The organism is Paenibacillus oryzae (assembly GCF_001675045.1).
Lineage (GTDB): Bacteria > Bacillota > Bacilli > Paenibacillales > Paenibacillaceae > Pristimantibacillus > Pristimantibacillus oryzae.
This window is the reverse complement of record NZ_LYPA01000069.1, coordinates 1-55325: the sequence shown is the minus strand read 5'-3', so window position 1 is coordinate 55325 and position 55325 is coordinate 1. Positions and strand designations below refer to the sequence as shown.

Sequence of the window (55325 nt, the reverse complement as noted above, 5' to 3'; positions counted from 1 at the left end):
CCAAGTGTTCCAAAACGTCTTGAGCAGCTATCGCTTTTTACTGTAAATTTAAGGAAGTGTTATGGGTCAAGCGTAGACACCAGTGTCCCTTACATTGACGAAGTTCCCAAATTTGCTGCTCTGGCGGTCACCTGTGACCGTTAAACAATTTAGACAACTTATGCTACTTGAACAACTTTGGCGATTTAGAGGACTAACTTAGGCGACTTGGGCTTCTTGGACGAGTCAGGCGACAAGCCGCAGTGCAATATTGTATTTACTTCATGCTCTATTTATTTGCCGGCTGGAGCATGTTCAATTCTTGCTCGATGTTGTATTCACGATCATGGATTTACTATAATGATACATAAAAAGACAGGAATGGGTTGGAGAGGTTTGGATTGGAGAGGTCTGGATTGAAACGTTTTTTAAGGCTGGAATGGCTGGCTGCAGCTGCCGGGCTGGGATTGCTGGCGTATTTGCTGTTTATTGCCCCGTTTGCCGGGGTTGCCGATAACGGCGATTTTTTGCGTGTGATGCTGACAGGCGGACTGGATTACGGTATCCCGGACGAGGCATATGAGGATCGTTTTTTTGGATTTGCCCATCAATTTTTTGCGTATGACCACTTTTTTCGCGGCTTTTATTTCTCCACGCAAATTATTTTAGTAGCCGTTGCCCGGCTGCTTGGCTATTTGTTTAACTCATCCATGTTTGATATTCGTGTTCTAGGCGCGTTTTACAGCCTGCTGCTGCTCGCGGCGACTTATTTGCTTGTTCGCCATAACAAATACAAGTCGCTTATAACGGGCGCCGTGCTTGGGCTGGCGTTGTTATTTGTCTTTTTTGATATCGGCTATACAGCCTACTTTAACTCCTTGTTCGGCGAACCCGTCAGTCTGGTGTTTTTGCTTCTGACTCTGGCCTTTGGCTTGCGTCTGGTGAACGAGGAGAAGCCTTCTCGCGCCGTGCTTTGGTTATACTTTATTTCGGTCCTTTTCCTGACCTGCTCCAAGATTCAGAATGCCCCCGTTGGCATCCTGTTTGCGGCAATCGGACTGCAATTTGCCGGATTACAGACGCAATTCAGCTGGCGACGGCTCGTTTTCTGGCTTTCGGGAGCTATGGTTGTTATCTCAGTCGTGATGTACATTGCTGCTCCAAAGGATTTTAAAGACATCAATTTGTATCAAACGGTGTTTTTTGGCATTCTCAAGGATTCACCGGATGTCAACGGAGATTTGAAGGCGCTTGGGCTGCCGGAACATTTGTCAGTGCTTGCCGATACTAATTATTTTCAGAGTGGTACGGCCATTAAACAAGACGATCCTTCGTTAAGAGGGGATTTCTATGACCGGGTATCCCATAGCGATGTATTGTTCTTTTATTTGAAGCATCCAGGCCGTTTAATAGACAAAATGGAATATGCCGCCAACAACTCTATGAGCATTCGTCCTTATTATTTGGGCACATATCTGAAGGAATCCGGCAAGCCTGCCGGTTCCCTGGCCATGGGCTATAGCGGCTGGAGCCAGTTTAAAAACCAGCATATGCCCAACTCTCTGCTTTTTATTGCTTTATTCTATTTAGCCTATTACAGCGTTGGATTGGTTGAATATGTGCGCAGCAGCCAAAAAGCCGTGCGTTTACGCATTCAATTGCTTATGGCGGTAGGCCTTGTCGGGATGGTTGGCTTTATGGTTCCGATTCTAGGGGACGGGCTTGCGGATTTGGGCAAGCATTTGTTTTTATTTAATGTCTGCTTTGACATGATGATTATTGTATCCGCCGTATGGCTGGCGCATCTGATCTACCGGTTCACCTCCGGTAAAAGTCGGTTATAGGCAACCTTTAACTATCCCTATCATCCATCAAATGGTACATTTGTAAGCACAAGACGATAACAGATGTATTAAAAGGAGGCTGCTATCATGCGACAGAAAGCTGCAGATTTATTTCTGAAAGCATCTGAGGAGGAGCATTTTTCGGGGACTGCTTTGATCAAAAAGGGTGAACAGACTCTTTTTGATGGAGCCTACGGATGGGCTCATCGGGGATTTCGCGTTCCTAACGAGATGGATACGAAATTCGATACCGCATCCATCACAAAGCTATTTACGGCTGTGGCCAACCTTCAGCTTGTGGAGCAGGGGAGGCTGAAGCTGGATGACCCGATTACGGAAATCATTGATTTATCCGGCACCGAAATTCCGCGAGATGTTACCCTGCGCCATTTGCTGACCCATACCTCCGGTATCGCCGACGATGCCGATGAAGAGCTGGGCGAAAGCTATGAAGCGTTATTCCTGCATAAACCGAATTACTCTATCCGTAATAACGCAGATTTTTTGCCCCAATTCGCCTATAAAAAACCAAAATTCAAGGCGGGTACAGCGATTAGCTATAATAACTGTGCATTTGTATTGCTAGGATTGGCTATTGAAAAGGCGACGGGAGATTCCTATAGGAATTATGTCACTAAGCACATATTCCAGTCATGCGGTATGAACCTTACCACATTTGCCGCCAAGGATGACGGGGATGCGCAGGTTGCAGAGGGCTATGAGCTTGCTGCAAACGACAAAGGCGAGCCCGTCTGGCGCAAAAACATTTATTCGTACCCGCCTATCGGCACTGCTGACGGCGGCGCTTTTACAACGGTTGGCGATTTGCATATTTTTATGAAGGCAATAGCCGGCGGCAAGCTCCTGTCCGAAAACATGACCAACGAAATAATGAAGCCCCAAACCACTCTGGAACGGAGCTTCGATTGGGGCGGCATGATTAATGGTTTTGGCTTTCACTTTTGCTACGATCACGAAGGCAAATTGCTTCGCATGTTTAAGGATGGCTGTAATCCAGGAGTAGGGGGATTTATGGCCTATTATCCCGCCAGCGATATTACCTTTTCGATATTGGCCAATCAAACCAGCGATATATGGGAGCTGCATCGCAAGGTCGAGCTGCTTGTAGCGGATCATTATTCATTGTATTAAAAGTCCTTTATTGAAAGGCTCTTATTCAAGCTCAAGCTGCAGCTCCTGAAAATGGTTGACCTCGTCCCTGCGTTTATGGTTAACAAGCTCGGACACCGTGACGAAGCGGAAACCTTTGGCTTGAAGCTCGGGCAATATTTTTTTGAGCGCCTGATAGGTTTGGCTGGAGCCCTTTACGTTGTCGTGCATCAGCACGATATCCCCGCCTCTGGCATTGTTCACCACCTGCCTGACAATTCGGTCTACGCCTGGCGAACGCCAATCTTTTGTATCCTGATGCCAGGACCACAAAAGAACGGTATATCCGTTATTACTCGCCGCCTGGATGACGCGGTCACTAATGAATCCTCCGGGCGGGCGAAACCAGGGGCTGGACGTTCCCGTTATTTCCTCAATTTTTTGCTTGGCCTCGGCAATTTCTTTATGAATGACGGAATTGGACACATTTCGATCAAAAAACACATGATTAAACGTGTGGTTGGCGACCTCATGGCCCTCTGCTACTTCCCTTTTGACGATGTCGCTGTATTTTTCGATCCGGTTGGCAACAACAAAAAAGGTTGCTTTGGCATTGTATTGCGCCAGCAAATCCAATATTTCGGGAGTCGAACGGGCGCTTGGCCCATCGTCAAAGGTAAAAGCAATCAGCTTTTCATCCGTCTGAACCTCCCATACCGCCTCGCCCCGCAGCTCATAATAATGCCGGTCATGTTTTTTAGGCGTTTCCTGGAATTGGAATGCCGTGGTAAATGATGCAGCCAACCAGCAGCACATTATGATCAACCCTCTGGAGCCCATAGCCGCCTCCTTTCTGCACCCGCAACAGATGCCAAAACATCAAAAGGTAGTTTAGGCAGGGACTCCAAGAATTATTCAGCAGCCGTCCGCTTCTCGATACGCCATGCTTGGAGCAATGAAACGCCAATCAGAATAAATGCCGCCAACGCCAGCATTGGAATCGTCAGCCATCCGAACCAGTTCAAATAATCGTCCAGGCATGAAGTCGGACCACAGGCAGCAATTGCGGAATCATGCGGCAGCTTTTGAATAAGGATGTGATAAATAGAAATGCTTCCCCCAACTGCCAGTAACGGAACGGTATAAGGGATAATGACCGTCTGTTGACGATAGGAGGCTATGCCCAGTACACATACAAGCGGATACATAAAAATACGCTGAAACCAGCAAAGCTCGCATGGCGTATACCCCAAAACCTCGCTTAAATATAAGCTGCCGCTTGTTGCAATAACCGAAACAAACCATGCAAAAAACAACCATTTCCCCTTTTTACTCAACTTAATATCCTCCCCTATTCCATAAAATGAAACTTCTCCGTACGTACGTCTGACAACCTGCTGCTTATTCTATTTTCACCCCTTGCCGTCCATTTTCATATAGCCCTTTAGAGTTATATCTCCTTATCGAAAATCGGATTATAGAGAAGCTCCTGCGGGCATACTAGTCTTTAATGAAGAAACCCGACCGAAAATCCGACAAAAAACAAGGTAAACGTCCCGGGTTTAATCCATCGCAAATAGCTCCTAATAGCTATAGCGCTTACTGTTGAAGGATTGATAAACTGGTCTCAATAAAAGAAGGGGAGGGTATTTATGCATAAATGGATAATGGCCGGCTTGATGAGCCTTGCAGGTTTGCTTGCAGTTATTTTGCTGCTGACTGCCATGCCTGCAAAAGAAGCTGGCGAAGGCGGCGGCGCCTTTACCGTACCGGATCGCGAAGTTGATGTTGCAGCCTCTACTCAAATTTATCAAAATATGTGTATCTCCTGTCATGGTACAGACTTGCAGGGCGGCGTCGGGCCGGCCTTGGCCAATGTTGGCGCCAGCTTGAGCAAGGAGCAGCTCTATAAAATTATTTCGGGCGGACGTGGCGTCATGCCTGCCTTCAAGGATAAGCTGACAGAGGATGAGATTATTACGATTACCACCTGGCTGTCCTCCTTAAAATAAGGCGGATCTATATAATGGGGCTATCCAAAAAGTTAAATGGAACGAATAATGATTCAGCAGAGGGACCGGAGGGGAAAGGGTGTCTTGAGGGCGAGTTTTTTTGTCCGCTTTTATCCACTAAAAAATAGAATCAAAAAAAGACAGGCAAAAATGTTTGAGCTTCCAAGACACCCTTTTCCCGTAGGTACCGGATTTGCTGAATGATTATTCTCCGTAACAGGCTTTTCGGACAGCCCCGTCGTTATCCGGCTTCCCCGATCATTTGCAGCTCGATTTTTTTTAGTTCGTAAAAATAGCCTTGCCGCCGCATGAGCTCCTCATAGGTTCCCTGCTCCACTATTTGCCCCTGCTCCATCACCACTATGGCATCCATGTCCTCTAGCCCCGTCAGCCGATGGCAAACCAGTATTAGCGTATCCCCGGCAGCATGCTGAAGCAGCTCGCACAGCACCTGCCGCTCCGTTACATAGTCAAGCGAGGAGGTTGGTTCATCCAGCAGCCACAGGCGTCCGGAACGCAGCATCGCCCGGGCCAATGCCAAACGCTGCTTCTCTCCTTGCGACAAATTTTCTCCTTTTTCATAAACCTCTTCATCCAGCGACTTTTGTCCCAGCTGCGCTTTGTTGAGGGCAAGCATCAACGCTTCGTCGGAAAGTCTCTCTGTCGCCCCTTCTTGGAGAAGCAAGTTTTCACGAATGGTGCCTCTGAAAAAATGGCTATGCTGCAGCACGACATTGGATGCTTGCCAGATGCTGTCCTCCCTCAGCTCCAGAGTAGAGCGCCCATTGAGCAACACCCTGCCGTCCGAAGCTGTGCGCAGCTTGAGCAGCAATTCCAGCACCGTTGTTTTGCCTGAGCCGCTTGGCCCAACAATTGCTACCCTGGAGCCTGCCGGAATCTCCAGCGATAACCCCTTCAATACAGGACGCCACTCGTCGCGATAACGAAAGGATACCTCATCCAGCTTAATGGAAACCGCCGCTTCAACAGAAAGCTCGGCAGCAGGCTGAGGCGGCAGCCTGTCGGCTTCGTTTTCCGTTTCCGCTAACCTTTTGGCCGCATATTCGCTGTCCAGCTTATAGGCAGGCAAGGTGGCCATCGCCGCCGCTTCCTCAAATCCCGTTTGCGCCGTCATAACAAGCATGGCAAGAAACACGCCGGCAAGAGATCCGTTAGCAACCAGCCAAGCCCCGGCAGCCAGCACGCACCAGGAAATAAGGAAGGTTACAAACACATGCAGCGTTTGTCCGGCAAGCAGCCGCCCGGCCGCTTTTCCTTGCTCCACCGACAACCTCGCCGAAGCGCGGCGCAGCTCCTCCTCCCGCTCCCCGAGCCTGCCGTAAACCTTCAGATCGCGGAAGCCATGCAGCAGCTCCGCCACATCGGCGGACAATTCGGCCCTCTGCCTTCGGACTCTCCCGTAAATCCCCCGCTGACCAAGCAGCACAAGCCACGGAACGCCATAGGCCGTTATGAGCATGCCGAGCACAAACAAAGCGGCAATCCAGAGAGAAAAAACCGCCGTAAACAACATCGTTGCCAAAAAAACCATTACGACAATAACAGGCGGATACGCTACGCGCAGAAAATAAAACTGCAAGCTTTCCACATCGCCCACAATGCGGGCAAGAAGCTCCCCGCTCTTTTTTTTATTAAGGAGCCCCGGCATTAACGGGATAAGCTTGGCAAAAAAGCCGCTTCGCATCGTACTGAGCAAGGAAAACGTTGCACGATGGGAAAACAGCCGCTCGCCGTACCGGCTTCCCGCCCTAAGGAAGCCCAATAGCTTAACAAAGGAGGTCAATACAATGAGCGTATAGAGCGGCGGGGCAAAAACGGTCTGTGAAATCATATATCCGCTGGCCGAAAACAACCCGATTCCCGCGATGCCTGCAACAAAGCCGCACAGGATGCTTATCCCGATATCCCTGCGTTCCCGAAGCATCGCTTTCCTCAACATAGCTAGCTCGTTCACGACAAACCTCCTCTCCGCTGCATTTCCACCATCTCGGCATATAAGGGCAGTTGGGCCACAAGCTCCTCATGACGCCCGGCTCCCAACAGCACTCCGTTGTCCAGCACCGCTATGACGTCAGCTTGCGTAATCGTATATAGACGATGTGCGACGGTAATCATGGTCGCTTTTTTCGCCAATTCGGCTATGGACCGCTGAAGCACCCGCTCAGTTACCAAATCAAGCCCAACGGTTGGTTCATCAAACAAGATAACGGCCGGTCCCTTTAAAAAAGCGCGCGCCAGCGCCAGCCGCTGCCTTTCTCCTCCCGACAGGCCTCTGCCGCCCTCTCCTACAACGGTGTCATAACCCTGCTCCAGCTCCGCTGCCAGCAGGTCCAGCCCCGCCGCCTTGGCCGCACGCTCGATCTCGTCCCTTGACACGTCCCTTCCCGCGCCAATGGCGATATTATCAGCAAACGTTCCGGCGAAAATATAGGGATGCTGCGTAATATAGCTAACATGCCGGAACCATGAAGCTTCGTGAGATTCGGTTAACGTCACTCCGTTTATGAGCACCTCCCCTTCCGCCGGCTTCAGCAAACCCGCCAGAAGATGGAGAAGAGTTGTTTTGCCCGACCCGCTTTTGCCTACTATGGCTAGCTGCTCTCCCGGCGCAAGCCTCAAGGTTAGAGGATTCAGCTGAAACCCTTCCCGCGAATAGCGGAATCCGGCGTTTCTAAGCTCGATGGTGGGAGGCATCAGAATTAAATTGTCACTATTCATAAGGGCACTGTTTCCATCCGCTCCGTAGGCTTCTTCTGGCATATTTTCTTTTTCTCGTGCATCTGTATAGCTGTCTCTTTCCCCCGGCATCCCGGCTGTTGCGCCTGCGTCGCCCAAAAGCCCATCGGCATCCTCCCCCAGGAGCTCCTCCACCTTGCGGGCGGCCCCCATGGCCCCCATGCTAGTGCGGCCTCCATGAAAGGCGATACCCATATTTTTTAACAGGTTATAGAATTCAGGTACCAGCAGAAGCACCAGAAATGCGGTATGAAATTCCATCGTTTTGAAAACGAGCAGCTGAAGCGCAAGCTCCAGCGCTACAACGCCGATGCTGAGCATCACAATAAGCTCCAGCATAAAGGTGTTTGTAAAAGCAATGCGCAGGATGCCCATTGTCGCATCCCGGTAGCCAAGGCTGCTTGCTTCAATTTGCTGCCGCTGATGCTTGGCCCTGCCAAACAGCTTCAGTGACACAAGCCCTTGCAGCGAATCCAGAAACGTGCCGGAAAATTCGGCGAGCTGCGCAAACTTTTCTTCCGATTTTGTTTTGGTTTTCAGGCCTACCAATATCATAAAAAGCGGGATAAAGGGAGCCGTAGCCAGCATAATAAAGCCTGAATGGCTGTGCTGGATAAAAACAACCGTCAGCAGAATAGCCGGAATGACGACGGCTTCCATCATACGAGGCATATATTGGCTGAAATAGCCGTCTGCCTCATCCACCGCATCCAGCGCCACACTGACTTTGCCGCCCGTTTGTCCCGCAAGCGCCGACGCCAGAGGATCGCGGGACAGCTTCCGCAGCAGAGCAGACCGCATAGCCGTTTTGGCGTCGACAGCCATCCTCAAGCCCAATGTCCCGTTTCCGTAAAGCAGCAAGGCCCTTGCAGCCATAACAGCCAACAATGCGCCAAGCAGACCAATAATGGAATGGAAAGGCGCATTTTCCACAAATATGCGTTGCACCGCCTCCGCGAGCAGTCCCGCTTGTCCGGCAATCGCCGCGCCAAGCGCCAGCGATATGGCCGCCATAAGCAGCAGCCTTCTCCGCTGCCTCGTCAACAGCCTGGATAAAAGACTTTTTTTGCGGCTCACCCGTATTCCTCCCCCGGTCCGCCTTATTTATTTCCTTTTACATAATCCGCATCAAACAGAAATAGCCTGAACACCAGAATAAGCGACGGTATCAGCAGGCATAAGCCGCCCACAAAAGCCATAACCAGCGCAATACCCGTCGCTTCGGTCGTAGCGCCGCCCTGAATCGTAATAAACGGATCCAGAATGTACGGATAATGACCGATTCCATAGGCAAAAAAGGCGCAAAAAAATTGCAGCATGACGCATATAAAAGCAAGCCCGTAACGGCGTCCGTTGTACAGCAGCCACATCGCGACCATAAAAAAACCGATGGACAACGCAAGCAGCCACCATAAATCCATCATGTTTTGAAAATGCCGCTCATTATGCTGGCTCAAGTAAATAAAAGCCGTCAAAGCCGCAATAATCGTTGGCGTGCTCCAAAATAACGCATAGGTGCGCATCAGGTTCAAAGCGGAGCGATCGCCCGCCCGCGAGGCGTAAAAGGCGAGGAATGTTCCGCTAATAAACAATACGGATACGAGCGCGAGGGCAACAATGCTCCATGAAAGCGGGCTTGTAAACAACGTCTTGTATGCCAGAAAAACGGCGTTGCCTTCTTTAACTATGAAGCCGCCTTCGGAGAGGGTAAGCGCAACGGATAACGATGCCGGTATCAAAAGGCCGCTCGCCCCGTACAAAAACAAATACAGCACATTTTCTTTGGAGCCGTAGTTTTCAAAGGCATAGAAGGAACCGCGGATCGCCAGTAAAACAACCGCTATGCTGCCCGGAACGAGCAGAGCCGAGCCGTAATAATAAGCTGTATCCGGAAAGAAACCAACAATCCCGACATAAAAAAAGACGAGAAATACGTTCGTAATTTCCCAAACCGGCGACAAATAACGCGAAATCAGGCGATTCAGCAGATGATCCTGCTTGGTCATGCGGGCGTAGAAGGCAAAAAAGCCTGCGCCGTAATCAATGGAGGCTACGATCAAATAGCCAAACAGGAACAGCCATAACACGGTTATGCCAATCAATTCGTAGCTGATCATGCCGGTTCCCCCTTTCCGCTGGCTTTATCGCGTTTTTCCTCAAGCAGCTTGTCCAGCTCGGCTTCTGCCGGATTGTTGCGGAACAAGCGGCGCAGCACGATGACGCATAAGGTGCCAAGCACGATGTATAGCAGCAGAAAAACAAAAAACAATATCCTGATGCTAGGCGAAGTGGTTGCCGCCTCCTCAACGCGCATATAACCCCGAAGAATCCATGGCTGACGGCCAACCTCGGCATAAAACCAGCCCAGCTCGATAGCCAGAAACGCAAGCGGCGCACAAAGAAGGATGCCTCGCAGCAGCCATTTGTTCAGCTCGTTGCGTCTTTTCCAGATTAAAAAAAGGAAATACAGAGCCGCGATAGCAGGGATAACAAACCCGATGCCGGCCATCGCGTCGAATAGATAATGCACGATAAGCGGCGGCTGTTCATCCAGCGGAAATTCATTCAGCCCCGTCACCTCGGCGTTGAAATCGCCAAAAGCCAGAAAGCTGAGCGCTTTGGGAATATGAAAAGCGCCCATAATTTCCCGCTCCGCGTTCAACCAGCCCAATAGAACCAAATCCGCGCCGCTTTCCGTCTCGAAATGCCACTCCGCCGCCGCCAGCTTTTCAGGCTGATGCGCCGCCAGAAATTTGGCCGACATATCCCCCGCAACAGCCGTAAGCAGGCCGAATATAAGCACTGCGCCCATCATCAGCTTCAACGCTTTTTTGTAATAGACGGAAGGCCCTTTTTTGAGCAGCACATAAGCCGCGATGCCCGCCAATAAAGCCGCTCCCGTCATGTAGGCGGAGGACAGCACATGAAAGACCTTGGAGGGCGTTGCCGTATTAAACATCGCTTCAATGGGATTAACAGCAACAAAATGGCCCGCCTCCATAACGAAGCCCTCCGGCTGATTCATAAATCCGTTGACGGATGTTATAAAAAAGGCTGACATGCTGGCTCCAAGCACAATAGGTATTGTCAGCAGCCAATGCGTATAGGGGCTGCGGAACCGGTCCCATGTGTACAAATAAATACCAAGAAATATCGCTTCGAAAAAAAAGGCAAATACCTCCATAAATAAGGGCAGCGCCACGACATTGCCGGCCAGCTGCATAAAGTTTGGCCAAACCAGCGCCAGCTGAAGGGCAATTGCGGTTCCTGTCACCACGCCGACAGCTACTGAAATAATAAATCCCCTCGTCCACCTTTTGGCCATTAGAATGTAATGGTGGTCCTTTTTGCGAATCCCAACAAATTCGGCAATTGCGATCATAAGCGGCACACCAACGCCCACCGTGGCGAAAATAACGTGAAAGGTCAACGTAAGTCCCGTGACCAGGCGGCTCCATAACACCGTATCGATTTCCAAGCCAGACAATCTCCTTTCAGCAATCGTTTCTGCAAACATGTAACCAAATCATTTAAACAAATTATTCATGCAGTCGGGCGAAATGCCCCGACTTTTAGAAATCAGTATAACCAAGCCTGGCCTATAAATATCAACTTGGACACGACCTTCAAAAAAGATTCAAATCTTTCTGACAACCCGGTGAAAAAGGCGAAAACAACTCGTTGTAGTCATTGATCGAAAATTAATTCTGTGGTATGTGCTAAATTTCACAGCATATTAGTCGTTTCTATGCCCATCTCTTGGCATTCCATCAAAGTCAGCGCTCTAGCTGTGTTTATGCCTCTCTGAGCCTGTATACCGCCTGCATTCCGTTTGGATTTCGCCTGCATGCTGTCCCCTTCATTTATGTCCACTCTCATTCGTGTCCCCTGGCCGTCTGGATTTCGACTGCATTCTGTCCTTTCTCATTTGTGACCCCTGACTGTCAGGATTTCAGCTGCTTTCTGTCCTCTCTCATTTGTGACCTTTGCAATTGCATTCCGCCTGTATTCTTCCCCTCTTTTGTGTGACCTCACCGTCTGGATTCTATCTGCCTTTGCATCACATAATTACGGGCCGGACATTAATGACCGTTAGAACAGTGATTAGTTTGTTTCGGAAAATGTAACGGACACATTTGTCCGCCAGAGGCCAAATGTAACGTCAAATAGAGCAAAATTGTCATCTTACGGACGTGAGTGTCTTTTAAAAAGCAGAATATTGCTAAAAACCACTTCTGACAGACATAAATGTCCGTCACAGCGGAAATCGCCGGCTTGACGGGCGCTATTGTTGGCGCAGCTTCAAGACGACGCTGCCCAATCGTTATTGAACAGTTCTTGACTGGTTCTTGATCAGTACTTGCCACCCTCATCTCATCCATGTTACAATACTGAACGAACGTTCAGTATGAACAACTGGAGCGATGCCGATGAATCAAAAACAGCTGCAAAGCGAGCAAACCCGGAAACGAATCGCCGACGCCGCCCGCGCGCTGTTTACCCAAAAGGGCTATAAAGCAACCTCGATCGAAGATATCGTCAGCGCTACAGGCAGCAGCAAGGGCAATATTTATTACCATTTTAAGAGTAAAGAGGGCTTGTTCCTTTACCTCGTAGAGGAATGGGATCAGGAATGGACTCAAAACTGGAAAAACAATGTCCATCATTATCGGACTACGGCGGAAAAGCTGTACGGCATGGCTGAGCTGCTTGCAGCCGATGATCTGAATCACCCGTTGACCAAAGCGGCTGACGAGTTTTTCAGGCAGGAGGAAAAAACGTCCGAGGCGGAGAGCAGACTGGCGGAGCTGATGGGCGAGCATCTTGCTTTTAACGAAAAGCTGCTGCAGGAAGGGATAGATAGCGGCGAGCTTGGTCCCCATGATGCCAAACGGCTTGCTTATGTGCTGGAATCGCTCTTTTTTGGCGTCAGCCAATTGGCCCGCGGCTTTAACCGCGATCAGGTGCCTATCCTCTACAGGGATGCGGTAGCCGTTTTTCTTACGGGCGTAACGTCCCAGAAACAGAAACAGCTCCCGCTATAAGCTGCTAGCTCATAAGTTGTTTGCCAATTAAGTTGCTTGCTAATTAAGTTGCTAACCAATATTATTTTGTTCTACTTATTTAGCCGCTGATTTTCAAGATGCAATTAACAGAAAACGGACCTTTCGTTTTCTTTTTTTGCCTTTTATACAGACCGAACGTTCAGTATATGAAATATGTAAAATTAAGAATGTAAAATTAAGAATGTAAAATAAGACAAGGAGACCTCATCATGTCGTTACTTCTCAGAAATCGCGGAGCGGTATTACTGCTCATGCTGAACATTTTTATTGTGTTTACAGGCATCGGCCTCATCGTTCCCATTATGCCCAGCTATATGAACATGCTTCATATTGGCGGCAGCACGCTTGGTTTTCTGGTCGCTGCCTTTTCCATAGCGCAGCTTATTTTTTCACCGCTTGCGGGACGAATTTCCGATTCTATCGGACGCAAAAAGGTTATTGTGGCAGGTATGCTGCTGTTTGCGGTCTCCGAATGGATGTTTGGCGCGGTCAGCGCGCTTCCCCTGCTCTTTCTGTCCAGGCTGCTCGGCGGCATCAGCGCCGCGCTTGTTATGCCTGCCGTTATGGCGTACACAGCCGATATTACGACGGATGAAGAACGCGGAAAAGGGATGGGACTGATTAACGCCGCCATCACAACGGGCTTTATTATCGGGCCCGGCATAGGCGGTTATATTGCGGAATTCGGCATTCGCGTTCCCTTTTATGCAGCCGCTGTTGCCGGGATAGTTGCCATGCTGATTACAGCCTTCCTGCTGCCTGAAACGCCTGCGCTTCAGCAGCAGGAAAACAGCGCGTCCAGAACAGCCGGAGTGAAGCAGCCTGTTCCAAGCCTATTGAGGCAGCTTGCCAGCTCATACCGCGAGCCTTATTTTATAAGCCTGATCGTTGTGCTGATCGCTTCCTTCGGGCTGGCTAATTTCGAAACGGTATTTGGCCTGTTCGTGGACCATAAATTCGGATTTACACCCAAGGACATTGCATTCATTATTACATTTGGCTCTATTGCCGGCGCTGTAGTGCAGCTCACCATTTTTGGCTGGATCATTAACCGCTTCGGCGAAAAAAATGTTATTACCGTCAGTCTTTTTTCCGCAGCCTTGTTTGTGCTGCTGGGGCTTTTGGTGCATACCTTCTGGCTGATCGTTGCCGTTACGTTCGCCCTGTTTCTTGCTATTGATATTTTGCGGCCGGCCATCGGCACGCAGATGTCCAAGTTCGCCAATCAGCAGCAGGGATACGTCGCGGGCTTAAATTCCGCTTTTACCAGTCTTGGCAACATTATCGGTCCCATCATCGGCGGATTTCTATTTGATCAAAATTTGAACTTCCCTTATATGATGGCAGGACTTATACTGGCCCTTGGCTTCGTCATGTCGTTCAAATCGCAGAAGGTTCCCGTTCATTCGGCTTCATCAACATCAATGTCTTAATAAAACACTGCCCAAAAAATCCAGTTTTACTGTTTCCAAAGCGGATTCGCTCGCTTGATGAGACAGCTCGCTGCACAATAATATGCAAAAACAAAGAAATGGCGATGCCGAGGGAGCTCATCCCTGCATCGCCATTTTCTGATTCCCGGCTCTATATTCGTCGAGCCGCTAATGCATCTCCTTCCTCGCTTCCGAGTTGTTTCTCGGCCCTCGCAATTTAGGATCAAGGAAGCTTCTGGCCGTCTGTCCCTCTGATGCGAAAAGCCCCTCTTTAAGCCAGCTTTTTTAACTCTGACTAATCCAGCTTTAAGCTTCTTTTAATATCGAATTTCTAAAATTATACATAATTTAATAAAAGGAGGAACTGCGAGATGGTTGAAAAAAAGCGTGATTTCACCGGTTTTTATGAACAAGCTGGAAAGGAAGTACATCAAGAAACTCAAACTTCAGATGGGTCGTTTACAAATAGTAGTTTGTATCCTTCAAGCGGTGAAAGCCTTCCTGTTTTACATTCATCCCAAGCTTCAAACGGAGCCCAGCCGGATAGGGAAATCTTTGAATATTCGACTTCGCAAAAAGAGAAGCTTCGTTTTAAAAGACTCATTTCCTGTGTGGCTGGAGGGATCGCTGCAGCCATTGTTTTGTTTGCAAGCGGTGTCAATCCATTTACTTCTGATCCTGCAATAGGGTATCAGCAAAGCTTAGGAACAAATTCTGCTCATATTACGACCGCATCAGCTTCCTTTTCAAGCAATGGGAATGTAATCCCGTCCATTGTGCAGCAATCCAATGGTGCTGTTGTTTTGATAAAGACATATACAAAGTCCAGCAATAGAAATTCTGATATTTTAAACGATCCGTTCTGGTTCTTTTTTGGAGGAAGGTCTGAACAGCCCGAATCATTCAATGATAGTCAATTGCGGCTGTATGGGGCAGGTTCAGGATTTTTCTATAAAAAAGGCGGATATATTTTAACGAACGAACATGTCATTGCAAATGCGGATCAGATTGAGGTTACTGTTGACGGGAGTGCCGAACCTTTCATTGCAACGGTATTAGGAAAAAGTGTGGAACATGATTTAGCCGTCATAAAAATTGGCAGTGAACAAGATTTCCCTGTTCTTGAGATGGGCGATTCTGATGCTATGAATGTAGGAGACTGGGTGGTCGCGATAGGAAACCCCGCCGGCTTCGATAATACAGTTACAGTAGGCGTCATTAGTGCCAAAGAGCGCGAAATCCCTGTCAGCGATAAAAATGGACAACGCCAGTATCGTCATTTGCTGCAAACAGACGCGTCAATTAACTCCGGAAATTCTGGAGGGCCTCTCATTAACTTAGACGGCAAGGTTATTGGGATGAATACGGCCAAAAGCTCCGCAGCGCAAGGAATCGGATTTGCTATTCCAACGAGTGTATTTGTTCCACTTATAAAATATCTGGAAGAGGGAAAAAGCATTCCTTACTCCTACATCGGCTTATCACTAAGCGATATAAAAGAAGATATGCTGGATGATTTAAATTTGAATTCCGTGAAAGGAGCGCTTGTAGCGCAAGTTTTGCCAGGGACTCCGGCTTTTAAAGCGGGAATCAGACAATACGATGTCATTGTCAAAATAAACGGCCAAGCCGTAGAGAAATCAAAAGATGTCGTCAATCAAGTGCTGACTCTTCCTATCGGTGAAAAGGTATCGTTAACCGTTCTCCGAGATGGAAAGGAAACAGACTTTATTGTAGTCGTGGCAGATAAAAACACAGCTTAACCAATTGCTTATGGGCAGTGGTTGTCCAAAAAGCAGCATAAAGCGCCAAATCCGGCAGACGAAATGGGGCTGTCCGAAAAGTCACGTATAACGAATAACTATTCAGCAGAGAGGACCGGAGAGGAAAGGGTGTCTTGAGGGCGAGGCCAAAATAAAGCGAACAAATAGGTTTGAGCTTCGAAGACACCCTTTTCCAGGAGGTACCGGTTTTGCTGAATAATGATTCACCGTAACAGACGTTTCTGACAGCCCCATTTATTTGGGATGTGATGCAGGAAATCAGTCCTCTTCAATAATGACAAAGCCCCAGCGCTCCAGTTGTACAGCTTCGCCAGCTGCCACATTGCGCTCCGACAGCAGCTCCACTCCAGAACCGTAAGGATAAAGAAAGGTTTGCGGCTGTCCGGAATAATTGAAATAATAACGGACCGTTTTTCCCGCTTCATTTTGGCCCGATTTAACGATTAGCGGGAAGCTCAGCTCCTGATCCTTTCCCCATAAGCCCGCTTTACGGACGGCGCGCTCCAGCAGCTTGCCCATAATGGCGGCGCTAGGCAAGCAGCCGACGTAATAGGCGGTGCCTTGGCCGTATTTATTTTCGGTAATGGCCGCATATTCACCCCATTGCGGATGCTCGTACCAAGCCAAAACCTCCGCCGTTGTTGGCGTCAGAAGCTCCATCCAAACGTCGATTGTATTGTTTTCCGCGCCAACGCCAAACGGGTCATCCTTCAGCGTTACGCCGGAAGGCTCCGCAAACTGGCTGTATTGAACGCCGCAGACATCCCCGATTTTTGCAGGCTGGACTTCCGTGCGAACCTTGATGTGCTCGTTGGCAAACCCGCTTTTGAATGCATAAACAATGGTGCCTCCCCCCTCGACATAAGCATTGAGGCGGTCAAGAAGCTCGTCCGAGGCCGCATACAGCGGGGGAACAACAATAAGATCATATTGCCCCAGCTCCGTCGAGCCTGGATTCAAAATATCGCAGCCAATGTTCATTTCGTACAGCCGGTCGTACATCAGACGCATCACATCGTTATAGGCGATTTCGCCTCCGGGCAGCTTGAACCAGGCCATCGACGTTAACGCCTCGTTGCTGACCAGCACGGCCGCTTTGTTTTTCTTTTTCAGGTTGACCAGCTTAGGGGATAGACGGGCAAAATCGCGCCCAATCGTTTTGGCCTCCTCATAGGTCGGATTACTGCCCAGGTCGTGGCTCAACAAGCCCTTCCAATACGTTTCAAACGAATTATGGATGGAATGCCAATGCCAATATTCAACCATGTTGGCGCCAGAAGCCAAATGGCTAAACGCTTGAAGGCGAAGCTGGCCGGGGTATGGCGTCCAATTAGGAAATGCCTGAGCCTGCGTCTCCAGTACAAAATAGTTGTCGTTTTTTAACGAACGCGTGGAGTCGCCGCCATACGAAATTTCTTTACCTGTCAACAAATGCTGAGACGGATGGTAAATATCGACGCCGGCGATATCCATCGCTTTGGCCGCCTCGAAATGATCAACGTCGGGCTGAAGGCCAAAGGAGTAATTTCTCCATTCAAAATCGAAATTATGGGTCACAAATTGGCCGGGCTGCTTGTATTCATTGACGATAGCTGCCTGCCAAGCCAAAAATTCAGTCACAAGCTGCCGCTGAAAGCGAGAGAACTCTGCTCCCAAGCTGCCGTTGATCGTTCCGACAACGGATGGAAAGTCCTCCCAGCTATTAATCCGGTTGCTCCAATAATCAAGGCCAAACTCCTGATTGAGCTTTTCGACGGTACCGAATTTTTCTCTCATATATTTGACGAATCGAAGCTGGATATTGGGCCCGCTTGTATGGTAATGCTTCGTTTCGTTATCCACCTGATAACCAATCACCGCAGGATGCTTGCTTACCCGGCTGATCAGCTTGCGAATAATGCGCTCCGCATAAAATAAATAGGTCGGATTGGCGATGTCCATAATTTGGCGCGCTCCGTATCGTCCCGGGCCATGCGGGGTTTCCGCCAGCACATCGGGATGCTCCTTGACCATCCAGGTTGGAACCGCATAGGTCGGCGTACCTACAATAACGCTAATTCCCGCTTTGTGCATCGCATCCAGCACCCGATCCACGCTGGAAAAATCAAAAACACCATTTTGCGGCTCATGCGTGCTCCAGGTGGATTCCGCAATACGCACCAGATTAATACCGGCCGCCTTCATCATCGCAATATCTTCGTCAAGCCGCTCATATGGCATATATTCATCGTAATAGGCAACTCCGTACAGCAATTGCTTCATTCGTTATCTCTCCCTTGAGGTTGGTCATTCTCCCTTTATTGTAGAAGATGGCGGTACGGGTTGAAATAACAAAAATATATCAACTCTATTAAAATATTGTCCTCTTTATTCGACTCACTTACTGTATAATAAGCATAACGAGATAACGATCATTAATATTATGTCTTTGGGGGCTACATGTCATGCGCGAGCATATTTTTCTGCCAAAGCCTTTATTTCCCCGTCACATTTGCTTTCCGGACTTTATTGGAGGGTACAGCCAATACCCCGAGCATAGCGTAAGCCGGGAATATCGGACGACAGAATTTAATCTGGACCGCAATTACAATCTGCATATTGTTCGTAAAGGAAAAGGGTATCTGATGACCGAAGGGAAACGTTACGAGTTGACCGCAGGCCAGGGCTTTCTGTTTGGTCCCGGCTTGCGGCAAAGCTACCGGTCGGACTCTCAGGACCCTTGGAGCATTGCGTGGGTGCATTTTTTCGGGGAGCGGCTTGAGGAATTGCTGGATGGCAAGGGACTGGACGAGCCATGGCTTTTTTCCCTGCCGGATCTGCAGCCAATCGAGGAACTGCTGGACAACCTTCTTGCAACGGGAAGAACGTACCGGATTGAGGACGAATACAGCCTGGCCTCCACGCTGTACGAAATGCTGCTCCGGCTTCAAGCCAGCTCCGAATCGCTGAACGTTCCTCTCAATCAGGCTGCGGACAAAATTCGGAGCGTCGCCAACTATATCAGAGCCCATAGCGTAGAGCCGTTCAGCATTCAGGAGGCGGCGGCGCTAGCGGGCTACAGCACTCCCTACTTCAGCCGCAAGTTCGGGCAAACGTTCGGCATGTCCTTTCCCGATTTTTTACTGGAATCGCGTTTGATTCAGGCCAAGCGGCTGCTGGCCTCCACCTCGCTATCCATTAAACAAATTGCCCTCGACACCGGCTTTTCGCAAGCCAGCTATTTCAGCGCCTGCTTCAAAAACCGGGAGGGCATGACCCCTCTCCAATTTCGGAGCATGCATCAGGATGATGGGCCGTGATGCTCATTTTTGACCGGGCTCTTAGTCTTTATGGACAACTTATTAGGGCGTGTGTTACACGCCCTAGTCAAAAAATTTCCCTTTATAAAAATTTTCATTGTCAAGTTTGTTTGCAGTGATCCTGAATTGAACGCACCCATCGGGACATACAATATCCTTGCTGTTCTTACTGGCTCCGCCAATGTATTCTAAATCACCGCCGCTTCGGACCGCTTCCATAATTGGGAACAGCAGCATCATCGTTTTAGAGCAAATGCCTTGTCCGTCTGTATTTACAGGACAGCCATACGTGCAGGTATATTTATCTCCGATTTCCTCACCGTTTCGGCAATACCGCTCCGTATGCTCGCCGCGAAGAAATCCGGTTACCTCAATTTCCCACTCATACTCCTCGTTATACCACTTTTTCACAAGCTTCCCTCCCTTTTTATTTTGGAAAAATCAGATTTTTACTGGCCTGACATACTTGAAATATTGCTCCGGATCATAATACAAATACATGATTCTTCCCGGGGACGTATCAAGAGCAAACCCCGTTTTACCATAATCAAAAGCCGCCATTGCCTCTTCCATTTTTTCTTCTACGCTGCCGTTTTCCTGTTCGTAATCAAAGGGCCCGTGTTCAAAAACAATATAGTGCGCTTCGGGAATATCGGCCAAAAGCATGTGCGGCGGGACCTCCTCTTTATAGCCGGGAGGCAGGCGTATTCCCCAGCACTCTGTTCTGGGAAAACCCCACGCGCAAAGCCTGCCGTCAGGGTCGTTCATATAAGCCATAAGCTGGCCGCTTCCGCCGTTTACCTCGCTCCCGCCGTCGTCGTCCAATTTGCCCTTGATACTGTCAAGCAAGCCGCAAACGGTTTCGTAGTCCTGTCCCGGAATAAGACTTTGCCTACGCCAAAAATCCCAATAACCGTTACTCTCCTTGTTTTTAATATACAGGAATGTGTGCGAGGGTATAGTGACAAAATAAACCTTGACATCATCCGTTGATTTTATCATACCGATTTCCCCCAAACCTAAAAAGTAGCGGTCAAAAGGGGTTATTTTTGTACGCAGAACAACAGGTTCAGGCTTTTTCCGATATTCGCTGGGCGTTGTGCCGTAAGCCGCTTTGAAACCTCTCGTAAAGGCTTCATGCGAGGAAAACCCATAATCAAAAGCGATATCCAAAAGGCCCTTTTCGCTATCCCTGACCTCCTTTAAAGCAAAAGCTAATTTTCTTTGCCGCAAATAATCCCTGAATGACATGCCGCATATTTCCTTAAATTTCCTTGTCGTATAACATTCCGAATACCCCAGTTTGCGGGAAAGAAAGCTTAGCGTCAGAGCTTCATCATTGTGGTCTTTCATGCAATTGTCAATTTCATCAACAATGGTTTGAATCTGTTTATGCCACTCGTACATTCCTATATTCACCTCGTTTGAGCTGCCTTACATCTATTATGAATAAATAAAGCGGCTGCGGCTTGATTTGAGTTGCTGTTATTTTAGCATTTCGGGGTTTCCCCTCTTAAAAGTTAGACACGAGCCGGGTTTCTTCCCGCTTTCCATCAAAAAAAAAGCGCTCAAACCGTTGTCAGTTTGAACGCTGCTTTAATCGTCAATGGAACACTTCTATTAAACCCTTTTAAAGAAATAACACTGATAGTTTTTAATATGGCCAAAATAATACCGCGACACTCGGGCAATACGCTTCAGGTTCATATCCTTGCTGTACCAAAGCGTCTTATACACCTTTTTCTCCCTGTACATCGCAGCAATTTCGGCCGATAATTGCGGGTCAGCCACATATTTTTGCAAGACCAGTCTGGGCACGTTTGTCCAAAGCGCGCTTTGACTGCTATATACGCAGTCCATGTCTTTGTTGTAAACGGCGTTATCAACCAATGCCTGCATCATGTTCAGCCCGGCCGCGCGAACAAAAAAGCTGCTTCTGCCCAGCCGCGGATTAATTTCGAACAACATGTATTTACCGGTGCGGCTATCATATTTCATGTCGATATTAGAAAACCCGACGTAGCCGATTTCTTCAAGAAACACCTTGATTTTTTCATAGATGGCTTTATCCGAGCGCGAAATAATAGCGGCGTAATTGCCTAATGTTTTGGGCGCATATTCTTCAAGCACAGGCTGGCCGAGACACATCATTTTGACCTTGCCATTATCGTCGGAATAACTATTGATAACTCGCATGGAGTCGTCCCCGCCGGGAATAAACTCCTGAATAATGAGTTTTCCGAGGTAATCCGACTTGTTCATGCTTCTGACCATTGTTAAATATTCTTCTTTATTTTGAAAGAAAAATACTTTCTTTTTCCCTTCAAACTGACAATGGAGATAGGCATAGGCGTTGCTGTTCTCCGGCTTGACGATAATCGGAAACTGAAACTCCAGCTTATGTATGGCCTCTTCCCGTTCCTCCGGTGTGCACACATACGTTTTGGGATAATCCAGACCATGCTTTTCGCATAGCTGATAAAACTTGTCTTTTGTGTCCAGCGTATTCAGGAGCGCCTCGGAAATGCAATGATTGGCGATCAGTCCCTTGAAATGGCTGTAGTGCCTTGATAAAAGGCCCGCATAATAGTCCGAGCAGGAAATAACAAGCAGCTTGCGATTGGGGGCCGTATATTTCTCCAGAATGGACAGCAGCGCATTGGGAAAAATATCTTCGCGGTCAAAATGGTCTATTTGAATCAGGTCAAACAGCTTGCTGTGCATCGTGGGAATAAGCAAACGGCTGCACAGCAGCAGCGGCCTGATGCCGTAAGCCTCGTGAAACAGTCTGACATTGCCGTACGCATTTTCGTCGCTGCCCAATATAATGGGTAAAAAATCGTATTTTTCCATAGCTTCTCCTCGTTCGCAGCTTGTCCCCGCTGTCAAAATGACAGGGGATCTATTTATCCGCTACCGTCATTGAATATCCTTCGTTAAGAAGTATACCATCCCTGCGGAGAATGTCTAGGGCGTGTCGAGGTCCCTTATTCCTTCTGCGGGCGGATAGCAAACAACGACAGCAGGCAAGAGCCAAACGCAAGGGCGGCAAACAGATAAAACAGCCACTGCTCCTGCTTCATTAATGTGGACGCAACCAGCGGGCCCGCAGCGACGCCAATAAATCTGGCGCTGCTGTAGAGCGATGTAATCGTTCCGCGCTCCTCCTTTTGCACGCCCTCCGTAATTAAAGCGTCCAGGCTGGGCAGCGCCGCGCCGATGCCAACGCCTCCTACAAACAGCAAAATAATGAGAAGCACAAGCGAGTTGCTTTTTCCCAGTCCGCATACAATCATGATGACCGCCAAGGCCAAAAGTCCAATAATTGTAAACCATTTCATTCTGGTTTTATTTTGTCCGATCAGCTTCCCGGCCGCAAAGGAGGAGGAGCATATGGCAAACAAAGGGATCGCAAGCACAAGCCCTTTTTTTATGTCCTTGATGTGATATACATCCTCCAGCGAATTAGAAAGAAAATATAGAAAGCCAAACATAATGAACATGGCGAGACATCCAATAATAAAGATGGCGTAAAGCCAGGAGCCTTTTTGTTTAAGCGTATCTTTAAGCTTTTGCAGAAAAGCAGAAATATGAAGCTGCTCGCTTTCCTTTTGCTTTGGCGCCTTCACAAAAACGGCAACCGCAAGGATCGAAATCAGCGAAAAAACCGGAATGACGGCTAACGGCAAAAACCAGATTGCCATAGCAAGCGCAGAACCAAGCACGGGACTGACGACCTTGCCGAACGTATTGGACGTTTCAATCATGCCCAGCGAGCTGCTGACCTCGTCCTCGCTTTTGAACATGTCCCCTACGAGAGGCAGTACAATTGGAAAAGCTCCCGCCGCCCCTATGCCTTGAATGAACCGCCCCCCCAATATGGTCCAATACGCTCCGCCCTCAAGCAGCCACGCGCCTAATCCGGAGACGGCGCCCCCAACAGCCGTAATGCTGAGCCCCATCAAAATAATCTTTTTTCTGCCATATCGGTCGGATAGATAACCCGCAATTGGAATACACAAAATAGAAATCGCCGCATACACCGTAATGATCAGGCTTGTCTGCACAGCGGTTATTCCCAGTTTCTTTTGCATGAGGGGCAGAACAGGGATAAGCATGGAATTCGCAAGCGTCATAATGAGCGGAATAGTCGCAAGCGCCGCAAGATCCCGTTTCTTCTTTTCCATTACCGTTAGTCCCCAATCCTGAATATTGAATTTTGTAATGCCGGCTATTCTACACCTCTATAATGACCGGCAATATCATGGGACGCCTGCCCAGCCGGGTAAAGATAAGTCTGGCGCTGGTTTCGCGTATTTTATGCTTAAAAACCGACCATTCGCGATGTTCCGCATCCAGCAGCGTTAGAATATCTGCTTTTATTTTTTCATTCAGCTCGGAAAGCAGCGCTTCGGCTTCCTTCACATGCACAAAACCGCGCGTAATAATATCGGGGCCGGACAACAGGCTCCGCTCATTGCTGCTCAGGGTCGCCACAACAATAAATATGCCGTCCTCCGCCAAATGTCTGCGGTCGCGCAAAACGACGCTGCCAACATCGCCAATCCCCAAACCATCCACCAGCGTATTTCCGGCAGCAACCTTTCTGCTTTGCGTTACATCATAGCGGTTATTTTCCCTTACAACGTCCAGTACATCTCCGTTTCTCAAAATGTAAATATTGCCGGAATCAACGCCCACGGATTCCGCCAATTTCTTATGCTGAGCCAGCATCCGGTATTCGCCATGAATCGGGACAAAATAACGCGGCTTCATCAAGGAAAGCATCAGCTTTAATTCCTCCTGGCTGCCATGTCCCGATACATGCATGCCTGTAGCGGAGCCGGAGCCGTGAATCACATTGGCGCCGCGCAAATACAGCCCGTCCAGAACGGCGGCAACATTGCGTTCATTGCCCGGAATCGGCGAAGAAGCAAGAATGACCGTATCCTGGGGCAAAATCTCAATATGAGGATGTCTTCCGCTGGCCAGGCGGGACAAAGCAGCCATGCTTTCTCCCTGGCTGCCCGTACAAAGCACGGCAACCGCTTCTCTGGGCAGCTCGCTTGCTTCCTTCGCTTCAATCAGCATGCCCTCCGGCATGCTCAAGTAGCCTTGCTCCAGCGCAACCTTGACAACGTTAATCATGCTGCGTCCCAGAAGGGCAAGTTTGCGATGGGTGTGGACAGCCGCATCAATGACCTGCTGCAGCCTGCTGACATTGGAAGCAAAGGTGGATAAAAAAATGCGATAGTCCGCTTTTTGAAAAGCCTCCATTATTTTTTCGCCAACTAAACGCTCGGATGGCGTAAACCCGGAGCGTTCGGCGTTAGTGCTCTCGGAGAGAAGAAGCAGCACGCCTTCCTCGCCAATCCGGGCCATTTTGTGAATATCCGGAACTTGGCCGTTAGAGGGCGAAAGATCAAATTTGAAATCGCCGGTATGGACGACGCGCCCCGCAGGCGTATCGATAACAATGCCAAGGCAATCGGGGATACTGTGATTAGTGCGAAAAAAGCTCAGCTTAAGCTCGCCAAAAGCAAGCTCTGATGCCGGGGTGATTTCATAAAGCTCTGGTTTTTTCAAACGATGCTCCTTCAGCTTTAATTCAATCAGACCAAGCGTCAGCTTTGTCGCATAGACCGGAATATTGAGCTGCTTGAGAAAATAAGGAATGCCTCCTATGTGATCCTCGTGGCCATGAGTAATAACAAGCGCGGACACCTTATGTTTATTTTGAAGCAAAAAGCCGATGTCCGGGATAATCAAATCAATGCCAAGCAAGCTTTCAACCGGAAATTTGGAGCCGCAATCAATAACGATCAAATTGTCGTTGTATTGAACAACATACATGTTTTTTCCTATTTCAAATACGCCTCCAAGAGCCAGCACCGACAATCTGCCCTCTGATTCCATATAATTCCCTCCATTAAGTGCTTATCCGTTCATTTTCAAGCTCTAAAAATCCCCGAACGAAGTCAAGTATGCTTATTATTTGGTTCTACGTTCATTGAATATACCCATAGCGGCTTTCCACAGCAAAAAAGCCAGCGACAACGCCGGCTTAATTGGTTCAGATATCGTATCAACTTATGCCGTTTAACTAAAGCTCATTCCAGATTGCTTGCTGCGCTCCAGAATAAGCGTAGAGTTTATAACGAGACCCGATTCGGGGCGGGTCCGGTCCACTATACTCCAGCCCTGCCTGATTAACTCGGCTTCATCTACCGCCTCATATCTGATTTGCCGCATGCCTTCGGCCGTTCGCACCGCCACTAACGAATCAGGAGATGTTGCGTTTATTTGCGATAGCACCGACCACTTGTCCCGCACCAGGCTGGCAACAAAAATGATACGATACGGGCTATAATCAAAAGCCTCTCCTTTTTCCATCACCACTTTGATGCCATGGCTTAAGCCCGCTTGCGCAAGCAAGGAGCTGGAGGACTGGCAAGCCGTTTGATCGCTATCCAGACAGACGATTTCGATGCCGCTGCATAAATGGAGAATAATAGGGCTTAAAGGCATTGGCCCGCTGCCAACAAAAACAATCGGCGACGCCTTCTCTCTGCGTACAAATGCCAGATAAGGCTTAAGCATAGCCAGCTCCGCGGCAACCAGCGACTTGTATACAGGCCAATACGGCAGCTTCTGAAACCGTTCTTCATGAAACTCCTTACACCGGTAAAAATGGCGGGCATCGGCCAGCTCCAGCTCAAATTCAGCTCTCGCCCATTTTTGTTGCAGCATTGTCAGATGTTGAACCATGTAACCATCCTGAAGAACGGTCTGCACTTCCTGGGCTGAATAGTGTAATTGCAATAATAGCGAAAGCCGTTCCATCATCGATCTTACCAATAGATTGTCCGGCGTCAAATCCTCTGACTGCTGCAACAGCTCATTAGTTTCACGAATAACCCTCAACAAGGCGCCTACCTTTTTCGGGTTTTCTGGATTGCCGCTGCTCTTTAATCCCGGCTCCATTAACCCCTCTATTTGTCCAAGCTCCATCGCCAATGCCTCCTCCTCTACTCTTTACGGAATATATTCAGCTGCTCGTAAATGTAGACGAGGGTTGAGACACTTCCTTGCTTAACTGTTCATACAACCATGTAAGCAGGGCCAGCCCGCTCACCGCTCCGCCTAACCAACAAACGCCTTCCCAGCCAAACCAGGCATACATTTGAGTAGAGAATATGGAGCCAGCAGCGCTTCCGATGGAATAAAAGATCATATAGGCGGCGGTCAATCGGCTCTGGGCTTCAGGCCGAGCCTTGTAGATAAGACTCTGGTTGGTAACATGTACAGCTTGTACGGCCAAATCAAGCAAAACAACGCCTATAATCAGAAATAGAATAGAATGATATACCAGGCTTATCGGCAGCCATGCAAGCAATAGGAGGCCAAGCGCATATCCCGTTACTTTCCCGCTCCAGCCTCTGTCAGATAAGCGGCCCGCATAAGCCGCGGCAAACGCACCTGCCGCGCCCGCAAGTCCAAATGCGCCAATAGCCGTATGCGACAGCGACAATGGCGAACTGCTTAACGGCAAAACCATCGCGGTCCATAACGTGCTAAATGCCATAAACAGGAACATGGCCAATAAAGCGCGTATCCGCAAAACCGGCAATTCCTTGTACAGCAGAAACAACGATATGATCATACCTCCATACCCTATTCTGGCTCTTGTGGCATTCTCCTTTGGCAGCAATATAAACAGAGCAATCGCCGCCATTAATGTAAGCACGGAGGAGAAGAGATAAACGGAACGCCAGCCCAGCCAGTCATTAAGCAGACCTGCAACCGTTCGAGCCAGCAAAATCCCAATGACGATGCCGCCGGTGACAACGCCAACCGTTTTCCCCCGTTCAGAGGGGCGGCTCAAAGCAGCAGCGGCCGCAACCATCGTTTGCGCCGCAACGGCAAGCAGCCCTACAATACCGATTCCGGCAAATAAAATCAGACTTGTCGGGGATAGGCCTACCGCAAGCAATGCTCCGGCGGATAGCAGCATTTGGATCACAATGAGCTTGCGGCGATTCACAATATCTCCAACAGGAACGAGCAAAACAAGACCTGCCGCATAAAAAATTTGAGTCGCTGTCACAACGAAGCCAACCGATGAAAGCGGGATGTTGAATTCGCCGCTAATGGAATCCAGCAAGGGTTGGGCAAAATAAATATTTGCAACGGAAAGCCCGCTGCTGAGCGCCAAAATCAAGAGCAATAGTGGAGAGAGCGTAGAATAGGAATGCCTTATCATCATAAGTAGCACCTTTCGGATCGTTCATATTAATTATGTACCAATCGATACATAATTATTTGAATTTTAAAGGTACTTTCTACAGCTGTCAAGCTACTCATTTAATGGATAACAGGCTTTAAACAGTATATCGCTTTGACGGAATTGACATTCACTAACGTTATAGCTATCCTTAAATAAAATACCGATTGATACAAAAAGGAGGGTATTATGGCACGGCAACGCGAATTCAATAAGGAGCAAGCTTTGGAGGCAGCTATGGAGGTATTCTGGAGCAAAGGATTTGAGGCTGCCTCGCTCAGCGATTTGACGGCGGAAATGGGCATTCAGCGCCCTAGTCTTTATGCTGCTTTTGGCGATAAAAAGGAATTGTTCGAGTCGGCTTTGCGCCGGTACAATACATGGCATGCCTCCAAAATACGGAACCTGCTTCAGCAGGAGGAATCTGTGATTTCATCATTCCGGCAATTATTCCAGCAGATCGGAGCAAGCGCTGAAGAACATATAAATCGTCATCGAGGCTGTTTTTGCATTAATACGATGGTTGAGCTTGCTCCACATGATTCCAAATTTTCAGTGCTCACGCGCGAGCATCAAATGTATCTTGCGGTTATTTTCAGAGAGGCGATTATAAGAGGACAACAGAATGGAGAAATTGATGCTGCGTTGCATGCTGAAGCCATTGCCAATAGTCTGGTTGTGTCCATGATTGGCTTGACCGTTATGATGAAGAGCAATCCAGAGTCGGCCATGATCAAGCAAGCAATTGAAGCCGCATTATCATTGCTTGCAAGGTGAATAAATATTCAACAACACCGGTGCCTGCAGGAAAAGGGGGTCTTGGAGGCCCAAACCTATTTGTCCGCTTTATTTTGGCCTCGCCCTCACGACACCCTTTCCCAATTACTCATTTAAGCATTTTTTGATATTTGTTGGCCCCGTTTGTTTCTCCTAAAAACTCGTAACCGCTGCGGACATAAAACTCGTTCAGCTTTATATTCCATGCAATACAATCGAGCCTGATCCGGTCTTTGCCCTCAAAGCGAACTCCGTCTTCTATCCAGGCCAAAATGCGAGGGCCAAGCCCAAGGCTTGAAAATTTGCGGTTAACAACGAGCCGGTGCAAATACACCGAAGTATCATGATGGGGATCGTTTTTCCCCCAAAGTCCATAATCAAAGTCGCTGGGCTGCTGCTGCAAAATGCAAGCTGCGGCTACCTCGCCGGTTTGTTCCGATCTGAAAACAATGACTTCTCCTCGGGCAATAGCCCCCGGAACATTGTGGCTGTCTTCGCCCTCCAATACTTTACTCCACTGGGGAATGCCCAAACTTTTTAACCAGACGGCTATGTTGTAAATCGTTGCCTGAATTTCTTTTTCATCATTCGCTCCCGCTATAGAGGCGAATATATTATCGTTTAGATGTGCGGATAATAGTTCGATTTGCCCCATATGCCACCTCGATATATTTATGTTTGGTATGATTGTGCTTTTCCTATTGTAGCACGTCAGGCCGATTTTTCTTTATTAAAAAAATGAAAAGCTGAACGGAAGCATTCCGAGAATGTGCGCCATCATCCAGCAGCAGCTATTATTATCGGCGCAGAGGCAAAAGGATCGTAATGACGCTGCCGCTCCCTAACGCCGATTGAACGCCAATACTGCCAAGATGCGCCTTCACTATCATATTGGCTATGCTCATGCCAAGGCCCGAGCCTTCGCTGGTTTGCCCCGTGCTTGTCCCCCGGTAATAGGTTTCAAACAGCTTGGCTTGCGTTTCCTCATCCATGCCTTGCCCGTTGTCGCTGACCGTAATGCAGACGAGCTCTCCTTCATCTCCCGCCCCATTAGACGGATCGGATAATCTCCCGGCCGCAACCCGTATCCGTATTCCCGGCTCATTATGCTTGATCGCATTAACGATGACATTATCCAGCAGGCGCTTCAGCAACTTGGCATCTCCGTCAATATAAAGCCGCTCTTCCTCCGTTTCATATACCAATTCAACGTCGTTTAACGTAGCATCATTGACGTAACGCAGGACAACTCGCCTGACCAGCTCATTTAAATCGATCGGAGCCGCATCCATAATAACAGGACCACGCTTCAGCTTTTCCAGCAATGAAAAATCCTCGATTAATTCCAGCATATAGTCGCTTTTTTCTCTGATCATGTTCCCCATATTCCGCAATTGCTCCTCATCCCAGCCTTGCGGCTCCCGTTCCAGTATATAACCATAGCCTTGAATCGTCGAAAGCGGCGTACGCAGGTCATGCGAAATGCCGCTCATCCACTGAATCCGGCTCCTCTCAAATTGCCGGCGCCGTTCCTCCGTCTGCGACATTTGATCCGCCATATTCATAAAAGCGTCGATCGTTTCGCGGAATAAGCGAAAACGTCGCTTCATTTTGCCATTGGCGCGATAAATGTTCTTTTTTTCTTTTTCAATGGCTTCAAGGCCCTTTTCGGCATTGCTTAGCTGACCAAACCAGCGGCCAAGCAGCAGCATGGGCTGCGCATACCGATAGCCGTGCCACAAGGACAAGCCGCCCAGCAATAGCAGGATCGCAATAGAAACAACGACTAAATAACGGATCATCATTTGGATCATGCTAAATGCTGTCTCCTGATTGGAAACAGAGTCGTTGCTTTGCAGCACCCACAGATAAGGAGCGTTTGCGGCAGCTATTATTTCTGCGCCTCCCGAGCTTGACCACCGGGATTGCATTTCATAAATGCGCAACGGTTGAAATCCACTCCCATTTCCGCTTGAAGCCGGGCCAAAAGACTGAACAACCTCACCGTTTTCTCCTACAATAGATAAGGAATTCCCGCTAGCAGCAAGAGCCGCCTCCAGCTTCGTTTTGTGCTTGTCCGTTACCAGCCCGTCTTCCTCATAAGCATGATATAAATTCTGAAGCACTTCACGGGCGGAACGATGATAACCAAAAAGAAACAGATATTGCTCCCCCATCGTCAGCTCATCCAGTTGTCCATTAACCTCGTACTTCCCAAAACGCCCCGTATGCTGAATATCAAGCAGCTCGGCGGCTGTATACCTGCCCGGAAGATCGCCGGGCGAATTAAATACTTTTTCAACGACACCTGCTTGATCTATGACCTGCACCCACATTCCATGCTTCACTAACAGCTCTTCCATAAAGGTGCTTAAGTAGATGTCATCGTCTTTGCTATAGGCTTCCAGAACAACACTATCAATGGATGATCCATTTGATAAATTATACTCCCGCTCTTTACTGGAAATAAAATCAATGATCGCAAGAAAAGACGCAGTTAGCAAAAGAATTAAAAAAAACGAGGTCAGCGCAAGCTGGTAGATGAAGTGAAAGGCCAGCCTTCTCCGTATTGGCTTCATCTCACGTCACTCCTTAATCAGCTTGTACCCAAGCCCTCTAATCGTCAGCAAAAAAACCGGTTTGCCGGGGTCATGCTCAATTTTTTCGCGAATTCTCCGGATGTGCACCATAACTGTATTATCGTCGCCCATACCATTCATTCCCCATACGGCCTCATAAAGCTGCGACTTGGTAAAAACAATGCCGGGATGCTTGCACAAATGCAGCAGCAGCAAAAATTCCTGTGCGGGGCAAGCAACAGGCACCCCCTCCACAATCAGCTCGCCGGCTGCTTCATCAAGTGTAAAACGGGAATAGGTGTAAATCCCCTTATTTCCCTTAACGTCTGTCTGTTCCTGCTGTTTTAGAGATGAAGACGGCGCCACTGAACGCAGCTTGCCCCCGGCTTCGCTCCAGCCTTCTTCCATTCGGCGCAGCCTGGCCTTTATACGGGCAACCACCTCAAGCGGGTTAAACGGTTTGGTTATGTAATCATCTCCGCCAACCGCAAAACCGGTTAACACATCAAGGTCAGACACTCTCGCAGTCATAAAAATAATATGAGGCTCCCCATACCGTCGCAGCCTGTCGCATAGCTCAAAGCCGCTTCCATCGGGAAGCATGACATCCAATAAAATAATATCGGCTCCATTCGCCTCTATCAAACTAAACGCCTCCGCGGCAGTCGCCGCCGAAAATACATATTGAAACCCGTCTCGAACAAGCAGCAGCTTTACCATTTCCGCAATGGCCTGCTCGTCTTCTACAATCAATATTCTGCGATGAAGCATACGTAACCACCACCTGCCAAAAATGTACATGTTCAAAAAGTCCCTTTTTCATTGCTCTATATGGACCTCTTAATAGGGTAGCATATTTGCCTTAACAGGAGCTAAACGACAATTGAATAGGTATGGAATAGATGCTCCGGAAAAATAAGAAATGGTTAAACTTGCGTTTCACGAGAGTTTAAGAACGGGGGATAAACTGATAAGTGCAGTCCAACAGGAAAGGGAGTTAATCAGCATGATGAATGAAATGAAGACAACAGGGGCAGTTGCAGCTAACGGCGGCGGCGGCCTGCTGACAGACAACGAAGCAAAATCCGGCAGCCGGGTAACGCTTGTGGATGCCATACGGGGATTTTGCCTATTCGGCATTCTGCAGGCCAATATGCTTATTTTTCAATATGGCTTGATTGGAACGGAATTTTTCGCTTTATTTCAAGCCACGGCGCTGGATCAAAAGGCATACAACTGGCTGGAGGTGCTGGTTGCGGGCAGCTTTTTGCCGATCTTTATGTTTTTATACGGGTACAGTCTGGTCAAGCTGAGAAACGGCTTATTGGCAAAAGGCCGCAAACCATGGCGGTCTCTGGTTCGCCGCTTTGTCCTGCTGCTTATGATCGGCGGGCTGCATTCCTATTTCTTTTGGGATGGAGACATTTTGTTCCTCTATGGATTAATCAGTTTTGGTTTGCTTCTGTTTATTCGCTGCAAGCCGCGAACTCTGTTTATTTGGGCCACAAGCATGATGCTGCTTCTGGGAGGACTCGACCTGTTAGGAAATCTGATTGAAAGCCCTGATGACCAGCCAAAAGAGGACCGATTAAAGCAGGAGGAATACGTAAAACGCTCTATTCCTGTATTTCAAACGGGGAGCTACAACGAAATTGTGCAATTCCGGGATAAGGAAGATCCTCTGGATATGGATGATTTCGAATTGGCAGCCGTTGCTATACTCTCGCCTGTCATGCTGCTTCCGATGTTTCTGTTCGGCATGGCCGCAGCCGGTACGGCCCTGTTCAGACACCCGCAAAGGGAGCGTCGAAAATACCTTCTTTGGGGCCTTGTTTTTGGTTCTATAGGCGGCGCTTTGAAGTTTTTTTCGGTGTTCAGCATCTTTGGCGTCAAATTGGCAGGCAGTTCTATAATTGGCGGGCCAATGCTGGCGATGGGGTATTTGTTTCTTGCCGCCTTGCTTCTTTCCAGCCTTCGTCCTGCTTCCATTGTATTGCGAGCCTTCCAAGCCGTAGGCAAGCTGTCGATGAGCAATTATTTGATGCAGACCTTCATTTGCACAACCTTGTTTTACGGCTACGGCTTTGGGTGGTTCGGCAAGCTTGGCGTGGTGCCCGGAATTTTGCTGGGACTGCTAATATATGCCTTACTTGCAGCTGCTTCAGACTTGTGGCTGCGCAAGCTTCCTTTTGCCGGTCCCTTCGAATACATTCTGCGGGCTGGCACCTACTGGTCCATCAGCGGCAAAATGAAGCCAAAAGAAATTGTAAAGCAAGAAACGCCTCCAAATCTGCTTTTTTGAGTGCATTCGCCTTGACCGAAACGATGTCATGTGCCAGCAAATGATGTCGTATCAGTCGCTACTTGTCAGCCTCTGCAGAAGGTACTTTTATTATCTTCAAAGCCTTTACCAAGATGATGCCAGCAAGCAGCGCCCACACTGGCGTCGCCACTCCAAGCAATTGGACGTGAAATGCGGCTACGGCAAAGGTTGCAATGGCAGGTATGCGCAAGCTGCGATCGGCAACGATCGTTTTCACCCCGGCCAGAAACAACCCCAGCAGCGAATAACCTGTCATCATCGCTACAAAATCACGCGGCAACGCTTGAATGTAATCAATAACCCGCCATGACATGATGCCAAAAGCAATGACGAACAAGCTGGACATGATAGCCGCCTTATATCGGGACGCTTTTGGTCCAGCTTCCTCGCTGCTGCATAAGGCACTCATCAAGCCTCCTACATTTGCCGTACTTCCGCCGAACATACCGGCGGCCAGACTCGCGATACCGGATGCCGTTAACGCTTTGTTGACAGGAGGATGAAACCCGTTGCCTTTGAGCGCGGCCAAAGCTACAGCCAGGTCATTGCTCAAAATCAATACAGACATAGGAATTGCAAGGCCAATAAACCCTTCCCATGTGAATTGGGGGGTTATGAGCATCGGAGGAATAAATGCCGCATGGGGAACGGCTGGAAACGTATAATCAAAACCGAGCCCGACCAAACCAAGCAGAATGGCCCATAGGATCGGAGGCAGTCTTTTTAAAAACCGGGAGACGAGAAAATAGCCAATCCCTGCAAAAGCTCCAGCATAGGGGAGTTGAATAGAAGCAGGCAAAATGCCATATATGTAGGACAATAGAAGCCCAGCCAATAAAGCGTCAATTAGCGATTTTGGCAAAAAAAACAGTAACTTTGAAAATATCCCCGTCAATCCGAAGAATAATATAATGACGCCGGACATAACAAAAGCTCCCGCAAGCTGCGGAAACGAAAATCCGGCAGCAGCCGTGCTCAAAAAAGCAGCTGCAGTAATGGAATGCGCTCCGGCAAACGGTATTTTGTACATCAAGGTTAACAATAAGTTTAATAATCCGCCGATGACATAAACGGATGTGAACCAGGTAACAAGCTCCTTCGTTGACAACCCGGCTGCAGCGGCTGCTTGAACGATCATGATGGCTCCGCCCGAGCAAGCCAGCAAGGCTGACAAAAACCCCGTCATGATCATCTTTCCATTTAACATTCCTCTTCATCCTCTGATCTTGAATTATCTCGATACTGCAAAGTCATACTGATAGCTTATCAGAAGACTATCCGTCCATACTCCCTATGCTTGCATAAGTATATTCAAGCTCATCGCTAATGATCAGCGCATTGAGCTGGCAGCCGTATTTAATGCCGCCGTCAACGCCAATCATCTGCTTGCCAAACCATGGATGGAATTCCTTGGTTTTGTGCAGCCTCGCGGTGACTTCATGTCCAAAAACTATTTTTTTGGAAAGAGGCAATATTCCGTCGTAGGAATAAAACTCCCCCCTGATCCAGCGAAAATCTTTGGTGGATGTTTGACGCCAATGCGGAAAACGAGGATTAATGCCAGCGTGAACGTAAATATGATGCTCATCCTCAAGAAAATATTTTAAATTGCGAAGAAATTGAACCTCTGCCCCGTGCTTTTGCTTAATGTAGCTTCGCGCCTTGACATTATCAGACTCCACCTCGTACCAGGGACAAAAGGAACGAATCGTTTGAAACCCGCCATTCCGAATCGTTGTATATGGCGAAAACAGATAATCTCTATCGTCCAGCCAATTCAAAAACATATCTTCGTGGTTTCCGCCGATTGCCCTTACACCGCTCAGATTAACGAGCGACCTTATATGTTGAACGACCTTAAGCGAAGATGGCCCGTTGTCCACAAAGTCGCCTAGCAGAATCAGCTTGTCCAGAATAGGATTGTACTGTATTTGATTGAGCAATGCCAGAAACGTCTGATAGTAGCCATGAATATCCGATATTACAATGGTTCTTCTCATGCTGCAAAATGACCCCCGATCAGCTCCGCCAATTGTCCCTCCTTAGAAACAATCGTTTTGGCGTTTAGATATCCACTATCATATCTGAATCGCCATCATTTTTATAGACCCAATCAGCTGACTTTCCTGAAGCTGTTTGGCCTAGTAACCCCAAAGAGCTATAGAATAAAAAACAGCCCTTGCTTTATAATTACCGTCGTAGAGATGGCAGTCCTATTCCAAGGAGGTCCCGATGAATCTTTCTTCTCCCTCAGTATTAGAAGTACAGCAAAAAAGCAAGGCCAAACTAACAGCCTCGCTGTATCAAGCGATTTGGCGGTGGCATTTTTACGCCGGCATCATTTTTGCTCCATTCCTCATTATTTTGGCCTTCAGCGGTTCCGTCTACCTGTTCAAGCCGCAAATCGAGGGCTACCTGTATAAGGATATGTTTAACGTCCAGGAAATCGGCAGCACCACTATGACCGCTGACGACATTATTGCCAAAACAGAGCGCGCATACCCCGGCACTGCCATTACCTCCGTTGAATTCACTAACGATCCTGCAAAAACCATTAAGCTGACGGGATCTCTAGACGGCATCACGAGGCTGATGTACGCCGATCCTTATACTGGAAAGCTGTCAGGCATGATGGACAGTGATAAAACATTCTCGGCCTTTTTCAAAAAAATGCATAGCGAGCTTGTCATCGGCGGCACCTGGGCCAATCGGCTGGTAGAGCTGGCAGCGTGCTGGGCTATAATTCTGGTTGTAACCGGATTATATCTCTGGTGGCCACGCAATCGATTTCAACTGTGGGGAACGATATTACCCCGTTTAAGAAAGCCGGGGAGCCGTCAGTTTTGGCGGGATTTACATGCTGTTCCAGCCTTCTGGCTTTCGTTGCTAATTGTCATTCTTATCGCAACCGGCTTGCCATGGTCAGGCGTTGTCGGCAGCCAGATCAATCGGCTTGCTAATTCAACAAACTCCAATTATCCTCCTTATGCGTTAAGCTTTGCGGCTAAGCCCGAATCGGTAACCGTTGCCAAGGATATTGCACAGGATATCCCTTGGGCTTCCGAAAACCTTCCGGTTCCTGCATCTGTTGCCGGAGGCTACATCAAGCTTGAGGTTGAGGATATTAAACAAATAGCGGACAAGCAGGCAATCGCTGCTCCCTATACAATTTCAATGCCACGCGGAGAACAAGGGGTCTACACTATCGCCACCTCTCATTCGCGGCCTGGAAATAACGCTACGCTGCATGTGGATCAATATAGCGGTGCAGTATTGACGGATGTGCGATTTGCCCAATATGGCCTGATGGCCAAAGGCATTACGATGGGTATTGCTCTGCATGAAGGCAGACTGTTTGGCGTTCCCAATCAGATACTTGGCTTGATTACAGCGCTGGGTGTTATTCTGATGGCCCTCAGCTCCTATTTCATGTGGCGCAAACGCAAGCCGGACGGCAAGCTGGGGGCGCCTGCAAAAGCCAAAACCAAAGGAACTGCAATTGGCGTGCTTCTCATTATGCTTGTATTCGGAGCATTAATGCCGCTGGTTGGTTTGTCTATCATCTCTATTGTTTTGCTTGACTGGCTTGTCATTCGCCGCATTAAACCACTTAAAGCATGGTTCGCGGTTTGATCAACAAAGGAGGAACGGACGATGGCTTTCATATATAGAGTGCGCGCTTTATTATACACGGTGATGGCATTAGCCTTTGCAGCTATACTGCTGAGCGCATGCACGGCTCAAATCGGGAATGTTGATGACAAGGGACTGCAGCCTCATTTGACTGTAGATTTGTTAATACCGGAAAAGCTGAAGGTGAATGAAACAAATCCCTTTCGCGTTGAGGTTAAGCAAGGAGGAGAACCCGTTGAAGCGGAGGAGGTCACCTTCGAGCTATGGCCTGAAGGAAAACCCGATCACACAGTCTCGATACAAGGAACCCGAATAGGCGATGGGCTCTATGGTTTCGACTATTCCATCCCTGAAAATGGACTTTATATATTGAAAAGCCGAGTCATCTCCGGAAAGCTGGAAGTATTCCCGGCAAAGCGTTTTGCCATCGGGGAGGAAGCTGTGTTGCAACTGGCGAGCCTGGAGCAACACATCGACCAGGAAAACCCAAGCCCCTCTCATTCCGCGGACGGTCATCATCATCATTAATCAGCAGTGGCTGTCCGAAAAACCCAGGAATGTTGATTTCACGGCATTCCTGGGCTCCTGATCCTGCGTCTATCCTTCCGATATTAGCATTAATGCTGAATAAACCCCTCAATATCCAACAGCTTGTCCTCAGTTAACTCTCCATCATTATCGAAATAAAAAATAGATGAAGCCGGGAGGGGCCATTTTACCGTGCGCCGAACAAGGGATTGGCTAAATTGAGCCCAGTTCTCCAGCTTCCACGCATCAAGCGCCGAACCTCTTTGCCGGACACGCTCCCGGTAAAGCTCCTCATTCGGCAAGCTCACGAAAATCACCTTAACCTCCACTTTTTGCATGGCGGCGCCTATAGCGGAAAGCTCATTTTTCAGCCAAAGAGGCTCCTCTGTTTCTTTTGTAAAAGGGCCAATGACGTAGGCGTCTGTACCAAGCTCTACATTTTCCAAAGCGGCATCCATTGTAATGCGGTAGCCCACATCACGGCATTGCGACTTGTAGACCGCGGAATCCCGGTCATTTGGATCAAGACCAAGCGAGGTCATGATGGCCTCGGCTGCAGGTCTGGCAAACGTGTCCATATCAAACAATGCGGCGCGGCTCCTTCTGGCAAGCGCCTTTGCAAGCGTCGTTTTGCCCGCCCCCGCGCCTCCGAGGAAAAAAACAAGTTTGCTCATGACATCCATCAACTCCTCCTTTTATACCATTTTGCAATAAATTAAATGATCCGTCCATTCGTCGTTTTCATAAATAAAGCCTTTGCGAATACATTCCAACGAAACAGAAAAAGGCGCCGGTACTTCCCCCGGCAGCCTTCATCCTTATTATAGTTTGAAAAAGATGCCTTCCTGGCCGCTATCAATGCTAAGCCGAGCATCCCTTATAATCCATTCATCGCTTTTTTCGACGAAAAAACGATAACCGCCGATTGTTTTAACGATTGCAGGATCAATCGGTTCAACGCTGACGTTGAGGCCAACCGAAAACGCATCGCTCCCGCCGCCGGAATATTTGGCATAGATTCGAACATATTGGCCTTCCTTCAGTCCCCATTCATGCTGGAAATTGCGGATGGCTTCGTCGGTTACATGAAATGTCATGATGATCTGCTCCCTTAGCACTTTTTGGCGGTTCCGCGGTATGTCGCTGTACGGAAGCTTGCGCCGCAGCCGCAGCTTGCCTTGACATTGGGATTGTCCATCGTGAATCCCCCTGTCATTCCTTGCGCTTTATAGTCGATTTCCAGTCCTTCCAGAAACTCCATGCTTTTGGCATCCACTCTCAGCCTGAAGCCTTGCTTCTCAAAAACCAAATCATCCTCGTGCTGCTCGTCGTCAAATTTCAAATCGTAGGATAAGCCGCTGCAGCCTCCATCCACGACGCCTACGCGAAGAAACAGGGATTCATTTTGCTGTGCATCAAGCATTTCTTTAATTTGCGCGGACGCAAAATCGCTTATTTCTATCATACAAAACACCTCATTTCTGTTTCTCAAGCTGTTTCTTGGAGCGTATCCGGTATACGCACTTATTCCCGTCGGAGGCCAGACATTCCGTGCGCTCGACGGTCGCATCCAGCACGGATTCAAATAAACGGAGCTCACAGGTGCAAGCATGCTTATAGGTGCTCGCCACCTGGTAGATGGGACAATTGTATTCAGTCAATGCAAAGACGTCGTCGCTTTCCTTTTCCCAGGTTGCCATATATCCGTTATTCGTTTGAACATCAGCCAAAGCTGCCACTTTCCCCTCGAGGTCCTTGCCCTTCAATTGCTCCTGAAGACGCTTGTGCAGTGACTTTTGCCTGAGATCAAACAAATGATTGACGACATCCACGCCCGACTCGCCTTCAAGCTCGGACAACAGCTCCAAGGCAACCGTATGATACTTCTTCGGAAAAAAATCCTCCGCCTTTTCGGTCAGCCGATAAACAGCCATAGGCCGTCCCATAGGCTGCCTCACCGTTGTATATTGAATTAACCCTTCATTTTCCAGCACGGAAAGATGTCTGCGGACAGCCATGCCCGTAATACCCAAATGATCGGTAATTTCCTTTGCGCTCATCTCGCTATTCGTTTTAAGCATTTGCATTATTTTCTCGCGTGTAGACAGATCAAGGTTGTCCTTCACCTTCAAGCTCACCTCCGGTCCTAACCTGCGTCGGTCTAGGTAGTATAGTATAGATTCAGGACTTTGTATAGATATTAAATATATTATACATTTATATTGACTAAGTAGCAAAATTGATCTACAATCCAAAGTGTAGACAACAATAACCAGCTTTGGAGGAATTGACATGACTCATAAATTACCGGATTTGCCTTATTCCCATGACGCATTGGAGCCGCATATCGACAAGGAAACGATGACGATTCATCACGGGAGACATCATAATACTTACATTACAAACCTGAACGCGGCGCTTGAAAAATATCCCCATCTCCTCGACTTGCCGGTCGAGCAGCTTATAAGCGACCTGGAGAGCTTGCCCGAGGAGATAAAAACGGCTGTTCGAAATAATGGCGGCGGTCACGCCAACCATTCGTTTTTCTGGACGCAGCTAAGTCCTCAAGGCGGAGGCGAGCCGGTTGGCGCTTTGAAGGAAGCCATCGCCAATGAATTGAACGGCTTTGCCGATTTTAAGGAGCAATTCACAAAAGCGGCCACGACCCGCTTCGGAAGCGGCTGGGCATGGCTGGCGCTTGACGGGCAAGGCAAGCTAACCGTATTAAGCACGGCTAATCAGGATAGCCCGCTTATGGAAGGCAAAACGCCGATTATCGGGCTGGATGTTTGGGAGCATGCCTATTACTTGAACTACCAAAACAAACGCCCGGATTATATAGCCGCATTCTGGAATATTGTAAACTGGAACGTTGCTAACGAGCGTTACCTGGCTGCAAAAAAGGGATAAGTCCTAATTCCTGCTATATTGTAGGGGCTGTCCGAAAAGTCTGTTACGGTGAATAATGATTCAGCAAAACCGGTACCTACCGGAAAAGGGTATCTTGGAAGCTCAAACCTATTTGTCCGCTTTATCCTGATCCAATTTTTGAGTGGATAAAAGCGGACAAAAAAACTCGCCCTCAAGACACCCTTTCCCGTCCGGTCCTCTCTGCTGAATCATTATTCGTTCCATTTGACTTTTCGGGCAGCCCCTTTTTGTTTTCTATTGACGTCGGTCATCGCGTCACTATATTTTTTTGGCCCCATGCCACCATGGATTCAATCAACGGAACAAGCTCCTTGCCAGATTGCGTCAGCGAATATTCGACGCGTGGCGGCACCTCATTGTATTGCTCCCGATGGACAATGCCGTAATCGATAAGCTCCTTGAGACAATTGGTTAACGCCGTTCCTGTGATGCCGGTTAATCTTCTTTTTAACTCATTGTAGCGAATACACTCATTTTCACTGAGTATGGCCAGAATGGGCAAATTCCATTTTCCTCCAATCACTTGAAACGCATAAGTTGCGGGACATAATTGATCCATTGTAAAGTCGTATTTCACTGCGGATTCCTCCATTAGTATACTTTTATATACTTAGTATTAATTTTTATCATACTTGTTGAAATAAGACTACTTGTTATAATTGTACCATAAACAAGACATTGAAAGTCGAGGTGCAACCAATGAGTGATTCAAACCATAATATGATGTGTGATCTTGAAACCGGCATGTGCGGCCCCGCAGATGAAGAGCAGGTTCAGGCTATCGATTTAAACCAGCTTGCCAAAAAATTTACGTTATATTACGTTACCGATCCGATCTGCTCCCATTGCTGGGCGCTTGAGCCTGTACTGAATCGTTTTTTGCGCCAGTATGGACATTATTTTAACTTGAAGGTTGTGATGGGCGGACTGCTGCCAAGCTGGCACGGCTTTGCGGATAATTCGAACGGCATTCAAAAGCCGGCGGACGTCGCTCATCATTGGAAGGAGGTTGGACTGCATTCCCGGATGCCGATTGACGGGTCTCTGTGGATCTCTGATCCTATTCTTTCCTCCTATCCGCCTTCTCGCGTGTTTAAGGTCATTGCGCTAAGGCATCCCGGCAAAGAAATTGAATTTCTGCGCCGTGCCAGAGAAGCTGTTTTTGTTTTTAATCAAAATATTGGAGAAGATTCCGTCCTTGAAGCTATTGTTAATGGAATCGGTCTGGATGGTGCAAGGATTATTGAAGAGGCGGGGCAGGAGTCTGCTCAAGCGCTATTGGATGGCGATTTTGAACTGGCGGCGAGTCTTGGCGTAAGAGGCTTCCCAACCCTTGTTTTAGTCAACGAAGAAAACAAAGGCGTAAAAATTAGCGGGGCCAGGCCGCTAGAAGCCTATATTAGCGCGCTCCAGCAATTATCGGCGGCTGCCCTTGAACCCAGACCTGTACCGGCTTTGTCTCAGCTCATACAAGAGGAGCCGCTTTTATTCGCAAGGGAGATCGAAGAAATGTATGATATCGAAAGCCATCAGGTCGAGGCTTTTGCGGAGAATGAACTAGCCCAGGATACGTACAGCCTTCAAACTATTTTGGACGAATTGGTTTTAGCAGCCAAAAAGTAGCATGAAGTGCCTAGCCTATTTAATATACACGCTGCCGAATGGAAGCACCTCGCGCAGCAATCGTTTGAAAAAGCCGTCATTTTGTAGAGGATGCTCCAATTCCTTCCCATGCAGCCCAGTCTGAATTAGGACTGGGCCATCCCCGCTTATTTTCCACTGGACGTTCATGCTCTGACTCGATAATTGATTGCCGTACACAGCAAGTTGAATGCTCGCGTTTGCGGGATAAGCGACAAGCGAGCTGCTATTTACATAAAGCGGCTGCTCCTTGTCCAGCTGGAGCACTGCAATATCGCCGCTGGTAATAATACCGAGCTCGCCGGGACCAGTGAAGCGCATTCGTATCAATTCACGGGTGATCCACACATTTTTAATTTTTTGAATAACGTTTTTAAGCTGCATACCATCAGTGAAGTAGAGGACGTGACGGTAATCAAACAGCAAATCGCTGTCCGGTCCAATGGCTACCGTCGCCAGTGAGCAGCCTGGCGGCAAGCCAATTATAAATTCAGAGGGGCCGCTCAGCAGGGCGCGCAGCCACTTTTTTTTACGATAGACGCCCGCCAAATTCATAAAATGATCCTGCCGCTGCTCCGGGGAGCCTTGATAAGCGATAATGGCTCCCGGATGAAGCACATGGAGCTTGTCCGCTTCATCGAGAGTCACCTTTACATGCCCGATAGCCGCAGGGAAGGTTGCTTCCATTCATTACACTCCTCTGCTAACCTGCTTTTGCTTGCGCCAAACAAGGAAGCGCCATACACGTAAGGAAAGAAAATAGGCGGTAATTAAGCTTATACAGATAAGTGCCGTATGAAAAAGCTTTTGAGTAAAGCTTGCTTGCTTTTGTTTTGCTAACTCCATTTCTTGAATAAGGGACTTGTTTTGTTCCATTAGCTGCTCATTGGCTTTTCGGAACTGCTCGTTCTGCTGAATAAGCTCCTCTTGCTTTGCAGCGTATTGCTCCGCTTGCTTCGCTGCAATTTGCTCTGCTTGCAGTAACGATTCAGCGAGGTGCTTCTTCTGTTCATCAAGCTGCTGCCTGGCATCCATATACTGCTGCTCCAGCGCGTCAATTTTGGCAGGGGCAGAGAAAATCCCTTTAATGTTGCTCCACATTCCTGCTTCGGCAACCTGATGCGGAACTAACAAAAAAACTATGAATAAAACGATCAAAAAAAGGAATACTGCTTTGCGCAACGGTAATCCCTCCTTGTCTAAAGCTATCACATTGGTGAAGCTGCTTTTGCCAATCTGACAAGCTCGCAGATGAGCAGGCTCATTGGACAAATTCAATTAAAAAATGACTCTTTACGACATCATACAATTATTTAGAAAAGTATACTATAGTATAATACGTCATTTAATAGGGAATGGTAGCGATAGAATACAAAATTATTAAAAAAATGAGTGAGCAAAAAACCCCGAGAGCCTTTTTATTAAGGGATGCCAGGGTTTTTGTTTTTTTGTAGACACTCATCCATATACATCTGTTTAATTGGCTTCTCAATTCTATTGAATCAATGTTAGGCAGCCCCTGCGGTGCTTGATGAACGGAACAAAAAATTCCGCATAGTATACAAAAAAGCCAGCATCGCAAGCGCTGGCTCCAGCATTCTCAGGCATACAAATTGATAAAAATGGAGTGAAAAAACATGTCGTTCCTGCCACCCTTTGGACCGCCCTTTGGTCCCCCTTTTGGACCTCCTCCCGGGCATAGCCCTGGTCCGGGTCCGGCTCCCGGGCCTCCTGGACAACCGATGGCGCCAACATCTCCGCCGCCGGCATTTGTGCCCCAGCAGCAGTCGGCCACCCTACTGACCGTAGATCCCGGAAGCATTAGACGCTGTATGTTCCGCTTCACGTACATCTGGATGCATAATGGCAGCCAATTCTGGTTTTTCCCCGTCTTTCTAGGGCCAAATTCGATTGCCGGCTTTAGATGGAACGGCTTCTCCTGGATGTACACCGGATTTGACCTGCGGTCGATTCAATCGTTTACCTGCACCTGAAACCTATATAAGTTCAACTTTTAGTTGGATTTATACAAGTAATCGCCCGTGCCGGGCGCACCTACAAAAAGCAAACACCGAGAATGCGTAATCATCCCGGTGTTTGCTTTTTTAAGTTGTGGAGCAAGAAGAGCGCTTATTGAACAGCTTCCTGCAATTTAACTCTTACTTTTATGATCTAAAGACCGTCGCTGATTGCCCGCTTCATCAAAGTTATCTTCCGCTAACCAAGCTTCAAAACGCGCCTTGATCTCCGGCCATTCCGTATCCAATATCGAAAACCATGCCGTATCGCGGCTCCTGTCTTTATAAATGACTGCGTTTCGGAAGGTCCCTTCATAGGTAAAGCCTAATCGCAAGGCCGCATTCCTGGAGGGCTGATTTAAAGAATCGCATTTCCACTCGTAGCGGCGATATTCCAACTCCTCAAACACATATTTCGCCAATAGGTATTGCGCTTCCGTTGCTATCCGTGTTCGCTTCAATTGATTGGAATAGACGACCCAGCCTACCTCGATGCTGCGGTTGACCGGATCAATTCTCATTAAAGCAAAGGTTCCTACAGCCTCATTGGTTTGCTTGTTTATAATTGTCAAATAATACGGATCCGCAGAAGCTTCCCTTTTTATTAATAATTCCTTTACCTCGGACTTGCTTTGTACAGGCTCCATCGACAAATAGGTCCAGTTTTCCAGCGGGCTATCCGGTCCATAAACCTTATAAAGATCGTCCAGATGTTTTTCGGCGTTCAATTTTTCCAGAAAGCAATACGCTCCTGAAAGCTTCTTGATATCCGGCAGCTGTCCATGCTGTGCTGCATTTGGTACTGGATCACCGATGGGCTGATTAAATTGGTTATAGCGCATTGTACAACCTCCCGACTGCTTTTCATCCTGATATATCGGCTCAAACCAGAAATCAGTGCTTGACTTGGGCCGAGGTGAAACGCTACGGTACAGAGGGTTCTTCCGATCGCTGTTAAAGCCCGATTCCTTTTATTTTTATGAGGACTATGGTGGGAATCGGTCTTTAAAGGCGAACACTGACGTTTCTCCAGAATCCCTCTGCCCCTCCGCTAAGCTCTGTTTTCTGTCAAGCTCTGANACAGAGGGTTCTTCCGATCGCTGTTAAAGCCCGATTCCTTTTATTTTTATGAGGACTATGGTGGGAATCGGTCTTTAAAGGCGAACACTGACGTTTCTCCAGAATCCCTCTGCCCCTCCGCTAAGCTCTGTTTTCTGTCAAGCTCTGATTATTAGATTGAGCCGATATATCTATACAATATACAATAAAACAGCCTCCTTGATAAGCGCCGGTTTTTTCTTTTGCCGATTTTGCCTTTTGTAATGAAGCCGCCATGTTCCGCTTCCAGCAAGTCTTCTTAACGTCTATATTCACTCCGGGGCATCTTCATTTTAAGCATAAATACAAAACAAGTTATTAAAACCACGCCTATCGCAATCCACTGCGAAGTAGCAAAAGGGCCAAATTCCCCCCGAATAAGATCGCCTCTGAAAAATTCGATGCCAAATCGTCCCAAGCTGTAACTAACAAGATATAATCCCGCGATTACGCCATGCGACGGCCGCTTTTTTCTAGCCACATAAAGAAGTACAAAAAACAGGAAAAAACTAAATGCGCTTTCCATAAGCTGCGTAGGTACAAGCTTGACATCATTTGGAGCCAACTCCGAATGGTGAAACATAATGCCAAACCAGCTATGCGTCTCTTCCCCATAGCAGCAGCCTGCAAAAAAACAACCGATTCTTCCGAAGCCTTGAGCCAGCGCCAGCGACGGAACAAACAAATCCAGATATTTGAGAAAGTTGAGATTTGACTTCTGACAATAAGCATACCCCGCTGCAATCCCGCCTATGATGCCTCCATAAACGACAAACCCTTGAGAAACGTTCAAAAGAATGCTTGGATCATTAGCGATATTTTTGAATTGAGTAATCCAATACAATAGCTTGGCCCCAGCAAAACCACCCGCTAATCCCAAAAAAAGAAGATTGTGGATATGTGATTGCTCAACATTCGCTTTGATCCCTCGATACAAAACGACCCTATAAGCGACAAAAATACCTAGCGCAATCATAAATCCATAGCCGTAAATCGTTATCGGGCCGATAGAAAACCATTCATTGTACACCTGATCATCTCCCTACAATATGTAGTATGATTATAAAAAAAGAAAAGGGATTAGGAATCCCCTCCAATAAGAATCAACAGCAGCATGGAGCAAGTTCTCAAAAATGGCTTTAGCAGCGTTAACGGCACCACTACTGTTCGCTCTGGCTCAAGAACCTGCATCAAGCGATACTGCAAGGTTGAATTTGCAAAATAAACAGCCGTGCCGCACGGTGTGAAGCTTTTATGTTTGGCCAGCTTTAACAAGACGTTGCCCAAATAAAGCTCTGTACCCATTTGTTGAATCGCGTAACGGTCTGCAAACAGCTCTTTCCATGTTTCATAATAACGAATGATTGGTTTAACGATTGGCAAATATCCGAAAGCATCAGCCAGCAGGATCGAAAAAAAATGTTTGCGTCCATCTTGTTTGAGACAATGATATCGTTCATGTAACAAAATTGCTTTTATTTCCTTTTCGCTGAAACAGCTTAATACCATTGTGGAAATAACGATTTTGGGGCGGAGTAATCCAATCGTGAGCGCAACAAATGCATCGTCCTGCACAACAATGATTTCCGTATCCCAATTCCGGTATTTGTATTGCAATTGCTTAGTTAATTTTACGTGCATGTGATTTTGAAAATGATTGAACCATTTCCGCGATAAATGCAATTGTTGAATCACTCGCCAAAGGAACTTGACCAACATATATCCAGCTAAGACTACTATTGCATAGCTAAAAACGGACTGCTGCAGTGTTTCAGCGTGTAAATGTGAAGTAACAATTACTCCCATTTGTACAATGGCGATTAGAATAATTACCATCATTAGCCCATAGGAGCCCCTAAGCTTCATAATAGGACTCATTGTTTTTTCCTGCTTTTTAGATCGTTTAGCTTGCGCTCCAGCTTCTCTATGACATCCGCATCAACTTCATCAAGCGCATCAATCATATGGCTGACAACGAGACTTCCGTATTCATGAATAAGGCCTTGCGATACCTGCTTTGTTTGTTCGGACAAAAATTGCTCTTTGGATAAAATCGGACTAAACCTGGCAGCCCTCGCCCGCCCGCTTCCTGTCATAACCTTTGCCAAATGCCCCTTGTCCAGCAGGCGGTTCATAATCGTCATTACCGTATTAATCGATATGGGGTTCTCCTGATTCAGAATCGACTGTACTTCCTTAATACTCCGCCCGTCTGAACTCCAGAGAATATCCATAATCCGCGACTCCAGCGGCCCAAAAAAACGGTTTAGTCCTTCACCGTCCATATTCATTTTTTTGATTTGCATCGTTTTTTCACCACCATACTACATATAGTAGTGTGATGGCCGCTGCATGTCAACAGGATTTGCTTGCACGGGACAAAAATTCATCACCATCTGTTCTCTTCGGAGTATCCAGCCCACTGGCGCCAATGACCTGCTGGAAGCTAAAATTCGGCATGAGACTACCCTCCGATCCGATGCTGAATTCGTCAAAAACCTCAAAGCCGTTTTTGCAATAAAACTTCCTGTTCAGCTCGGTATGGGTAACGAGCGTAATCCGGCCTCCCCCGTTTGACCTGATAAATGGGAAAATAAATTCATGAAACAGCGAGCTCCCGAGTTTTTTGCCTTGATGTCCCTTTGCAACGGCAAAGGAATCCACGTACCAGCTTTCATTCCCGTAACGGCTGCACGCCGTCTTCATTTTATCCAGCGTATTCAAAATAAAATTAATCCTCTTAAGGCCAATCCGGGCTGCCAGCGCCAACCCCCCGTTAAATAAATATTGAAAAAATCCGGGACCTGCTTCACCCCTTTTTTTAAGCAAAACGGCCGAAACAATGACTCCGTCCAATGTTCCGACAAAACAGGAGTTTTGCTGAAAATAGGACTTTGTATTCGTATAATTAAGTTGATACAATTGGTTTTTATAGTCTTTTCCTGACGTCAGGATATACGAAAATAAAGGATATTCCATAAAGGAATCGGTAAACAATGCCGCGATCTCGCGCAATTCATTTTTTTTAGCCAATCGGTACATGCTCATAATGATTTCCCCCTCTTTTATAAAAAAACAGTTTTTTCTATTGTATTGGCGGAATCGGCAAGGCAATATAGTGAATGTTCTGCTATTTGTTCATTAATGAACAAATGAAACCATATTGTTTAGGAGGAAGGACCTACATGGGAGACAGGCGGTCCATTAGAACCAAAGCAGCAATCAAGCAGGCTTTTCTGAGCTTGCTGAGTGACAAAATGATTTCCAAAATAACCATATCCGAAATTACGAAGCTTGCGGATATCGGCAGAGGCACCTTTTATTTGCATTTTGAAGACATCTACGATTTATATAGAGAAATTGAAAACGAAATGTTTGATCAGTTCAACCGGTTTTACGATGAGTCGTTTCCCATTCGGGACCGGCATGACATTATTCTTTTTATAAACAAATTGACGGACTATATTTACCGGAATAAAGCATTATTTCGCATGCTGACTAATCCGGAAGACGGATTGTTAACCCCGGAAAAAATCAAGCAATTTTTTAAGCAAAAAATATTGCAGGAACGGCTGCAAGAGGTTAAATCTCCCAATAAGCCAACACCGATGGAAGAAACGGAAAGTCTATTTATCGCATCAGGCGTTTTTGGAGTCCTGGAGGAATGGGTTGTGCGCGGCATGGAGGAAGAGCCGGCTGGCATGTCTATGCGCATCCAGCAATTGCTGCTCAAGCTGGAAGAGTAAATGCATGACCACCGGATGGCGGCAGATAGAAAAATATAAGCCCCTCGGAGGTTCTCATGAGGCTAGTCATTAATGAAAGCGAATACAAAAATAGGTGAAACCAGGCAAAATCTATACTTTAACAGGTATTCCAACTCTACCTTTTATGTTAATTTATAGAAAAAGGAGGTGTTAATTGATGAAGAAAAAACTAAGCTTAATACTGGTAATGGTACTTCTTAGCTTGACCGTGTTGCCTGTAGCAGCATTCGCCGGAGGACGAGCAGTTGATGTTGGCCTATCCGCTTCGCAAAGCGGCTCCACGGTGACCCTCAATGTCCTGGCGCGCGATGAGTTCGGTCAGCCTGCCAATAACGCCCCCCTTTACGCCAAGATGAGAGTTGGCATTGAAATCAACAACAATTGGCAAACGCATTATGTTGACATGACGCTGGTATCTTCCAATCCTTCTACTGGCTTGTACGTCTACCAGGCGACACGCCCAACCGGTTACACGGTAGGAACGGTAGAGGTCTGGTTCGGCGACTTGCATCTTGGCATGAACGTCTGGCTTACACCTTAAACACCGTCTAGTTATTTCCATACCGAGCACATAACGTAAAATCCCCGAAGCCCCATTAATTCAATGGATTTCGGGGATTTATCTTATCCGTTTAACTAACAGGGATCAAGAACTTTAATCAGCGTAATTTCGTTCCCCTCTTTGTCCGTGCCAATGAGGTGATGAAGCGAAACGTCCTTGCGCGTTTTTTTCATGCTGCGCAGATACATAAGTATTATCAGATTCATAAGGCGGTGTATCTTACTGACTAAACCGATCTGTTGTCGGAATACGAAATCTGACGAAATTAACTTTATTTCGGGAAAATACTACCCAAAATTTGTCGAATCCGCTATAATAATAGTAGATTGTACATAGGAGGGGTTAATTTTGTCTGGGTCTAGAGTTATGAAATGGGTGTCAGGATCTCTTGAAATCCTGCTAGCAATACCTATTTTTGGAGCGGCAATCGTATTAGGTACTTGGTATTTTGCCTTGGTGGCAATGCTGATTCTCCACATTATTACGCTTGTGCTGTCCAAACAGAATAATGAGCCGATCTACGGATCTGTGCTGGGAATCGTAACTTCCCTGGTTGCATGGATTCCATTCGTAGGATGGATCATGCACTTGCTTGCCGGCATCTTCCTTATGGTGTCAGCTGCTAAGAAGAGCAGACCACCACATCCACAGCAACTGAATATGTAGCGGTGGAGAAACCGCATCTTTCTGAATAGAAAGATGCGGCTTTTTTGTATATACGCTGCACTATATTGGCTATATCTCGGATCACGTTTCGTGAATCCCTCTCAGCTGGTTTCTTTGATAACTCTATTTTGGAAAACTATCACAATAACTGATCAACTTTTCTAATGTAATAATAAAAATGCAAATAGCCGGCTTTCGCCGGCTATTAATGCGCCCAATCACATTATCTTTTTGCCTTATAAAACTCATGATAAAGCTTCATGAGAGCCCGCTTCTCAATCCGCGATACATAGCTCCGTGAAATCCCCAACTCCTTCGCAATCTCCCGCTGCGTCCTTTCATCTCCACCGTGTACCAAACCGAATCTTCCTATTACAACTTCCTTTTCTCGGTCGTCCAATATGTCTAGATTCTTGTAAATCTTGCTTTTTTCGATCTTGAGCTGCACCTTATCCGCCACATCGTCGGACTCCGTTCCGAGGATATCGATCAAGGTGATCTCGTTCCCCTCTTTGTCCGTACCGATCGGATCGTGCAGCGAAACGTCCTTGCGCGTTTTTTTCAAGCTGCGAAGATGCATAAGTATTTCGTTTTCGATACAACGAGCGGCGAATGTAGCGAGCTTTGTGCCTTTGCCCGTTTGAAAGCTTTCGATTGCCTTGATCAGGCCAATCGTGCCGATGGAGATCAAATCCTCCAGGTCTTCGCCGGTATTATCGAATTTTTTGACGTTGTGAACACGAAACGACGTCACTTTCATGCTGAACAAACGAATGGCGTTTCAACTCGTCAAGTGCCCCGACTGCTGTAATCTGTACTTCGTTCCCGTCATAGCGAATAATCACTTCATCCACCAAGGTCTCCACGATGTGCCGCTTCTCCTCTAAGGTGAGCTCGTCACCAGCGCTCTCAATGAAGCTTCGGACAGCTTGGGATACTTCTACAATCCGGTTGGCCGATATTTCCTTCTCCGCTTGGTCGCTCAGCTGCCGCTCGTACCCTGCAAGCTCTTGCTCCAACGACTTAATTCCAGCATTGATCTTATGCATTTCGGAGAGCATCTCCTGCTCATCAATGACCTCGCGCTTGAACATAATTTTGATTTTTCCCTTCTCCTTTTCCTTCTGCTCCAGTTGACGTTTGATATGGTCCGCAGCGGATTGAAGCTCCAGGTTGATTTCATTGGCTTTGCTTAGCAGCCGCTTCATGTAATCATCCGGATTAGACAGTGTCTCCAGGATCAGCTTCCAGACATAATGGTCCAGCATATCGGCTCGTAACGTTTGAGTGGGGCACTTCTCAACCCCTTCACCGTACTTCTTGGGAAACAGATTCGGACATCTGTAGCAGGTGTAACGGATCTTTTCTCCCGTAGCCTTATTTACGCGCCCCGTATAAGTTGTAGCTTGCCACATTCTTCCGCAATGGCCGCAGCGAATCATCGATTTTAACAAATATTCATACTTAACATTTCCTGAGCGTTTCATGTTTTTCTCTTTCTGCACCTGGGCTAATTCGAACAGATGCGGGTCGATGATACTTGGCACGCTAACCTCGATCCAGTCCTTCTCCTCACGAAAAGCATACGTTTTTTTCGGTGTACCGTTCTTGGTTTTCTCGCCGCGAATCTTCCGGGTTTCTCTCCGATTGTAATAAAACTTGCCAATGTATACCTCTGAAGTTAGGACCCTTCGAATAGAACTGGCGCTCCAGTTCCGGCTTTCACCCCGTTTGGGCACCGCCCCTAGGGAATAGAGGCGCTCCCCGATTTCACGAAGCGTATAATTGTCATAAACATACCAGTGGTACATTTTACGGACAAATTCGGCTTCCTGCTTATTTATGATCAATGTATTATCCTGAAGGTTATATCCGTAGGGAGCTACACGCATGGGCATGATCTTCTTATCCTTCTCCACCGCTTTAAGCCTACCGCGCACTGTCCGCTTCTTGATTAAAGACAACTCGTACTGCGCTATGGAACTCATCAGGTTGAAAAAAAGCTGTCCCTCCGGCGTATTTCTGTATTCTGTGTCTACGAACACCAGCTCGATATCGCTCCGCTCCAGCTCTCGGCAAAGAATTAATTTATCTGTTAAGTCCCGGGTCAACCGGTCGGGATGAGTTACAATCAAGCGACGGACCAGACCTTGCGCCACATCCTGCCTGAATTCATTCATCGCAGGCCTATCGATATCTTCTCCCGTGAATCCTTCCTCGCGATACACCTTGATCATGGATTCGGGAATTTCCAAGTCCTTCGCTTTCCGCATACATATTTCAACTTGCGCATCAAGGCTTGTGCCCTCTGAGGCTTGCATACCTGTAGAAACACGGGAATAGATGGCTGTATACATGGAGGTTTGCTCCTCTCCTTTCTTACATTATTACTTTCCAGTATGGACAAAGAGAGAAACAAAAAAACCGGCTTATTCAGTCGGCTTTAGGATCAAACGCTTTAGGATGTAATCGATAACGGCATTTTTAGCTTCTGCAGCGGATAAGGTGTTTGAGATTTGTGCTGTATCACTGCATAAAGTATGAGGCACATATACGATTTTGATTGTCGGCATTCGCTCCATACTTTTCACCTCAATACACCTTATTCCGTCGGCGGTTTGTCTTATAACAAGCGGATAGAGTTTTGGATATAATTGAATTCTGCTTCCATGATCCGGTCAATAGCTGAATCTTCTTCAGCACCTATGAATGTCCAGTACCGGTACCCAGGCACGACGGATTGGGTAATGAAACCAGTCCATTTGAAGGGCGTCGATTTTAACCCGGACATGAGTTGGTCCAGACTCAATAAGTCAGCTTGATACAGGTCAACGACGATCACATCCGCCCGTGATTCCAAACGGAGATAGCATTCTTGATCCGTGCTGCCTGGATGGCATATCCATTCACTTTTCTATTTCGGCCTTCAGCCATTCTCAATAACGGGATTATGTCTTCCATACAAGTTAAAGCTATTCCGCTAAAGTCATAATTTTTGAAGTTCCACCGCTCCACAACAGACCCATCCTTATAAACCCAATCAAAAGGAACTCGATGGATGATGCCGAACTGGGCTAGCAGCTCGTTGCTAAATCTTCTTCTATAATTTACTGGATGATATAGGTCAGAAATCGTTGAAGAAGATTCCGAAAAAACTCCCAGTAAGAGTGTTCTTAGCTCCACTGTCCCTAAACCAAAAGCCTGAATCAAGGCTTTTCGACGATTAGGCATGGAGAGCTTCCGCAGCAGAATTCCAAAAATTACAGGGTCTGTAGCTGCCAGTTGCTTGACCTCATACCAGTCTCGATCATGCCTGCTGATATAAGTGATTTCATCTATTTCATCACGGAGGAATTTATAAAGCCATTGTTGAAGATCATCCTTCTTCTTCAACCTAGGCTCTACCCTCCATCATCTTAGTCCCGATCTAGGCATCCATCATCATCTCTCCATAATTGGAGCAGATTCTTGTTTCTTTCGACCGAAATCCTCGCATAACCCGAAAATCCAACGTATTTTTGCTCCAAATGTGGAGCAACCGGGACAGAAGTTAAAGCAAATGATACCTTTACATCAATAATGAGGGTCACCGGCCCCCACCTCCTTTCTAAGCAAAAAACGGTCGAAAAAACAGAATCTGAGGGAGAGATGCAGATGGATAGCGATCAGGATATTAAAGCGGCTATGGATATATTCCGATCAGATCATTGGAAGCACGAAGCGAAAACTAGTTCGTGGAAGGTGCTTCTTATGCGAACTCTACTTCGCAAGATTGTTTAGAATTCACCCCAACTGGCAATCACGATATTAAGAGCTTAAGTTGGAAGAAGGTACTGTTGTTCTTGAATACTATGTATGCATTTCGTTGGCCTGAAGGGAATAAGTCAATTGTTTCTTTAGGCTCACATGGATTAAATGAATGGCTTTACAAAACTCAAGTTCAAAATCGAATTTTTGCACCTACAGTACTTGATTACCTGAATAAGAAAAAGTCTCTAAAATCAACAAGCTATTTTTCATTAATTCAATACGCACTAGAGCTCATTGATTTTTATAAAACCCGCTACGAGCTTGATGCTCGATTCATTCAAGACAAAGAATTGGCAAATAAAGATGCACTAATTAATTTCATTGAGCATTCTTCCTGCGATCTCATTCAACGCAACATGCTTCTAGCAATAGGTCGAAAATTAATATCTATTGAGTTTGACTTCAAAAAACCAATAAACGATTCTTCTACAGAAAAAAGGATGCAAGATATAAACCATCCCGCTATTACTACGCATATTAAAGAGTTACTTCGTTCAGGAGTTAAGGAAAAGACCGTTAACAGTAAATATAAAATGAGTTACTCCCTATTTTTAAACTGGTTGAATAAAACGTACGTTCAATTTCAGAATACCTCTTGCAACGAATTGCCATTGTCTATACTTACTGAAGAGCATCTACTCGAATTCAAGCAATATTTACTCCGATTAGAAAAGAAAGGGGTTTATATCAAGCAAACGGTTAGCAATTGTTTTTACGATATCCGATTCCTACTAGCCAATCTCTATAAGATGGGCTGGCTTGCGAAAGACATTACATTGGATGTTACAGGAATCCCATATGAAAGATACTATTATCACGAGTTACCGACAGATGATGAACTCCGTCGTTTTTTCCATACTATTCAAGTTTATTCTGATCACCCCATATTGGAACTAGCAGCCTTTGGGTTGATGCTTTGTCTTGGTTTGCGGATTCACGAGGTTGCAAACATTCGCTATAAGGATGTCAACATAGAGAATAGAACCCTCTCTGTCTTCGGGAAAAACGAGAAATCGGCCATTCTGCCCTTACCTGACCCGCTTCTAAAATACTTTCAACAGCTTATTGCCAACAAAGGCCAGGATATCCACGTGTTTGGAGACAACAATCAATCTACTATTCGTAGCTTGAGGGCTTTATACAAGCTCTATTCCTTTGTTGCTGGTTGGAACTACCCGGGAGGTCCCCATTTACTTCGGCATACATTCATTAGCAGAATATCGGAACATTCGGATTGCCCGCCACAGTTATTGATGTATCTAGCAAGACATGACCGTCCAGAAAATACTGCTCAATACGTTCACCGAAACCACAAGCAATTACAAATTGCCATTAACAAAATTAAATAGCCTCTCGGAATTAGAGCCGGGCTAAAGGGGTGGAAGTGGGGGCGACGAATCTGTGGAGCTGGAAATCCTGGAATA

52 protein-coding genes and 1 pseudogene are annotated in these 55325 nt (G+C 47.3%); 17 read left to right on the top strand and 36 right to left on the bottom strand.

Annotated elements, in window-relative coordinates; translation table 11 throughout:
• The first annotated feature begins 395 nt into the window (after positions 1-395).
• Together wsfD and A7K91_RS19280 are read left to right on the top strand one after the other, a co-directional pair.
• Positions 396-1823 carry a glycan biosynthesis hexose transferase WsfD gene (gene wsfD / locus A7K91_RS19285; RefSeq protein WP_068685769.1) on the top strand — a complete coding sequence of 476 codons (1428 nt, stop codon included), beginning with the start codon at positions 396-398 and terminating at the stop codon, positions 1821-1823.
• Positions 1824-1910: 87 nt separating this feature from the next.
• Complete coding sequence (locus A7K91_RS19280; RefSeq protein WP_068685768.1) at positions 1911-2975, top strand: serine hydrolase domain-containing protein; 1065 nt, start codon at positions 1911-1913, stop codon at positions 2973-2975.
• A 21-nt stretch (positions 2976-2996) separates the two neighbouring features.
• On the opposite strand, the gene A7K91_RS19275 is transcribed toward A7K91_RS19280, so the two are convergent.
• Positions 2997-3773 carry a polysaccharide deacetylase family protein gene (locus A7K91_RS19275; RefSeq protein ID WP_068685767.1) on the bottom strand — a complete coding sequence of 259 codons (777 nt, stop codon included), beginning with the start codon at positions 3771-3773 and terminating at the stop codon, positions 2997-2999.
• 71 nt (positions 3774-3844) lie between these two features.
• Complete coding sequence (locus tag A7K91_RS19270) at positions 3845-4270, bottom strand: disulfide oxidoreductase (RefSeq protein ID WP_082967592.1); 426 nt, start codon at positions 4268-4270, stop codon at positions 3845-3847.
• A 315-nt stretch (positions 4271-4585) separates the two neighbouring features.
• Between A7K91_RS19270 and A7K91_RS19265 the strand changes: the two genes are divergently transcribed.
• Positions 4586-4945 carry a c-type cytochrome gene (locus A7K91_RS19265; protein ID WP_068685764.1) on the top strand — a complete coding sequence of 120 codons (360 nt, stop codon included), beginning with the start codon at positions 4586-4588 and terminating at the stop codon, positions 4943-4945.
• A 241-nt stretch (positions 4946-5186) separates the two neighbouring features.
• Here A7K91_RS19265 and cydC read toward each other — a convergent pair whose 3' ends face one another.
• The 5 genes from cydC to A7K91_RS26550 all read right to left on the bottom strand — a co-directional run bounded on the left by cydC (position 5187) and on the right by A7K91_RS26550 (position 11581).
• Positions 5187-6920 carry a thiol reductant ABC exporter subunit CydC gene (gene cydC, locus A7K91_RS19260; protein WP_068685763.1) on the bottom strand — a complete coding sequence of 578 codons (1734 nt, stop codon included), beginning with the start codon at positions 6918-6920 and terminating at the stop codon, positions 5187-5189.
• Positions 6917-8779, bottom strand: a complete 1863-nt coding sequence (cydD, locus tag A7K91_RS19255) for a thiol reductant ABC exporter subunit CydD (protein ID WP_068685761.1) — start codon at positions 8777-8779, stop codon at positions 6917-6919. The genes cydC and cydD overlap by 4 nt, the downstream gene beginning before the upstream one ends.
• 23 nt (positions 8780-8802) lie before the next feature.
• Positions 8803-9819: a cytochrome d ubiquinol oxidase subunit II gene (locus tag A7K91_RS19250; protein ID WP_068685759.1), complete on the bottom strand. Its 1017-nt coding sequence runs from the start codon at positions 9817-9819 to the stop codon at positions 8803-8805.
• Positions 9816-11180 (bottom strand): cytochrome ubiquinol oxidase subunit I, encoded by a 1365-nt coding sequence (locus A7K91_RS19245; RefSeq protein WP_068685758.1) that lies wholly within the window; start codon positions 11178-11180, stop codon positions 9816-9818. Before A7K91_RS19245 ends, A7K91_RS19250 begins: the two co-directional genes overlap by 4 nt.
• A 248-nt stretch (positions 11181-11428) precedes the next feature.
• Positions 11429-11581, bottom strand: coding sequence for a hypothetical protein (locus A7K91_RS26550; protein WP_156739677.1), 153 nt, complete (start codon positions 11579-11581; stop codon positions 11429-11431).
• 551 nt (positions 11582-12132) lie between these two features.
• Between A7K91_RS26550 and A7K91_RS19240 the strand changes: the two genes are divergently transcribed.
• The 3 genes from A7K91_RS19240 (at position 12133) to A7K91_RS19230 (ending at position 15964) form a co-directional block, all read left to right on the top strand.
• Entirely contained in the window at positions 12133-12747 is a 615-nt protein-coding gene (locus A7K91_RS19240; RefSeq protein ID WP_068685757.1) for a TetR/AcrR family transcriptional regulator, read from the top strand.
• Positions 12748-12977: 230 nt separating this feature from the next.
• A complete protein-coding gene (locus tag A7K91_RS19235; RefSeq protein ID WP_068685756.1) occupies positions 12978-14201 on the top strand; it encodes an MFS transporter in 1224 nt (407 codons plus the stop codon).
• 371 nt (positions 14202-14572) lie between these two features.
• Positions 14573-15964: a S1C family serine protease gene (locus tag A7K91_RS19230; RefSeq protein WP_068685755.1), complete on the top strand. Its 1392-nt coding sequence runs from the start codon at positions 14573-14575 to the stop codon at positions 15962-15964.
• A gap of 279 nt (positions 15965-16243) precedes the next feature.
• On the opposite strand, the gene A7K91_RS19225 is transcribed toward A7K91_RS19230, so the two are convergent.
• Entirely contained in the window at positions 16244-18247 is a 2004-nt protein-coding gene (locus A7K91_RS19225; protein WP_068685754.1) for a beta-galactosidase, read from the bottom strand.
• A 182-nt stretch (positions 18248-18429) separates the two neighbouring features.
• On the opposite strand from A7K91_RS19225, the gene A7K91_RS19220 reads away from it, so the two are divergent.
• A complete protein-coding gene (locus A7K91_RS19220) occupies positions 18430-19284 on the top strand; it encodes an AraC family transcriptional regulator (protein WP_068685753.1) in 855 nt (284 codons plus the stop codon).
• A 63-nt stretch (positions 19285-19347) separates the two neighbouring features.
• On the opposite strand, the gene A7K91_RS19215 is transcribed toward A7K91_RS19220, so the two are convergent.
• From A7K91_RS19215 to A7K91_RS19185, 7 genes are all read right to left on the bottom strand, one after another.
• On the bottom strand, positions 19348-19695 hold the full coding sequence (locus A7K91_RS19215; protein WP_068685749.1) for a TIGR04076 family protein: 348 nt from the start codon (positions 19693-19695) through the stop codon (positions 19348-19350).
• 30 nt (positions 19696-19725) lie between these two features.
• The gene (locus A7K91_RS19210) at positions 19726-20691 is read right to left on the bottom strand and encodes a helix-turn-helix domain-containing protein (RefSeq protein WP_068685747.1); all 966 of its coding nucleotides are present in this window, start codon (positions 20689-20691) and stop codon (positions 19726-19728) included.
• A gap of 213 nt (positions 20692-20904) precedes the next feature.
• A complete protein-coding gene (locus A7K91_RS19205) occupies positions 20905-22137 on the bottom strand; it encodes a carboxylate--amine ligase (protein WP_068685745.1) in 1233 nt (410 codons plus the stop codon).
• A 134-nt stretch (positions 22138-22271) separates the two neighbouring features.
• Entirely contained in the window at positions 22272-23471 is a 1200-nt protein-coding gene (locus A7K91_RS19200) for an MFS transporter (protein ID WP_068685742.1), read from the bottom strand.
• 49 nt (positions 23472-23520) lie between these two features.
• Positions 23521-25200: a ribonuclease J gene (locus A7K91_RS19195; protein WP_068685741.1), complete on the bottom strand. Its 1680-nt coding sequence runs from the start codon at positions 25198-25200 to the stop codon at positions 23521-23523.
• A 183-nt stretch (positions 25201-25383) separates the two neighbouring features.
• Entirely contained in the window at positions 25384-26295 is a 912-nt protein-coding gene (locus tag A7K91_RS19190; protein ID WP_068685740.1) for a nicotianamine synthase family protein, read from the bottom strand.
• A gap of 37 nt (positions 26296-26332) precedes the next feature.
• Positions 26333-27550, bottom strand: coding sequence for an MFS transporter (locus A7K91_RS19185; RefSeq protein WP_068685738.1), 1218 nt, complete (start codon positions 27548-27550; stop codon positions 26333-26335).
• Between the two features lie 207 nt (positions 27551-27757).
• On the opposite strand from A7K91_RS19185, the gene A7K91_RS19180 reads away from it, so the two are divergent.
• Positions 27758-28345 carry a TetR/AcrR family transcriptional regulator gene (locus A7K91_RS19180; RefSeq protein ID WP_068685736.1) on the top strand — a complete coding sequence of 196 codons (588 nt, stop codon included), beginning with the start codon at positions 27758-27760 and terminating at the stop codon, positions 28343-28345.
• A gap of 109 nt (positions 28346-28454) precedes the next feature.
• Here the strand turns inward: A7K91_RS19180 and A7K91_RS19175 are convergent, their stop codons facing one another.
• From A7K91_RS19175 to A7K91_RS19165, 3 genes are all read right to left on the bottom strand, one after another.
• Positions 28455-29000, bottom strand: coding sequence for a GNAT family N-acetyltransferase (locus A7K91_RS19175; RefSeq protein ID WP_068685734.1), 546 nt, complete (start codon positions 28998-29000; stop codon positions 28455-28457).
• A 142-nt stretch (positions 29001-29142) separates the two neighbouring features.
• Positions 29143-30924, bottom strand: a complete 1782-nt coding sequence (locus tag A7K91_RS19170; protein WP_068685731.1) for a sensor histidine kinase — start codon at positions 30922-30924, stop codon at positions 29143-29145.
• Between the two features lie 6 nt (positions 30925-30930).
• A complete protein-coding gene (locus A7K91_RS19165) occupies positions 30931-31695 on the bottom strand; it encodes a response regulator transcription factor (RefSeq protein WP_068685730.1) in 765 nt (254 codons plus the stop codon).
• 235 nt (positions 31696-31930) lie between these two features.
• Between A7K91_RS19165 and A7K91_RS19160 the strand changes: the two genes are divergently transcribed.
• Entirely contained in the window at positions 31931-33226 is a 1296-nt protein-coding gene (locus A7K91_RS19160) for a DUF418 domain-containing protein (RefSeq protein WP_245697671.1), read from the top strand.
• Positions 33227-33284: 58 nt separating this feature from the next.
• Here A7K91_RS19160 and A7K91_RS19155 read toward each other — a convergent pair whose 3' ends face one another.
• Together A7K91_RS19155 and A7K91_RS19150 are read right to left on the bottom strand one after the other, a co-directional pair.
• A complete protein-coding gene (locus A7K91_RS19155; protein ID WP_082967591.1) occupies positions 33285-34454 on the bottom strand; it encodes a benzoate/H(+) symporter BenE family transporter in 1170 nt (389 codons plus the stop codon).
• Positions 34455-34521: 67 nt separating this feature from the next.
• On the bottom strand, positions 34522-35247 hold the full coding sequence (locus A7K91_RS19150) for a metallophosphoesterase (protein WP_068685728.1): 726 nt from the start codon (positions 35245-35247) through the stop codon (positions 34522-34524).
• Between the two features lie 232 nt (positions 35248-35479).
• On the opposite strand from A7K91_RS19150, the gene A7K91_RS19145 reads away from it, so the two are divergent.
• Positions 35480-36880, top strand: coding sequence for a PepSY-associated TM helix domain-containing protein (locus A7K91_RS19145; protein ID WP_082967590.1), 1401 nt, complete (start codon positions 35480-35482; stop codon positions 36878-36880).
• A gap of 21 nt (positions 36881-36901) precedes the next feature.
• Entirely contained in the window at positions 36902-37408 is a 507-nt protein-coding gene (locus A7K91_RS19140; RefSeq protein ID WP_068685726.1) for a FixH family protein, read from the top strand.
• 89 nt (positions 37409-37497) lie between these two features.
• Here A7K91_RS19140 and A7K91_RS19135 read toward each other — a convergent pair whose 3' ends face one another.
• From A7K91_RS19135 to A7K91_RS19120, 4 genes are all read right to left on the bottom strand, one after another.
• Positions 37498-38082, bottom strand: a complete 585-nt coding sequence (locus tag A7K91_RS19135) for a P-loop nucleotide/nucleoside kinase family protein (RefSeq protein ID WP_068685771.1) — start codon at positions 38080-38082, stop codon at positions 37498-37500.
• Positions 38083-38229: 147 nt separating this feature from the next.
• Entirely contained in the window at positions 38230-38505 is a 276-nt protein-coding gene (locus A7K91_RS19130) for a HesB/YadR/YfhF family protein (RefSeq protein ID WP_068685724.1), read from the bottom strand.
• A 14-nt stretch (positions 38506-38519) separates the two neighbouring features.
• Complete coding sequence (locus tag A7K91_RS19125) at positions 38520-38873, bottom strand: HesB/IscA family protein (RefSeq protein WP_068685722.1); 354 nt, start codon at positions 38871-38873, stop codon at positions 38520-38522.
• A gap of 10 nt (positions 38874-38883) precedes the next feature.
• The gene (locus A7K91_RS19120) at positions 38884-39534 is read right to left on the bottom strand and encodes a helix-turn-helix transcriptional regulator (protein WP_245697669.1); all 651 of its coding nucleotides are present in this window, start codon (positions 39532-39534) and stop codon (positions 38884-38886) included.
• A gap of 166 nt (positions 39535-39700) precedes the next feature.
• Here A7K91_RS19120 and A7K91_RS19115 point away from each other — a divergent pair, with 166 nt between their 5' ends.
• On the top strand, positions 39701-40318 hold the full coding sequence (locus tag A7K91_RS19115; RefSeq protein ID WP_068685718.1) for a superoxide dismutase: 618 nt from the start codon (positions 39701-39703) through the stop codon (positions 40316-40318).
• Between the two features lie 268 nt (positions 40319-40586).
• On the opposite strand, the gene A7K91_RS19110 is transcribed toward A7K91_RS19115, so the two are convergent.
• Positions 40587-40916, bottom strand: a complete 330-nt coding sequence (locus A7K91_RS19110; protein ID WP_245697667.1) for a winged helix-turn-helix transcriptional regulator — start codon at positions 40914-40916, stop codon at positions 40587-40589.
• A gap of 122 nt (positions 40917-41038) precedes the next feature.
• Between A7K91_RS19110 and A7K91_RS19105 the strand changes: the two genes are divergently transcribed.
• Positions 41039-41962: a DsbA family protein gene (locus A7K91_RS19105; protein WP_068685716.1), complete on the top strand. Its 924-nt coding sequence runs from the start codon at positions 41039-41041 to the stop codon at positions 41960-41962.
• Between the two features lie 15 nt (positions 41963-41977).
• On the opposite strand, the gene A7K91_RS19100 is transcribed toward A7K91_RS19105, so the two are convergent.
• The 7 genes from A7K91_RS19100 to A7K91_RS19065 all read right to left on the bottom strand — a co-directional run bounded on the left by A7K91_RS19100 (position 41978) and on the right by A7K91_RS19065 (position 48144).
• Positions 41978-42667, bottom strand: a complete 690-nt coding sequence (locus tag A7K91_RS19100) for an AIM24 family protein (protein WP_068685707.1) — start codon at positions 42665-42667, stop codon at positions 41978-41980.
• A gap of 3 nt (positions 42668-42670) precedes the next feature.
• Positions 42671-43162 carry a hypothetical protein gene (locus A7K91_RS19095; protein ID WP_068685705.1) on the bottom strand — a complete coding sequence of 164 codons (492 nt, stop codon included), beginning with the start codon at positions 43160-43162 and terminating at the stop codon, positions 42671-42673.
• 970 nt (positions 43163-44132) lie between these two features.
• Positions 44133-44840, bottom strand: a complete 708-nt coding sequence (locus A7K91_RS19085) for a GNAT family N-acetyltransferase (RefSeq protein ID WP_068685702.1) — start codon at positions 44838-44840, stop codon at positions 44133-44135.
• Positions 44841-45355: 515 nt separating this feature from the next.
• Positions 45356-46126: a prolipoprotein diacylglyceryl transferase gene (locus A7K91_RS19080; protein WP_068685700.1), complete on the bottom strand. Its 771-nt coding sequence runs from the start codon at positions 46124-46126 to the stop codon at positions 45356-45358.
• Between the two features lie 50 nt (positions 46127-46176).
• Positions 46177-46935 (bottom strand): M56 family metallopeptidase, encoded by a 759-nt coding sequence (locus tag A7K91_RS19075; RefSeq protein WP_245697665.1) that lies wholly within the window; start codon positions 46933-46935, stop codon positions 46177-46179.
• Between the two features lie 35 nt (positions 46936-46970).
• On the bottom strand, positions 46971-47402 hold the full coding sequence (locus A7K91_RS19070; protein WP_068685696.1) for a BlaI/MecI/CopY family transcriptional regulator: 432 nt from the start codon (positions 47400-47402) through the stop codon (positions 46971-46973).
• A gap of 49 nt (positions 47403-47451) precedes the next feature.
• Complete coding sequence (locus A7K91_RS19065; RefSeq protein ID WP_068685694.1) at positions 47452-48144, bottom strand: GNAT family N-acetyltransferase; 693 nt, start codon at positions 48142-48144, stop codon at positions 47452-47454.
• Positions 48145-48281: 137 nt separating this feature from the next.
• On the opposite strand from A7K91_RS19065, the gene A7K91_RS19060 reads away from it, so the two are divergent.
• Both A7K91_RS19060 and A7K91_RS19055 read left to right on the top strand, forming a co-directional pair.
• Positions 48282-48842, top strand: a complete 561-nt coding sequence (locus A7K91_RS19060; RefSeq protein WP_068685692.1) for a TetR/AcrR family transcriptional regulator — start codon at positions 48282-48284, stop codon at positions 48840-48842.
• A 178-nt stretch (positions 48843-49020) separates the two neighbouring features.
• A complete protein-coding gene (locus A7K91_RS19055) occupies positions 49021-49404 on the top strand; it encodes a hypothetical protein (protein ID WP_068685690.1) in 384 nt (127 codons plus the stop codon).
• A 107-nt stretch (positions 49405-49511) separates the two neighbouring features.
• Here A7K91_RS19055 and A7K91_RS26180 read toward each other — a convergent pair.
• Positions 49512-49619, bottom strand: a pseudogene (locus tag A7K91_RS26180) (RNA polymerase subunit sigma-70); the annotation flags it as partial.
• Between the two features lie 154 nt (positions 49620-49773).
• On the opposite strand from A7K91_RS26180, the gene A7K91_RS19050 reads away from it, so the two are divergent.
• Positions 49774-50091 carry a hypothetical protein gene (locus tag A7K91_RS19050; protein ID WP_068685688.1) on the top strand — a complete coding sequence of 106 codons (318 nt, stop codon included), beginning with the start codon at positions 49774-49776 and terminating at the stop codon, positions 50089-50091.
• A gap of 223 nt (positions 50092-50314) precedes the next feature.
• Here A7K91_RS19050 and sigK read toward each other — a convergent pair whose 3' ends face one another.
• The 3 genes from sigK to A7K91_RS19030 form a co-directional block, all read right to left on the bottom strand.
• A complete protein-coding gene (gene sigK, locus A7K91_RS19045) occupies positions 50315-50851 on the bottom strand; it encodes an RNA polymerase sporulation sigma factor SigK (protein ID WP_082967586.1) in 537 nt (178 codons plus the stop codon).
• Positions 50805-52448, bottom strand: a complete 1644-nt coding sequence (locus A7K91_RS19040) for a recombinase family protein (protein ID WP_068685687.1) — start codon at positions 52446-52448, stop codon at positions 50805-50807. Before A7K91_RS19040 ends, sigK begins: the two co-directional genes overlap by 47 nt.
• Positions 52449-52929: 481 nt before the next feature.
• Positions 52930-53484 carry a hypothetical protein gene (locus A7K91_RS19030; protein ID WP_068685683.1) on the bottom strand — a complete coding sequence of 185 codons (555 nt, stop codon included), beginning with the start codon at positions 53482-53484 and terminating at the stop codon, positions 52930-52932.
• 458 nt (positions 53485-53942) lie between these two features.
• Between A7K91_RS19030 and A7K91_RS19020 the strand changes: the two genes are divergently transcribed.
• The gene (locus tag A7K91_RS19020; protein WP_245697672.1) at positions 53943-55250 is read left to right on the top strand and encodes a tyrosine-type recombinase/integrase; all 1308 of its coding nucleotides are present in this window, start codon (positions 53943-53945) and stop codon (positions 55248-55250) included.
• The last annotated feature ends 75 nt before the right edge of the window (positions 55251-55325 follow it).

Bases quoted from the DNA above. Each gene is read 5' to 3' on its own strand.
- A7K91_RS19280 (WP_068685768.1), top strand. From the start codon at position 1,911: ATGCGACAGAAAGCTGCAGATTTATTTCTGAAAGCATCTGAGGAGGAG.
- A7K91_RS19275 (WP_068685767.1), bottom strand. From the start codon at position 3,773: ATGGGCTCCAGAGGGTTGATCATAATGTGCTGCTGGTTGGCTGCATCA.
- A7K91_RS19265 (WP_068685764.1), top strand. From the start codon at position 4,586: ATGCATAAATGGATAATGGCCGGCTTGATGAGCCTTGCAGGTTTGCTT.
- A7K91_RS19250 (WP_068685759.1), bottom strand. From the start codon at position 9,819: ATGATCAGCTACGAATTGATTGGCATAACCGTGTTATGGCTGTTCCTG.
- A7K91_RS26550 (WP_156739677.1), bottom strand. From the start codon at position 11,581: ATGAGAGTGGACATAAATGAAGGGGACAGCATGCAGGCGAAATCCAAA.
- A7K91_RS19240 (WP_068685757.1), top strand. From the start codon at position 12,133: ATGAATCAAAAACAGCTGCAAAGCGAGCAAACCCGGAAACGAATCGCC.
- A7K91_RS19235 (WP_068685756.1), top strand. From the start codon at position 12,978: ATGTCGTTACTTCTCAGAAATCGCGGAGCGGTATTACTGCTCATGCTG.
- A7K91_RS19230 (WP_068685755.1), top strand. From the start codon at position 14,573: ATGGTTGAAAAAAAGCGTGATTTCACCGGTTTTTATGAACAAGCTGGA.
- A7K91_RS19225 (WP_068685754.1), bottom strand. From the start codon at position 18,247: ATGAAGCAATTGCTGTACGGAGTTGCCTATTACGATGAATATATGCCA.
- A7K91_RS19220 (WP_068685753.1), top strand. From the start codon at position 18,430: ATGCGCGAGCATATTTTTCTGCCAAAGCCTTTATTTCCCCGTCACATT.
- A7K91_RS19210 (WP_068685747.1), bottom strand. From the start codon at position 20,691: ATGTACGAGTGGCATAAACAGATTCAAACCATTGTTGATGAAATTGAC.
- A7K91_RS19205 (WP_068685745.1), bottom strand. From the start codon at position 22,137: ATGGAAAAATACGATTTTTTACCCATTATATTGGGCAGCGACGAAAAT.
- A7K91_RS19200 (WP_068685742.1), bottom strand. From the start codon at position 23,471: ATGGAAAAGAAGAAACGGGATCTTGCGGCGCTTGCGACTATTCCGCTC.
- A7K91_RS19195 (WP_068685741.1), bottom strand. From the start codon at position 25,200: ATGGAATCAGAGGGCAGATTGTCGGTGCTGGCTCTTGGAGGCGTATTT.
- A7K91_RS19190 (WP_068685740.1), bottom strand. From the start codon at position 26,295: ATGGAGCTTGGACAAATAGAGGGGTTAATGGAGCCGGGATTAAAGAGC.
- A7K91_RS19185 (WP_068685738.1), bottom strand. From the start codon at position 27,550: ATGATGATAAGGCATTCCTATTCTACGCTCTCTCCACTATTGCTCTTG.
- A7K91_RS19180 (WP_068685736.1), top strand. From the start codon at position 27,758: ATGGCACGGCAACGCGAATTCAATAAGGAGCAAGCTTTGGAGGCAGCT.
- A7K91_RS19175 (WP_068685734.1), bottom strand. From the start codon at position 29,000: ATGGGGCAAATCGAACTATTATCCGCACATCTAAACGATAATATATTC.
- A7K91_RS19170 (WP_068685731.1), bottom strand. From the start codon at position 30,924: ATGAAGCCAATACGGAGAAGGCTGGCCTTTCACTTCATCTACCAGCTT.
- A7K91_RS19165 (WP_068685730.1), bottom strand. From the start codon at position 31,695: ATGCTTCATCGCAGAATATTGATTGTAGAAGACGAGCAGGCCATTGCG.
- A7K91_RS19160 (WP_245697671.1), top strand. From the start codon at position 31,931: ATGATGAATGAAATGAAGACAACAGGGGCAGTTGCAGCTAACGGCGGC.
- A7K91_RS19155 (WP_082967591.1), bottom strand. From the start codon at position 34,454: ATGTTAAATGGAAAGATGATCATGACGGGGTTTTTGTCAGCCTTGCTG.
- A7K91_RS19150 (WP_068685728.1), bottom strand. From the start codon at position 35,247: ATGAGAAGAACCATTGTAATATCGGATATTCATGGCTACTATCAGACG.
- A7K91_RS19145 (WP_082967590.1), top strand. From the start codon at position 35,480: ATGAATCTTTCTTCTCCCTCAGTATTAGAAGTACAGCAAAAAAGCAAG.
- A7K91_RS19140 (WP_068685726.1), top strand. From the start codon at position 36,902: ATGGCTTTCATATATAGAGTGCGCGCTTTATTATACACGGTGATGGCA.
- A7K91_RS19135 (WP_068685771.1), bottom strand. From the start codon at position 38,082: ATGAGCAAACTTGTTTTTTTCCTCGGAGGCGCGGGGGCGGGCAAAACG.
- A7K91_RS19130 (WP_068685724.1), bottom strand. From the start codon at position 38,505: ATGACATTTCATGTAACCGACGAAGCCATCCGCAATTTCCAGCATGAA.
- A7K91_RS19125 (WP_068685722.1), bottom strand. From the start codon at position 38,873: ATGATAGAAATAAGCGATTTTGCGTCCGCGCAAATTAAAGAAATGCTT.
- A7K91_RS19115 (WP_068685718.1), top strand. From the start codon at position 39,701: ATGACTCATAAATTACCGGATTTGCCTTATTCCCATGACGCATTGGAG.
- A7K91_RS19105 (WP_068685716.1), top strand. From the start codon at position 41,039: ATGAGTGATTCAAACCATAATATGATGTGTGATCTTGAAACCGGCATG.
- A7K91_RS19100 (WP_068685707.1), bottom strand. From the start codon at position 42,667: ATGGAAGCAACCTTCCCTGCGGCTATCGGGCATGTAAAGGTGACTCTC.
- A7K91_RS19085 (WP_068685702.1), bottom strand. From the start codon at position 44,840: ATGCGCTATAACCAATTTAATCAGCCCATCGGTGATCCAGTACCAAAT.
- A7K91_RS19075 (WP_245697665.1), bottom strand. From the start codon at position 46,935: ATGATGGTAATTATTCTAATCGCCATTGTACAAATGGGAGTAATTGTT.
- A7K91_RS19070 (WP_068685696.1), bottom strand. From the start codon at position 47,402: ATGCAAATCAAAAAAATGAATATGGACGGTGAAGGACTAAACCGTTTT.
- A7K91_RS19065 (WP_068685694.1), bottom strand. From the start codon at position 48,144: ATGAGCATGTACCGATTGGCTAAAAAAAATGAATTGCGCGAGATCGCG.
- A7K91_RS19060 (WP_068685692.1), top strand. From the start codon at position 48,282: ATGGGAGACAGGCGGTCCATTAGAACCAAAGCAGCAATCAAGCAGGCT.
- A7K91_RS19055 (WP_068685690.1), top strand. From the start codon at position 49,021: ATGAAGAAAAAACTAAGCTTAATACTGGTAATGGTACTTCTTAGCTTG.
- sigK (WP_082967586.1), bottom strand. From the start codon at position 50,851: ATGAAAGTGACGTCGTTTCGTGTTCACAACGTCAAAAAATTCGATAAT.
- A7K91_RS19040 (WP_068685687.1), bottom strand. From the start codon at position 52,448: ATGTATACAGCCATCTATTCCCGTGTTTCTACAGGTATGCAAGCCTCA.
- A7K91_RS19020 (WP_245697672.1), top strand. From the start codon at position 53,943: ATGTATGCATTTCGTTGGCCTGAAGGGAATAAGTCAATTGTTTCTTTA.